Source organism: uncultured Desulfovibrio sp., assembly GCF_910584445.1.
In the GTDB taxonomy this organism is placed as follows: domain Bacteria; phylum Desulfobacterota; class Desulfovibrionia; order Desulfovibrionales; family Desulfovibrionaceae; genus Desulfovibrio.
Genome location: NZ_CAJUBO010000010.1, coordinates 56,540 through 100,458, shown reverse-complemented (window position 1 = coordinate 100,458; position 43,919 = coordinate 56,540). Strand labels below are relative to the sequence as shown.

The 43,919-nt window shown below is 65.3% G+C and carries 44 protein-coding genes and 1 tRNA gene (1 of these 45 cut by a window edge); 18 read left to right on the top strand and 27 right to left on the bottom strand.

Features of this window, described 5'->3' with window-relative positions; all coding sequences use genetic code 11:
• Nucleotides 1-155: 155 nt before the first annotated feature.
• Complete coding sequence (locus QZ294_RS06465) at nucleotides 156-1,832, bottom strand: lytic transglycosylase domain-containing protein (RefSeq protein WP_297048132.1); 1,677 nt, start codon at nucleotides 1,830-1,832, stop codon at nucleotides 156-158.
• Between the two features lie 188 nt (nucleotides 1,833-2,020).
• On the opposite strand from QZ294_RS06465, the gene QZ294_RS06460 reads away from it, so the two are divergent.
• Entirely contained in the window at nucleotides 2,021-2,887 is an 867-nt protein-coding gene (locus QZ294_RS06460; protein ID WP_366140569.1) for an RNA methyltransferase, read from the top strand.
• Between the two features lie 317 nt (nucleotides 2,888-3,204).
• Here QZ294_RS06460 and fliQ read toward each other — a convergent pair whose 3' ends face one another.
• The 19 genes from fliQ to QZ294_RS06365 all read right to left on the bottom strand — a co-directional run bounded on the left by fliQ (nucleotide 3,205) and on the right by QZ294_RS06365 (nucleotide 20,441).
• Nucleotides 3,205-3,474, bottom strand: coding sequence for a flagellar biosynthesis protein FliQ (fliQ, locus tag QZ294_RS06455; RefSeq protein WP_297048129.1), 270 nt, complete (start codon nucleotides 3,472-3,474; stop codon nucleotides 3,205-3,207).
• Nucleotides 3,475-3,486: 12 nt separating this feature from the next.
• The gene (gene fliP, locus QZ294_RS06450) at nucleotides 3,487-4,155 is read right to left on the bottom strand and encodes a flagellar type III secretion system pore protein FliP (protein WP_366140570.1); all 669 of its coding nucleotides are present in this window, start codon (nucleotides 4,153-4,155) and stop codon (nucleotides 3,487-3,489) included.
• 37 nt (nucleotides 4,156-4,192) lie between these two features.
• Nucleotides 4,193-4,846 carry a flagellar biosynthetic protein FliO gene (gene fliO / locus QZ294_RS06445; protein ID WP_297048126.1) on the bottom strand — a complete coding sequence of 218 codons (654 nt, stop codon included), beginning with the start codon at nucleotides 4,844-4,846 and terminating at the stop codon, nucleotides 4,193-4,195.
• Between the two features lies 1 nt (nucleotide 4,847).
• A complete protein-coding gene (gene fliN, locus QZ294_RS06440; protein WP_297048125.1) occupies nucleotides 4,848-5,447 on the bottom strand; it encodes a flagellar motor switch protein FliN in 600 nt (199 codons plus the stop codon).
• 21 nt (nucleotides 5,448-5,468) lie between these two features.
• Nucleotides 5,469-6,095, bottom strand: a complete 627-nt coding sequence (fliL, locus tag QZ294_RS06435; RefSeq protein WP_297048124.1) for a flagellar basal body-associated protein FliL — start codon at nucleotides 6,093-6,095, stop codon at nucleotides 5,469-5,471.
• A 65-nt stretch (nucleotides 6,096-6,160) separates the two neighbouring features.
• Nucleotides 6,161-6,892, bottom strand: coding sequence for a YggS family pyridoxal phosphate-dependent enzyme (locus QZ294_RS06430; protein ID WP_297048121.1), 732 nt, complete (start codon nucleotides 6,890-6,892; stop codon nucleotides 6,161-6,163).
• On the bottom strand, nucleotides 6,889-7,842 hold the full coding sequence (era, locus tag QZ294_RS06425; RefSeq protein WP_297048119.1) for a GTPase Era: 954 nt from the start codon (nucleotides 7,840-7,842) through the stop codon (nucleotides 6,889-6,891). Before era ends, QZ294_RS06430 begins: the two co-directional genes overlap by 4 nt.
• Before the next feature lie 211 nt (nucleotides 7,843-8,053).
• On the bottom strand, nucleotides 8,054-9,229 hold the full coding sequence (locus tag QZ294_RS06420) for a phosphoglycerate kinase (protein WP_297048117.1): 1,176 nt from the start codon (nucleotides 9,227-9,229) through the stop codon (nucleotides 8,054-8,056).
• Nucleotides 9,230-9,436: 207 nt separating this feature from the next.
• The gene (gene tkt, locus QZ294_RS06415) at nucleotides 9,437-11,449 is read right to left on the bottom strand and encodes a transketolase (RefSeq protein WP_297048115.1); all 2,013 of its coding nucleotides are present in this window, start codon (nucleotides 11,447-11,449) and stop codon (nucleotides 9,437-9,439) included.
• A gap of 2 nt (nucleotides 11,450-11,451) precedes the next feature.
• The gene (rpe, locus tag QZ294_RS06410; protein WP_297048113.1) at nucleotides 11,452-12,198 is read right to left on the bottom strand and encodes a ribulose-phosphate 3-epimerase; all 747 of its coding nucleotides are present in this window, start codon (nucleotides 12,196-12,198) and stop codon (nucleotides 11,452-11,454) included.
• A complete protein-coding gene (locus QZ294_RS06405; RefSeq protein WP_297048111.1) occupies nucleotides 12,195-12,551 on the bottom strand; it encodes a MerR family transcriptional regulator in 357 nt (118 codons plus the stop codon). Before QZ294_RS06405 ends, rpe begins: the two co-directional genes overlap by 4 nt.
• A gap of 92 nt (nucleotides 12,552-12,643) precedes the next feature.
• Nucleotides 12,644-15,049 carry a phenylalanine--tRNA ligase subunit beta gene (gene pheT / locus QZ294_RS06400; protein ID WP_297048109.1) on the bottom strand — a complete coding sequence of 802 codons (2,406 nt, stop codon included), beginning with the start codon at nucleotides 15,047-15,049 and terminating at the stop codon, nucleotides 12,644-12,646.
• A 189-nt stretch (nucleotides 15,050-15,238) separates the two neighbouring features.
• Nucleotides 15,239-15,637 carry a translation initiation factor IF-2 gene (locus QZ294_RS06395; RefSeq protein ID WP_297048108.1) on the bottom strand — a complete coding sequence of 133 codons (399 nt, stop codon included), beginning with the start codon at nucleotides 15,635-15,637 and terminating at the stop codon, nucleotides 15,239-15,241.
• Between the two features lie 6 nt (nucleotides 15,638-15,643).
• Nucleotides 15,644-16,687, bottom strand: coding sequence for a phenylalanine--tRNA ligase subunit alpha (gene pheS, locus QZ294_RS06390; RefSeq protein WP_297048105.1), 1,044 nt, complete (start codon nucleotides 16,685-16,687; stop codon nucleotides 15,644-15,646).
• A 217-nt stretch (nucleotides 16,688-16,904) separates the two neighbouring features.
• Nucleotides 16,905-17,258 carry a 50S ribosomal protein L20 gene (rplT, locus tag QZ294_RS06385; RefSeq protein ID WP_297048103.1) on the bottom strand — a complete coding sequence of 118 codons (354 nt, stop codon included), beginning with the start codon at nucleotides 17,256-17,258 and terminating at the stop codon, nucleotides 16,905-16,907.
• A 186-nt stretch (nucleotides 17,259-17,444) separates the two neighbouring features.
• Nucleotides 17,445-17,642, bottom strand: a complete 198-nt coding sequence (rpmI, locus tag QZ294_RS06380; RefSeq protein ID WP_297048102.1) for a 50S ribosomal protein L35 — start codon at nucleotides 17,640-17,642, stop codon at nucleotides 17,445-17,447.
• Nucleotides 17,643-17,724: 82 nt separating this feature from the next.
• Nucleotides 17,725-18,249, bottom strand: coding sequence for a translation initiation factor IF-3 (infC, locus tag QZ294_RS06375; RefSeq protein WP_297048099.1), 525 nt, complete (start codon nucleotides 18,247-18,249; stop codon nucleotides 17,725-17,727).
• A gap of 7 nt (nucleotides 18,250-18,256) precedes the next feature.
• On the bottom strand, nucleotides 18,257-20,227 hold the full coding sequence (gene thrS / locus QZ294_RS06370; RefSeq protein WP_297048097.1) for a threonine--tRNA ligase: 1,971 nt from the start codon (nucleotides 20,225-20,227) through the stop codon (nucleotides 18,257-18,259).
• Nucleotides 20,228-20,364: 137 nt separating this feature from the next.
• Nucleotides 20,365-20,441: transfer RNA gene (locus tag QZ294_RS06365), tRNA-Val, on the bottom strand.
• A gap of 168 nt (nucleotides 20,442-20,609) precedes the next feature.
• Here QZ294_RS06365 and QZ294_RS06360 point away from each other — a divergent pair.
• From QZ294_RS06360 to QZ294_RS06335, 6 genes are all read left to right on the top strand, one after another.
• Entirely contained in the window at nucleotides 20,610-21,455 is an 846-nt protein-coding gene (locus QZ294_RS06360) for an amino acid ABC transporter permease (protein ID WP_297048096.1), read from the top strand.
• A gap of 61 nt (nucleotides 21,456-21,516) precedes the next feature.
• Entirely contained in the window at nucleotides 21,517-22,383 is an 867-nt protein-coding gene (locus QZ294_RS06355; protein ID WP_297048094.1) for a transporter substrate-binding domain-containing protein, read from the top strand.
• 122 nt (nucleotides 22,384-22,505) lie between these two features.
• The gene (locus QZ294_RS06350; RefSeq protein ID WP_297048092.1) at nucleotides 22,506-23,390 is read left to right on the top strand and encodes an amino acid ABC transporter permease; all 885 of its coding nucleotides are present in this window, start codon (nucleotides 22,506-22,508) and stop codon (nucleotides 23,388-23,390) included.
• 47 nt (nucleotides 23,391-23,437) lie between these two features.
• Nucleotides 23,438-24,064, top strand: a complete 627-nt coding sequence (gene upp / locus QZ294_RS06345) for a uracil phosphoribosyltransferase (RefSeq protein ID WP_297048090.1) — start codon at nucleotides 23,438-23,440, stop codon at nucleotides 24,062-24,064.
• A gap of 132 nt (nucleotides 24,065-24,196) precedes the next feature.
• The gene (locus tag QZ294_RS06340; RefSeq protein WP_297048089.1) at nucleotides 24,197-25,306 is read left to right on the top strand and encodes a DNA cytosine methyltransferase; all 1,110 of its coding nucleotides are present in this window, start codon (nucleotides 24,197-24,199) and stop codon (nucleotides 25,304-25,306) included.
• 2 nt (nucleotides 25,307-25,308) lie between these two features.
• Nucleotides 25,309-26,388 carry a restriction endonuclease, SacI family gene (locus QZ294_RS06335; RefSeq protein ID WP_297048087.1) on the top strand — a complete coding sequence of 360 codons (1,080 nt, stop codon included), beginning with the start codon at nucleotides 25,309-25,311 and terminating at the stop codon, nucleotides 26,386-26,388.
• Between the two features lie 271 nt (nucleotides 26,389-26,659).
• On the opposite strand, the gene QZ294_RS06330 is transcribed toward QZ294_RS06335, so the two are convergent.
• The 7 genes from QZ294_RS06330 to hydE all read right to left on the bottom strand — a co-directional run bounded on the left by QZ294_RS06330 (nucleotide 26,660) and on the right by hydE (nucleotide 33,716).
• The gene (locus tag QZ294_RS06330) at nucleotides 26,660-27,382 is read right to left on the bottom strand and encodes a flagellar basal body L-ring protein FlgH (protein WP_297048085.1); all 723 of its coding nucleotides are present in this window, start codon (nucleotides 27,380-27,382) and stop codon (nucleotides 26,660-26,662) included.
• Between the two features lie 70 nt (nucleotides 27,383-27,452).
• Entirely contained in the window at nucleotides 27,453-28,742 is a 1,290-nt protein-coding gene (gene flgA / locus QZ294_RS06325; protein ID WP_297048083.1) for a flagellar basal body P-ring formation chaperone FlgA, read from the bottom strand.
• 28 nt (nucleotides 28,743-28,770) lie between these two features.
• The gene (gene flgG, locus QZ294_RS06320; protein ID WP_297048081.1) at nucleotides 28,771-29,556 is read right to left on the bottom strand and encodes a flagellar basal-body rod protein FlgG; all 786 of its coding nucleotides are present in this window, start codon (nucleotides 29,554-29,556) and stop codon (nucleotides 28,771-28,773) included.
• A gap of 61 nt (nucleotides 29,557-29,617) precedes the next feature.
• Entirely contained in the window at nucleotides 29,618-30,412 is a 795-nt protein-coding gene (locus QZ294_RS06315) for a flagellar hook-basal body protein (RefSeq protein WP_297048079.1), read from the bottom strand.
• A gap of 249 nt (nucleotides 30,413-30,661) precedes the next feature.
• Nucleotides 30,662-31,663 carry a type I glyceraldehyde-3-phosphate dehydrogenase gene (gap, locus tag QZ294_RS06310; RefSeq protein WP_297048077.1) on the bottom strand — a complete coding sequence of 334 codons (1,002 nt, stop codon included), beginning with the start codon at nucleotides 31,661-31,663 and terminating at the stop codon, nucleotides 30,662-30,664.
• A gap of 27 nt (nucleotides 31,664-31,690) precedes the next feature.
• Nucleotides 31,691-32,617: a class II fructose-1,6-bisphosphate aldolase gene (fba, locus tag QZ294_RS06305; protein ID WP_297048076.1), complete on the bottom strand. Its 927-nt coding sequence runs from the start codon at nucleotides 32,615-32,617 to the stop codon at nucleotides 31,691-31,693.
• A 142-nt stretch (nucleotides 32,618-32,759) separates the two neighbouring features.
• The gene (hydE, locus tag QZ294_RS06300) at nucleotides 32,760-33,716 is read right to left on the bottom strand and encodes a [FeFe] hydrogenase H-cluster radical SAM maturase HydE (protein WP_297048074.1); all 957 of its coding nucleotides are present in this window, start codon (nucleotides 33,714-33,716) and stop codon (nucleotides 32,760-32,762) included.
• 243 nt (nucleotides 33,717-33,959) lie between these two features.
• Here hydE and QZ294_RS06295 point away from each other — a divergent pair, with 243 nt between their 5' ends.
• From QZ294_RS06295 to QZ294_RS06245, 11 genes are all read left to right on the top strand, one after another.
• Nucleotides 33,960-34,745, top strand: coding sequence for a DUF4198 domain-containing protein (locus QZ294_RS06295; protein WP_297048072.1), 786 nt, complete (start codon nucleotides 33,960-33,962; stop codon nucleotides 34,743-34,745).
• Nucleotides 34,746-34,758: 13 nt separating this feature from the next.
• Complete coding sequence (gene cbiM, locus QZ294_RS06290; RefSeq protein WP_297048070.1) at nucleotides 34,759-35,394, top strand: cobalt transporter CbiM; 636 nt, start codon at nucleotides 34,759-34,761, stop codon at nucleotides 35,392-35,394.
• Between the two features lie 3 nt (nucleotides 35,395-35,397).
• The gene (locus QZ294_RS06285; protein WP_297048068.1) at nucleotides 35,398-36,072 is read left to right on the top strand and encodes a cobalamin biosynthesis protein CbiL; all 675 of its coding nucleotides are present in this window, start codon (nucleotides 35,398-35,400) and stop codon (nucleotides 36,070-36,072) included.
• 54 nt (nucleotides 36,073-36,126) lie between these two features.
• Entirely contained in the window at nucleotides 36,127-36,882 is a 756-nt protein-coding gene (gene cbiQ / locus QZ294_RS06280) for a cobalt ECF transporter T component CbiQ (protein WP_297048066.1), read from the top strand.
• Nucleotides 36,875-37,690, top strand: coding sequence for an energy-coupling factor ABC transporter ATP-binding protein (locus QZ294_RS06275; RefSeq protein ID WP_297048063.1), 816 nt, complete (start codon nucleotides 36,875-36,877; stop codon nucleotides 37,688-37,690). Before cbiQ ends, QZ294_RS06275 begins: the two co-directional genes overlap by 8 nt.
• Nucleotides 37,641-38,816, top strand: a complete 1,176-nt coding sequence (locus QZ294_RS06270; protein WP_297048061.1) for an RluA family pseudouridine synthase — start codon at nucleotides 37,641-37,643, stop codon at nucleotides 38,814-38,816. The genes QZ294_RS06275 and QZ294_RS06270 overlap by 50 nt, the downstream gene beginning before the upstream one ends.
• A gap of 37 nt (nucleotides 38,817-38,853) precedes the next feature.
• A complete protein-coding gene (der, locus tag QZ294_RS06265) occupies nucleotides 38,854-40,239 on the top strand; it encodes a ribosome biogenesis GTPase Der (RefSeq protein WP_297048060.1) in 1,386 nt (461 codons plus the stop codon).
• A gap of 194 nt (nucleotides 40,240-40,433) precedes the next feature.
• Entirely contained in the window at nucleotides 40,434-41,561 is a 1,128-nt protein-coding gene (locus QZ294_RS06260) for a branched-chain amino acid ABC transporter substrate-binding protein (RefSeq protein WP_297048058.1), read from the top strand.
• 132 nt (nucleotides 41,562-41,693) lie between these two features.
• Nucleotides 41,694-42,602, top strand: a complete 909-nt coding sequence (locus QZ294_RS06255) for a branched-chain amino acid ABC transporter permease LivH (protein WP_297048056.1) — start codon at nucleotides 41,694-41,696, stop codon at nucleotides 42,600-42,602.
• Nucleotides 42,603-42,604: 2 nt separating this feature from the next.
• Complete coding sequence (locus QZ294_RS06250; RefSeq protein ID WP_297048054.1) at nucleotides 42,605-43,849, top strand: branched-chain amino acid ABC transporter permease; 1,245 nt, start codon at nucleotides 42,605-42,607, stop codon at nucleotides 43,847-43,849.
• Nucleotides 43,846-43,919, top strand: partial view of an ABC transporter ATP-binding protein gene (locus QZ294_RS06245; RefSeq protein WP_297048053.1) — the 5' portion only. The gene runs 712 nt beyond the window's last position; only the first 74 of its 786 coding nucleotides appear in the window; it begins with the start codon at nucleotides 43,846-43,848; its stop codon lies beyond the right edge, outside the window. Before QZ294_RS06250 ends, QZ294_RS06245 begins: the two co-directional genes overlap by 4 nt.

Below are 43,919 nucleotides of genomic sequence, written 5' to 3'. Positions count from 1 at the left end.
AGACCCGGCGAATTTCTTTTTTTCACCCGGCTTGTTCTTGGCGCGAAATGCAAACCTATATGCTTGCCCCACCCCTGTCAAGAATTTTCTCAAATATTTTTGCTTCCGGTCCGCGATCCGTTGGAGACCGCCAGCTTGCCGATGCTTCCTGGCCCTCACTCCTCAGCCACCACCAGGCGCGTCCCCGAGCGCAGGCTTTTTTCATCCACCCGATTCCAGCGTTTGAGATCCTCCACGCTGACATTGTGTTTGCGCGCGATTTTCCAGAGGCTGTCATTGGCCTGCACCGTATAGGTGACCTTGCGCGCGCGTTTTTTGCCGATGCTGCCGCTGGCGCCCCGCGCGACAGGGGCGCTTTCCCGCCGTTGTGCGCCGGCCGCGGGGATGCGGAGGACATGCCCCTGCCGCACCCTGCCGGGATCCTCAATATCGTTCTGTTCCTGCAAGGCCGCCACGCTGACATTGTATTTCCTTGCCACGGCGTAGAGCGTTTCATTGGCCTGGAGCGTATGCCTGCCGCCATGGGCGGCGGCCTTTTCGCCGTCACGGCTTCGCGCGGCGCTTTCGGCACGCCCCTTGACCGGCTCTTTCCTCGCGGCAACGGGTTTCGATTTCGTGCGCTTCCCTTTCTTGTCATCCAGAGCGGCCACGGCCGTGCGCGACATGTTGACGCCCCTTGGCGCCAGAATGGTCTGCCCGGCCTTGAGCCGCCCCACATCAGGATTGACGGCCTTGAGACGCGCTACGGGCACATTGGCGCGACGACTGAGCTTTTCCCACGAATCCGCCGAGCTTGCCACCGTGACCGGACCCCAGCCCGCATATCCGGCGGTCTGCGCGGTACAGAGATACTGTTCCGCCAGTTTTTGCGAACGCGCGGGCACATAGACGAAAGTGCAGCGGTCCGTGCAGGTGATGCGCCGCTTGTGGTGCCTGTTGTAGCTGGAAAATTCCGGCCAGCTCAGGTCGCAGGCTTTGGAAAAGGCGGTGAGATCCGTGCCCGGCCGCGCGGTGAAGCGGACCACGCCCGGCGCCTTTTCCGGCTGGATGGGATCGAAGCCGAGCTGGGGAAGGTTGCGCATGATCTTGGTCACGGCCATGAAACGGGGCACATACTGCTTGGTTTCTTCCCGCAACTGGGTCTTTTCGTCGAGGGTGTGGTTCAGGGCCTTGACTTCAAAGAAATTGCGGCCGCCGGTGCCCAGCTTGGCCCGGCTCATCTTGCCCTCGCCGGCATTATAGGCCGCAATGGCCGTGGGCCAGTCGCCAAAGTCGTTATGGAGCTTCTGGAGATAGTCCGCCGCCGCTTCCGTGGCCTTGTAGGGGTCCAGACGCTCGTCCGTCCACCAGTCCTGCTGAAGGCCATAGAGCGTCCCCGTGCCGGGCATGAACTGCCACGCCCCGGCCGCGCCCGCCGGAGACCGGGCGTCCGGCCGGTAGCCGCTTTCGACAATGGCGAGATTGGCAAGCTCCTCGGGCATCCCGCGCGCGCGGAACACCTGGCGCGCGTAGTCCAGATACTGTTCCGACCGCTTGGAAAACGAGCACATGGTCTGACGCCCTTTCCGCAGGAAATATTTGTACTGGAGCGCCACATCTTCCATGGCGTGATCGGGGACATCCCTGTCGATATGCCCGGTGGACCTGAGAGCGGCCACCTCTGTATGGGTCAGCGGGTCTCCGCCTGTTTCCGGCACGATGACGCCCGGCAAGGACACCTCGGGCGCTGCGCTCTTGCGCGCCCCGCAGCCCGCCAGCGCCAGGCAGAGGATACTCAGGGCGAGCAGCAGGACCCCCGGCTGGTAGCACCGGCGCTTTCTGTAGTAATGCATTTCTCCGCTCCCCGGCAGAAGTGACAGCAAACTTTGGACATGATCCATGGGCGCCCCGCGGACGAAACGCGTGCCGCGCATAACGGCCCGCTTGCCATCCCGGGCAAAGGTGCGTAGAGACCCGGAAAACCCCGCGCATGCGCCGCTCCCGTATCCGATGGCGCCGGGGCAAACCCTGTGGAGCTTCCATGCCAAGCAGCACCGCCATTCACGGGCGCCACAGCGCCGGACGCATGGACGAGGCCGCGGACGCGGACCTGCTCCTGCCGGGCATGAAACCCGTGCTGGAGCTTCTGGCCGCAACGCCGCACCGCGTCAGCCAGGTCTTTTGCCGCAAGGGCCTGAACACCCCCGAAGCCGAGGATATCCGCCGCCTTTGCCGGCAGCACGGCATCCGCTGCACCGCTGTGGATGCCGCCGTCCTTGACCGTCTTTGCGGCCGCTCGCGGGGCCATGGCGTGGCCCACCAGGGCGTGGCGGCGCGCCTCGCGGCCACGGAATTCATCGGTCTGGAGGCTTTGCTCCGATCCGTTCCCGCCGCGCCGCTGCCGCTTCTGCTGGCGCTCGACCAGGTGCAGGACCCCGGCAATGTGGGCACGCTCTGCCGCACCCTCTATGCCCTGGGGGGCGCCGGACTCATCCTGCCACGCCACAACAGCGCCTATCTGGGTCCCGCGGCGCGCCGCACGGCAGCGGGCGCGCTGGAACGCCTGCCCGTTGCCCAGGTGACCAACCTGGCCCACGCCCTCGACAGCGCCGAGGAGGCCGGCCTTGCCATCTACGGCACCGGCGCGGGCGCCGCCGCAACGCCCGAGGGCGCCGCGCGGGGCATGGGCCGGTGCGCGGATGCCTTCACCACGCCCTTGCAGCTTCCGGCGGTGCTCGTGCTCGGCAACGAAGACAAGGGGCTGCGGCCCGGCGTTGCCAAACGGTGCGGCGCGTTCCTCCGCATCCCGTTCGCGCGGGATTTCGATTCGCTCAATGTGGCGCAGGCCGGCGCCATTCTTCTGGGGCTGGCCGCCGCGCGCCACATGGCACACATCACTGTTCGGTAAATGGCAGGGAAACTATAGTGAGGGGGAAAAACAAACAGGAAAAAAGACGCCAACAGCCTGAAAGGCAACGCAATAAAAATATGCGCCCCGGGGACGCAGAATACTTTCAGGCGAATACAGTCAAGATAAAGTATAAATAATTTCTAGATTTCTCCTTCCATGCCACGATACTGCCATCGCAGCCGGCGACACGCGCATATGCCCCAACGACAAACGCGCCCCGGAGGGGCGCGTGGAATTTCGACGGGCAGGCCGCCGCAAGGGCGGCCGCCGGCAGTCCGGCACGGAACATGCCGTGCCGCGCGGCATGTCCCCGACTATTGCACGTAGGCGGGGATATTGATGAAGACATCCCGGGTGAAGGTGGTCATGCGCTCCATGAGCCAGGGCAGCGCCAGAAGCAGGGCAATGAACATGCAGACGATCTTGGGGATGAAGGTCAGGGTCTGTTCCTGGATCTGGGTGGCGGCCTGGATGATGCTCACCACCACGCCCACGCCGAGGCCCACGCCGAGCATGGGCAGCGCCATCATCAGGCAGAGTTCAATGGCCTGTCTTCCGAAACCGATGACAAAATCAGGCGACATCTTCTCCTCCCGCTACAACAGAAAGCTGTTCACCAGCGAACCCACCAGCAGGTTCCAGCCGTCCACCATGACAAACAGGAGAAGCTTGAACGGCATGGAGACCATCATGGGCGGCAGCATCATCATGCCCATGGCGAGCAGGACGCTGGAGACGACCATATCCATGACAAGAAAGGGAATATAGATCAGAAAGCCGATGGTGAAGGCGGTTTTAAGTTCGCTGATGACATACGCCGCGGCAAGCATCATGGTCGGCACTTCATCCTTGTTGCGCGGCAGTTCCATCTGCGAGATGGAATAGAAAACGGAGAGATCCTTTTCCCGGGTATGCTTGAACATGAAGTTCCGCAGAGGGACCTGCGCCCTGTCCAGCGCCACCTTGTAGTCGATCTGTTCGTTGAGATAGGGCTGGAGCGCCTCGTCGTTGATGCGCTTGCCCACCGGAAACATGATCACCACCGTCATGAAAATGGCGAGGCTGGCGAGGATCTGCGTGGGCGGCAACTGCTGGACGCCCATGGCCTGGCGCAGGAAGCTGAAGACAATGATGATGCGCGTGAAGCTCGTGACCGTGAGCATGATGGCCGGCGCCACGGAAAGCACGGTGAGCAGAAAAAGGATCTCCAGCAGGACCGAGACCTTGCCGGGTTCGGGCGCGCCGCCGGCAAGCGTGAGAGACATGGTGGGCAGCGTGAGGTCCTGGGCGGCGAGGGCGGCTTCAGGCAGCAGGCCCGGCAGGGTCGCCACTGTCAGCAACGCCACGGCGGGCTTGATCCATGATCCCCTGAAAATCGTTGTCACGCGGCTCATCGTGCACATCTTCCTCTTTGAGCAGGCATATCTGCTGTTCTGTGACCCCCAGCAGCAACCGTGTATTCAAGAAGCGTACCACCATCAGCCCCTTGCGCGGCCCGAGCGGCATCTGCGCTTCCATGACGAGCGCCCCGCGCGGCAGGGCGCCGGGCCGGGGAAGGAAGTTGAAGCGGCCATAGCGCCGCACCAGCCAGAGCACCAGCCACAGCGCCGCCAGCAGCAGACAGAGGATGCCCACGGCCTGCACATAGCCGCTCCAGCTGAAGGCCGTCTGCCCCAGGCCCGATGCCGCGCCCGGCGTTGCGGGAGCCACTTCCGCCGCCCGCGCAAAGGCCATGTCGGAGACCGTGTCCACCGACTCGCCGAGGGCGCGACCAGCCAGGTCCAGCCCCCGGGCGATCTCCCCGGCGGCCGCGCGCACCGTGTCGCCGATGGAGGCCGCGGCCACAGGGTCATGCGCGGCAGCCTCCGCGAGGCCGGGAGCCTGTGCCGCCGTATCCGCAAGCCCCCGCACGGCATGGCCGGAGAGGCCGTCAGGCAGCGCAACGTCCGTACGCATGTCAGCCAAGCTGTTTCACCCGCTCGATGGGGCTGATGATATCCGTCAGGCGCACGCCGAACTTTTCATTGATGACCACGGCCTCGCCGCGCGCCACCAGCTTGCCGTTGACATAGACTTCCAGGGGTTCGCCCGCGAGTTTGTTCAACTCCACCACAGAACCCTGCCCGAGCTGGAGCAGCTCGTTGATGAGCAGGCGCGTGCGCCCGAGTTCCGCCGACACGTCCAGCGGGATGTCGAGGATAAAGTCCAGCTCGCGCTTGAGCTTGTTGTCGCGCGGCTGGCGGGACATTTCCGTCATGTCCTGGAAATGCGCGTCCTGGGCCTGGGAGCCGAAGGAACCTCCATTGGGATTGGTCCCCGCGCCGGAGGCCGCATTGCCGAAGGTGGCGGGTCCGCGTTCCTCCTCTTCCGCAGCCAGGGCGTCGGCCCACTGCGCCGCCAGGGCCTCATCGTCCGGGGTGCCGCCGGCGGCGTCCTCCGCCGGAGCGCCCTCGGCCGCCGCGGTGGCCGCTTCAAACGGGTCCGGCTGATCGCCGCCATCCTCTTCAAGCTGTGCCGCCCACTGCGCGGCCAGGGCTTCCTGATCGTCCTGCGCCATGTCCAACCTCGTGTGAAGCTGCTATTCCACCACAAAATCCGTCAGATACACCCGGACGACGCGCTGCGCGCCAAGGATCTGATTGAGCCGCGCCGCGATCTCCGCCTTGAGCAGCACCTTGCCGTCGGGCGTGGAAATATCCCCATAGGATTTTCCTGCCAGCAACATGATGACCGCATCGCGGATGCGCGCGCTGTGCGCCTTGAGTTCGGCGGAGACGTCCGCATTGACCTCCACCTCCATGCCGAGCTTGAGATAGCGGCGGCCGCCGGGATCGGAAAGATTGACCGTCACCGGAGGCAGCGGCAGGACCATGCCGCTGCTGCGCGGCAGATCGCTTTGCCGCTCTATGCGCGCCCCGGCCGGGGGCGTCTGCGGCGCCTGGCCCGGCGCGCCGGGCGCAGCGGGCGCCGAGGCATTGGCCGGCGCGCCCTTGGCCGCGTCCGGGGCGGCCTCGGCGGCGGGAGCGGGAGCTTCCGTTGCGGGCGTACGCAAAAAAATCCACCAGTACGCGCCGAGACCCGCGCCGCCGAGCGTCATCAGCAGTATCGCCAAAATAATGACAATGCGCTTGATACGAGATTTCTTGCGGGGCTTTTCCGCCTGCCCTTCGGGCAGGGCCGCCGCTTCCTTGTCCTTGGCCGCCATGGGCATCCTCTCCGCGAACTTCGGGCGCGGAACGCACGCCGCCCCCGGGATAGCTTATGCAGGCATCATGCCACAGGCGCGCCCGCTTTCACCGGACGCGGCCCGAAAATATCCGTCCCGATGCGGACGATGGTGGCGCCCTCGGCCACCGCCGCCGCGAAATCACCGCTCATGCCCATGGAAAGCTCGGGCAGCCCGATGCCGAGGCGGGAACGCAGGTCCTCGCCAAGGCGGCGCAGGCGCGCAAAGTACGGCCGCGCCGCATCCCCGGCGTCAAAAACCGGGGGCAGGCACATAAGCCCGCGCATCTCGAGATGCGGGCAGCGCGCAAGCACATGTTCCGCAAGGGCGGCGGCGTCCGCCGCCATGACGCCCGCCTTTTGCGGCTCCTCCCCGATATTGATTTCCATGAGCACCGGCTGCATCGCCCCGGAATCCGCCAGGCGCCGTTCCAGCGCATCGGCCAGCCTGACGGAATCAAGCGTATGGATGAGCACAAAGGCCCCGGCCACCTGCGCGGCCTTGCGGCTCTGCACATGGCCGATCATGTGCCAGCGGATACGGGCCGCGGCGGGAACACCCGCCAGTTCCCCGCGTTTTTCCAGGGCTTCCTGCACGTAGTTTTCGCCGAAATCCACCTGTCCGGCAGCGGCAACGGCCGCCACATCCGAGGCGGGGTGGAATTTGGAGACCGCCACCAGAAGGACATCCCCGGGCCGGCGGCCGCACGCGGCGCAGGCCCGCTCCAGCCGCTCCCGCACCCGGGCGAGGCGCAGCGCAAGCTCTTCAGGGTTCATTCCCCACTCCCGCCGGACGATTGCTCCAGCTCGCGGAGAAAGGCTTCGTCTTCCGTCCAGTTTTCCCGCACCTTGACCCAGAGTTCCAGATGCACCTTGCCGTCCACGAGTTCGCGGATCTCCCGGCGGGCCTCGCTGCCGATCTTCTTGATGCCGCTGCCGCCCTTGCCGATGACCATGGCCTTGTACATGGGACGGGCCACATAGATGACGGCGTGGATGACCGTAAGGCCGCGCTCCGGGTCTTCCTGCCAGCTTTCCACCTCCACGGCCACGCCGTAGGGCACTTCCTGGTGCAGATAAAGGAAAAGTTTTTCACGGATGATCTCCGCGGCCATGAAGCGCAGGGAGGCCGTGGAAACCTGGTCCTCCGGAAACTGCGCCGGCCCCACGGGCAGGCGCGACTCGATGAGCGTCCGAAGTTCGACGAGTCCGTCCCCGCTCTGCGCGGAAACGGGGAATATCTCGGCGCGGGGCCAGAGTTCATGCGCCCGGGTGAGCAGGGGCAGCATGCGGCTCTTGTCCGCGAACAGGTCCACCTTGTTGGGCACGATGATGGTGGGGCGCTCATCCCCGGCAATGGACTCGCCCAGGGGGGCAAGATCGCGCTCGAGGAATTCCGGATGGCGGATATAGAGATGGGCGTCAAGCACCAGAAGGACGACATCCGCCTGGTTGAGGCTCTGCCAGACGGCCTGGATCATGGTCTTGCTCAGGCGGCCGCGCAGCTGGGCCATGCCCGGCGTATCCATGAAGATGATCTGGGCTTCGGCATCGGTGAAGATGCCCACGATCTGGTTGCGCGTCGTCTGCGGCTTGGGGGTGACGATGGTGACTTTCTGGCCGAGCAGGGCATTCAGCAGCGTGGACTTTCCGGCATTGGGCGGCCCGGCGAGGGCGACCCAGCCGCAACGGTATTCCGCTGCTCCGGAACGGGGGGATTCACTCATCTCTCTCTCCTGGAACCGGCACCGCGCCGGCACCCGCATGAGAGCATGTTTAGAGTTTTTTTACAATGGGAAGCGGAGACGCCGCCCCGGAACACCGGAACGCCGTGCCGGCGGACGCGGAAAAACACCCGGCGGCCAGCGGCAGTCATCCCGCGGTCTGCCCGACAGCAGGGACAGACCGCGGGACGAGATATTCCAGTGTCTATGTGGGCTAGTTGACGGCGCGGGCTTCCAGAGCGGCCACCGACGGCAGCACCTTGCCCTCGAGCAGTTCCAGCGAGGCGCCCCCGCCCGTGGAAATATAGCCCATCCTGTCCGCGAGGCCATAGCCTTCCACCGCGGCCACGGAATCGCCGCCGCCCACGACCACGAACGCCTTGCTCCTGGCGAGCGACTCGGCGAGGGCCTTGGTGCCCGCGCCGAACGGTTCGATCTCGAACGCGCCCACAGGGCCGTTCCAGACCACCGTGGCCGCATCGGCAAGGATCTCTTCATACAGCGCCACGGTTTTGGGGCCGATGTCGAGGATCATCTCGTCGGCGGGCACATCATCCACGGCATGGACGGTCGCCTTCTGCCCCGGTTCCAGCGCCCTGGCCGTCACCACGTCCACGGGCAGCGGCAGGCGTTTGCCCTGGGCGCGCGCGTTCTCCATGATCTTTTTGGCTTCCGGCACCAGGTCCGGCTCATACAGCGACGCGCCCACGCTGTGGCCCGCCGCCGCCAGAAAGGTATTGGCAATGCCGCCGCCCACGATGAGGCTGTCCACCTTGGCGAGCAGGTTGTCGAGCAGGCCGAGCTTGGTGGAGACCTTGGAACCGCCGATAACCGCCACGAGCGGCCGCGCGGGATCGTCGAGCACCCTGGCGAATGCCGAAAGTTCGGCCTCCATGAGCGGCCCGGCGCAGGCCACGGCGGCCTCGCGCACGGCGCCTTCCGTGGAGGCGTGCGCCCTGTGGGCCGCGCCAAAGGCATCCATGACATACACGTCGCCCAGAGCGGCGAGTTTTTTTGCCAGGGCCGGATCGTTCTTCTTCTCGCCCTTGAAGAAGCGGATGTTCTCCACCAGAACGACCTCGCCGGGCGCGGCCTTGGCCGCATCGGGCGAAACGGCCACGCGCACCGGCACGCCCAGCAGCTTGCCGAGATGGGCGGCCACGGGCTTGAGCGAATACTTTTCCTCAAATTCGCCTTCGGTGGGACGGCCGAGATGCGAAAGCACGATGACGCCCGCCCCCTTGTCCAGCGCAAGGCGGATGGTGGGGAGCGCCGCGCGGATGCGCTTGTCGTTGCTGATGACGCCATCCTTCATGGGCACGTTGAGATCCTCACGGCTGACCACGGTCTTGCCCTTGCAGTCCACATCACGCAATGACCTGATGGACATGATGCCTCCTTGGCCTTTCCAGAGCATGCGGCTTTGCCATGCTCCGCGTTTTCAACTCCGCTGCCCGCGCCGCGCGGCGGCACGCCGCAAACCGCTCAGGCAAGCACAGGGTCCGGTATTTCGCGGAAAACCGCGCTTTCCGCGCAAAGCGGCCCGGACGGCGCCTTCGCCTGCCGGCGCCGGCCGCGCATCCTTACTTCTCATTCCTCAGAGGGCGGATGCCGGCCGTTCCAGCAGGGCAAGCGCCCGCGCGGCCACGTTTTCGGCGGTAAAGCCGAAGCGCTCGAACAGCACGGCGCCGGGTGCGGACACGCCAAACCCCTCCATGCCGATGATCTCGCCATCAAGGCCCACATACTTGCGCCACCAGGAAGGAGCCGCCGCCTCCACAGCCAGACGGCGCCGCACCGCCGACGGCAGGACGCTCTCGCGCCACGCCTCGTCCTGGGCGTCAAAAATTTCCGCGCACGGCAGGGAAACCACGCGCACACGCCTGCCCCGCGCGCCCAGCGCCACCGCCGCCTCCACGGCCAGGGCCGTTTCCGAGCCGGTAGCCATGAGGATAAGCTCCGGATCGCCCGCGCACTCGCGCAGCACATAGCCGCCGCGGGCGATAGCCGCCACCTGGGCGTCATCGCGCGAAAGCTGCGGCAGCTTCTGGCGTGAAAGGGCGAGGCAGGTAGGCGTGGCGGCATTTTCCAGCGCCGAGCGCCAGGCGACGGCCGTTTCCACGTCATCGCAGGGGCGCCAGACATGGAGGTTGGGGATCATCCTCAGGGTGGGGATCTGTTCCACAGGCTGATGCGTGGCGCCATCCTCGCCGACGCCGATGGAGTCATGCGTCAGCACCCACACGACGCGCAGGCCCATGATGGCGGAAAGGCGCAGGGCATTGCGCGCCTGATCGGAAAAAGCCATGAACGTGCCCGCGTAGGGGATGAAGCCGCCGTGGATGGCGAGTCCGTTCATGATGGCGCCCATGCCGAATTCGCGGACGCCGTAATACAGGTAATTGCCGCGGTACGATGCCGTGTCCAGCGGCGCGGACGCCGCCGTCTGCGTGCCCACGGAGCCGGAAAGATCCGCCGAACCGCCCACCAGCTCGGGAACGGCGGGCACCAGCACCTCCAGCGCCTTGCGCGAGGCCACGCGCGTGGCCTCGGCCTTGTCCCCGGCCGCGGCCGCCGCCATGAGGCGGCGCACGATCTGCGGCCAGTCCGCCGGAAGCTCGCCGGCCATGCGCCGCCGAAACTCCGCGGCCAGTTCGGGATGCGCCGCGCCATAGGCGGCAAAGGTGGCGTTCCAGGCGTCTTCCAGAGCCTGCCCCTGCGCGCGCGCATCCCACGCGGCGCGGATATCGTCCGGGATCTCAAAGGGCGCCGCCGTCCAGCCCAGGGCGCGCCGCGTGGCTTCGGCCGCCTCCTCGCCGAGAGGCGCGCCATGGCTCGCCGAAGAGTCCTTCTTGGGCGAACCGAAGCCGATATGGGTGCGGCAGATGATGAGGGCCGGCCGTTCCGCATCCGCGCGGGCCTCGGCCAGGGCCGCGTCAAGGGCCGCGCCGTCATGGCCGTCCACCGGGCCGATGACCTGCCAGCCATAGGCCGCGAAGCGCTGGCCCACATCTTCGCAGAACCAGGCGTCCACCTTGCCATCGATGGAAACGCCGTTGGCGTCGAACAGCACCGTGAGCTTGCCGAGCGCCCACGCCGCCGCCAGCGCGCAGGCCTCATGCGAAACGCCCTCCATGAGGCAGCCTTCGCCGCAGAAGGCATAGGTGCGGTGATCGACGATCGTATGTTCCGCGGTATTGAAGCGCGCGGCGAGCATCGCCTCGGCCAGGGCCATGCCCACGGCCGAGGCGATGCCCTGGCCGAGCGGCCCGGTGGTCATCTCCACGCCCGGCGTCAGCCCGCGCTCGGGATGCCCCGGCGTGCATGAACCCCATTGCCGGAAATTTCTGATCTCCTCCATGGGGAGGTCATAGCCCGTAAGATGGAGCACGGCATAAAGGAGCATGGAGGCGTGCCCGTTGGAGAGCACGAAACGGTCGCGGTCGGGCCAGGCGGGATCGGCGGGATTGTGCCTGAAACCGTGCCGCCAGAGGGCTTCGGCCATGTCGGCCATGCCCAGCGGCGCGCCGGGGTGCCCGGAACGGGCCTTTTCGATGGCGTCGATGGCGAGGGCGCGGATGGCATTGGCGCAGTCTCGGCGGCTCGGCATGGTCACTTTCCTTTTTGCTGGCTGGCGGGCGATGCGTGCCGCCAGGCTTGCGCGGCGTCCAGGCCGGGGCGCCGCTGCGTCTGCGGGGAGCGGCCGCTCCGGGTGGCCGCGGCAAAGGCGGCCAGGCCGGCCGCATAGGTCGTGGTGCGGAAAAAAGCCGAGCCAGAAACCAGGATGTCGGCGCCCGCTTCGGTCAGCAGGCCCGCATTTTCCAGGCAGACGCCGCCGTCCACCTCCACGGGAACGTCCGCCCGGCCCCAGGCGTCGAGCGCTTCCCGCGCGGCGCGGACCTTGGCGACCGTCTGCGGAATGAAGGACTGCCCGGAAAATCCCGGGTCCACCCCCATGATGAGGAGCAGGTCCAGGTCCGGCGCGAGCCAGCGCGCGGCGGCAAGGTCCGTGCCCGGGTCCAGCGCGAGTCCGGCCCGCAGGCCAAGATCATGGATGCGGCCCAGGCAGCGGTGGGTATGGCAAACGGCCTCGGCATGGATGACGAGCAGATCCGCGCCCGCCTCCGCAAAGGATTCGAGATAGCGGTCCGCGCCCTCCACCATGAGGTGAACGTCAAAAAACAGGCCGCAACGGGGACGCAGGGCCTTGATGACCGGCGGCCCGAAGGAGATGTTGGGCACAAAGGCGCCGTCCATCACGTCCAGATGCAGCCAGGAGACGCCCGCGGCCTCCAGGGCGGCGACCTCGTCGCCAAGGCGGGAAAAATCGGCGGAAAGCAGGGAGGGGGAAAGGATCATGGCCTGTCCTCCTCTGGCGGAACAAGAAGCGCGCGCACGGCGGCAAGCTCCTGCCGGAGCATGCGCATGAAGGCCGGGTCCGGCACGGCGCTCACGCGTTCGGGCACCGAATCGTCCAGCACGGCGCTGCCCTCGAGAACGCGGCGCGCGCCCTCGATGGTCATGCCCTGTTCATGCAGGAGCTGGCGGATACGCCGCAACAGGGCGAGATGGCTTTCCGTATAGAGACGCTGTCCCTTGTCCGTACGCAGGGGGGCCAACTGGGGAAACTCGCTTTCCCAGAAGCGCAGGACATGGGTCTTGAGGTTGAGCAGTTCGGCGGCTTCGCCGATGCGGTAGGTCTTTTCCTTCACTCCCCGTTCTCCCCGGCGCGGCCGGATACGGCCCGGACCTCCCCGGCGCGTGCGCCGGACAGGCAAAACCACCCCATGGCCCGCAGAATGCGCTAGATCCGGACGCCCAGCCGTTGCTTCAGGGATTCTGCCACCTTCTCCCGCACCTTGTCCACTTCCGCATCATTGAGGGTGCGGTCGGCATGCCGGAATGTGAGACGGAAGGTGAGATGGCGCTCGCCCGCGGCCTTGTCCGCCTCCGGCTCAAAACAGTCCACCAGGGCCACATCCTCCAGGAGCGGAAGCCCAAGGCCGCGCACCTGCGAAAGCACCTCGCCCACGGTCAGTCCGGCGTTGGCAATGACGGTGATGTCCCGGCGCACGGGCGGATAGACCGGCAGCGGCCGGAAGGCCACGGTCACCGCGTCATGGAGCCGCCGCAGGATCTCCAGGTCCAGTTCCGCGAGCCAGACCGCCTTGCGCGCGTGGAACTCCCCGGCCATGGCGGGCTGCACCCGGCCCATGGAACCCACGCGCTCGCCGTTGACAAGGACATCCACGGCCGGAAGCAGGAAGGCATGCTCCCGCGCCGGGCGGCATTCCGGTTCGGGCAGATGGAGAAAGGCCAGCAGATGTCCCACGATGCCCTTGATGTCGGCATAGTCCATGTCCGCCTCGGCATGCGGCCAGCCGGACTCATGCCGGCGCCCGTACAGCAGGATGCCCAGCATGCCCGTCTCGCGGGCCGTGGTCTCCGAGGCGGCATCGGACTCGAACACGTTGGCAAGCTCGAACAGGCGAAGCCCCTGGACGCCCTGGGCCAGATTGTTGCGCAGGTCCCGCAAGAGGCCGGGGGCAAGGGCGGTACGCAGCACATCCTGATCCGCCGAAAGCGGATTCATGATCGAAATGCGCCCCTCCCGCCCGAGCCGGAGAAAATCCAGGTCCTCATGGCCCACAAAGCTGTAATTGACCGCCTCATTCAACCCAAGCCCCGCGCCCCACTGACGGATGCGGCCCCAGAAGGCAAAGCGCGATTCGGGCGCGCCCGCCGTATCCAGGCGGCGGCGCAACGGCGGCAGGACAGGCTCGATGGCGTCCAGCCCGTACACGCGGCCCACCTCTTCCACCAGATCGGCCTCGCGCGTGAGATCGGGGCGCCACGAGGGCTGGATGGCCGTCCAGGCATCCGGGGCGTCCCGCTCAACGGCGCAGCCCACGCCTTCCAGCGCGCGCGCGGAAAATTCGCGGTCAACGGTCACTCCCAGCAGGGCATCGGCCCGGGAAGGACGGAAGGGGATGCGGCAGGGAATGAAGGGGCGCGGTTCTGCCAGAGAAAGCCCCTTGCGCACAAGGCCTCCGCCCAGGGAGACCATGAGGGCGCAGGCCCTGTCGAGCGCCCAGAGGGTCCGCCGCTGGTCCACGCCGCGCTCGAACCGGTACGAGGCTTCGGAGGTCAGCCCGAGACGCCGCGACGTGACGCGGACGGACTGCGGCCGAAAGACCGCGCTCTCCAGAAAGATATTCCGGCTTTCGGGCGTGACCTCGGTGTTCCGGCCGCCCATGACGCCCGCGAGGCCCACCGGACGCTCCGCGTCGCAGATGCAGAGGTCGCGGGAGGTGAGGACGCGCTCCTTGCCGTCAAGGGTGACGAAATGTTCCCCCTCGCCGGCGGTACGCACCACGATGCGCCCACCCCTGAGCTTGTCCAGATCGAAAGAGTGGAGCGGCTGCCCGCATTCAAAGAGGATGTAGTTGGTGACATCCACGATATTGGAGATGGCGCGCACGCCCACGGCATGGAGCCGGTACCGCAGCCGCAGGGGCGAGGGCGCCACGCGCACGCCGGAAATGACGCGCCCGGCATAGAGCCAGCAGAGTTCGGGATCGGCAATATCCACCGGCACTTCGCAGGCCGGCGCCGCGGCGTCCAGAACAAGGGGAAGTTCCGGCACGCTGAACGGCAGATGGAAGGCCATGGCCGTTTCGCGGGCAAGCCCGAGAACCGAGAGGCAATCCGCCCGGTTGGGCGTGATGGAGATGTCCAGCACCTCCCGGTCGAGCTGCAGGGCGTCCACCAGGCGCGCGCCGGGGAGGAGGTCTTCGGGCAGCACCAGGATGCCGTCATGCGCGTCACTCAGGCCAAGCTCGCGCTCGGAGCAGATCATGCCCATGGACGGCTGGCCGCGCAGCTTGGCCTTCTTGATGCTCATGCCGTCCGGCAGGCGCGTGCCCACAAGGGCCACCGGCACCTTCTGCCCGGCGGCCACATTGGGCGCGCCGCACACGATGTCCAAAAGCTCGCCCTGCCCCGCGTCCACCTTGCAGCAGTGCAGATGGTCGGAATCAGGATGCGGGACGCATTCCACCACATGGCCGACCCTGATGTCGGCGATGGCGTCAAACGGCCGGACAATGTCCTCCAGCTCAAGACCGAGCATGGTCAGCCTGTCGCCGAGCGCCTCGGCGGTGCCTTCATACGGAGTGAATTCACGAAGCCAGGAAAGAGAAAGCAGCATGACGACATCCTTGCCGGGGACAGGGGAAGAACGCGCGCCCGCCGGAAACCGGCTGCCGCCGGGCGCATGGAACCAGCAGCACTGGAGCATTTCGCTGAGGAAAATATCTTAGATATGGAAGAGATATTTTCCTCAGGTTTCGCTCCCGCATCCGCCGGAGCGTTTACGCGGTTTCATGGCGAAAACGCTCTAGTTGAACGTCCAGACCGGCGGCCGGTTTTCCGCCGCCGGATCGGGCAGGGGGGGCACCTCGGCCTTGCCGCCATAGCCCCCGTATGCGCCCGCCCGGGGACGCTTGCGCGGCGCCTTCTCGGGCGGCTGCCGCTCGTCGAGCGTATTGCCGTAAGCGTCCGTGTAGCCCATGCCGCCCTCGGCCGTGCGCGAGGGGGCATTGCCGGGCATGGACTCCAGCGGGCGCGGCCCGCCCGGCGGCTCCATGCCCGAATGGCGGGGACTCAGGGCCGAGCGCGCCAGCGCCGGCGCAAGCCACAGGGCCGACACGGCGCAGCAGACCAGAAGGGCCGCCGCCACGCGGCGCGACCGGCGCCGGAAGCGTTCCGGACAGCGGGAACGACGGTCGCCTGCCATGGGAAGCTAGGCACCCCGCCCGAACTGGGCGAGAAAACGCACATCGTTCTCGAAAAACATACGCAGGTCGCCGATGCCGTACTTGAGCATGGCGATACGCTCCACCCCCAGGCCAAAGGCAAAGCCGCTCACCTCGGGAGGGTAGTCCACGGACTCGAAGACCGCCGGGTCCACCATGCCGCAACCGAGGATCTCCACCCAGCCCGTGCCCTTGCAGACGCGGCACGGCTCGTTCCCCGCATGGCCCTTGCCGCCGCACATGCAGCAGGAGATGTCCACCTCCGCCGATGGCTCGGTGAAGGGGAAAAAGCTCGGCCGGAAACGCACGCGCGTGTCCGCGCCGAAGACCGCGCGCACAAAGGCCGTGAGCGTGCCGCGCAGATGCGCCATGCTGATGCCTTCATCCACCATGAGGCCCTCGATCTGGTGGAACATGGGCGTGTGCGTGAGGTCAGAATCGCGGCGATAGACCTTGCCCGGCGCCACCACGGCCAGCGGCGGCCGCGTGGCGAGCATGGTACGCACCTGCACCGGCGAGGTATGCGTGCGCATGAGCACGCTCTCCGTAATATACAGGGTGTCCTGCATATCGCGGGCCGGATGTTCGGGCGGCATGTTCAGGGCCTCGAAATTGAAGTGGTCGATCTCCACCTCCGGCCCGGAGGCGATGTCGAACCCAAGCCCCCGGAAAATGCCGCAGACCTCGTCCATGACCAGGGTGGTCGGATGCAGGGAGCCGCGCCAGAACGCGCGCCCGGGCATGGAAGGATCGAAACGGGCGAGCAGGCCGGCCTCGCGCCCCGCCTCGATGGCCGCCTTGCGGGCGGCAAACAGCTCGTTGCAGCGGGCCTTGGCCCTGTTTGCGGCCTGTCCGGCCGCCGGACGCTCGGCGGGAGCAAGACCGGGAAGCTCCCCCATGATGCGCGCAAGCCGTCCCTTGCGGCCGAGGAATTCCACGCGCAGCTCTTCCAGGGCATCCAATGACGAAGCCTGGGCCAGTCCTTTTTCCAGTTCCGGCGCCAGGCTTTCCAATGCTGCGATGAGATCCATGCGTCCCCCATGCTCCGCAAGGTGGCCGGGCGGCTTTCCGCCGCCCGGCGAAAAGTGCGGCAGGCCGCCAGAGCATTTCGCTTTTGAACTGGTGCGCTTTCAAAAGCGGCGCTGCCATCATTTCGCCCGAAGACCGCGATCTTCAGGCTCATTTGGCGCGGGCGGCCGCGCAAAAGCGGCCGCCGGAGCGCATGTCTGTATGCAAGGGCGATGCGCGCTATTTGAGAGCGGCTTTCGCCAGCTCCACCACAGCCGCGAAATCGTCCTTGCGCTCCACGGCAAGGTTGGCGAGCACCTTGCGGTTCAGGGCAATGCCCGCGAGCTTGAGGCCGTGCATGAAACGGCTGTAGGAAAGACCGCCCTGACGCGCGCCCGCGTTGATGCGCAATATCCAGAGCGCGCGGAAATCGCGCTTGCGCTGCTTGCGCCCGGCAAAGGCATTCTGCAGGGAGCGCTCCACGGCTTCGCGCGCGGTGCGGTACAGACGGCTGCGACCGCCGCGAAAGCCCTTGGCCGCATCAAGAAATTTTTTGTGCCGGCGATGGCTGGCAAGTCCTCTCTTCACACGCATGGGTGTTCCCTCCTTCTCCCGACAAGGCGGAGGCGTGCCCGCCGGGGGTACTGTGACTCAAAAACCACCGGGCGCCGCGAAAGGCGCCCAAAACCGGACCGCGCGGCAGCCCTCCCGCTCCAGCGGGAGGAGCGCAGTGCGTACGCACCCGCGCGACCGGCGCAGGACATGGCCGGGAAAAAACGCCTAGCCGTTGGGCAGCATGCGGCGCACGGCCTTTTCGTTGGCCTGGTCCACCAGCGTGGCCTGACCAAGGCGCATCTTGCGGCCCGGAGCCTTCTTGGTGAGGATGTGGCGCATATTCTGGCGGCGGCGCCTGTACTTGCCGCTGCCGGTCAGCTCGAAACGCTTGGCGGCGGCGCGCCGGGTCTTGATCTTGGGCATGACGCACTCCTTGTGATTCCGGCGGCCATTGCCGGACGCCGGGGCTGCATAGTGCCGCAAAAACCTTGCGGCCGCAAGGGGATTATTTCTTGGGCACGAGGAGCATCTGGAGGGTGCGCCCCTCGGCGCGCGGCTCCTGCTCCATCTTGGCTACTTCCGCCAGATCCTGCACCATACGTTCAAGGATGGCGAGGCCGCGATCCTTGTGGACGATCTCGCGCCCACGGAAAAAGACCGTCACCTTGCAACGGTCGCCATCCTCCAGAAAACGGCGGATATGGCGGAGCTTGGTCTCGTAGTCGTGGTCGTCGGTCTTGGGCCGGACCTTGATCTCCTTGATCTGGACAACGCTCTGGCGTTTCTTGGCCTCGGCCTTCTTTTTCTGCTGCTCGTACTTGAACTTGCCGTAGTCCATGATGCGGCAGACAGGCGGCTCCGAGGTGGAGGCGACCTCCACCAGGTCAAGCCCGGCCTCCTTGGCGAGCGCAATGGCTTCGTTGCGCTGCAAAATTCCCAGCTGGTCGCCCTCGGCGCCGATGACGCGCACCTCGCGCGCGCGGATCGTCTCATTGCGCCGCACGCCGTCCTGCGGCATGTCGCGGCGCATTCTCATGTTAGGAGAAGCTATAGCGCATCCCTCCTCGCTTGAAGGGCTCCTCCGCGTCCGCGCGAATGAGGGCGGCCACCTCCGCCACGGACTTGAGCCCCAGGTTCTCCCCGCTGCGCAGGCGCACGTTGACGCCGCCGGCCTGCACTTCCTTGTCCCCCACAATCAACATATACGGGATCTTGGCGAGCTGCGCCTCGCGCACCTTGAAGCCGAGCTTCTCGTTGCGCGTGTCTTCGCCCGCGCGCACGCCCAGCTCCAGCAGTTCACGCCGCATCCGCGCGGCGGCTTCCGCCGCGTCGTCCGTCACCGTGAGCAGGCGCGCCTGCTCAGGCGCGAGCCAGGTGGGGAGCGCGCCGGCAAACTGTTCCACCAGGACGCCGATGAAGCGCTCCAGGGAACCCATGATGGCCCTGTGCACCATGACGGGCCGATGCCGCTCGCCGTCCTGCCCGACATAGACAAGATCGAAACGCTCCGGCAGGGTGAAATCCACCTGGATGGTGGAACACTGCCACTCGCGCCCCAGGCAATCCAGCAGGCGCACATCGATCTTGGGACCGTAGAAGGCGCCGTCCCCGGCGTTGATCTCGTAGGGGATGCCCGCGGCCTCCACGGCGCGGATGAGCGCGGTGGTCGCCTGTTCCCATGCCTCGTCCGTGCCGATGCTGCTTTCGGGCCGCGTGGAGACCGCCACCTTGTACTCGAAGCCGAACAGACCCATGAGATCGCGGATGAGATGGATGACCTCGAGGATCTCGCCCTGAAGCTGTTCCGGCGTGCAGAGGATGTGCGCGTCATCCTGCGTGAACTGGCGCACGCGCAAAAGCCCGTGCAGGACGCCGCTCTTCTCGTGCCGATGGACCACGCCAAGCTCAAAGTAGCGTTGCGGCAAGTCGCGGTAGCTTCGCAGGTCATGGCGGTAGATGAGCATGTGCCCGATGCAGTTCATGGGCTTGATGCCGTAGGCATCCTCATCTATCTGCGTGAAATACATGTTCTCGCGGTAGTGGTCGTAATGGCCGGAACGCTGCCACGTCTCCACGCGCAAAAGCTGCGGACCCTGAACGATGTCATAGCCGCGCTTGAGGTGCTCCTTGCGCCAGAAGTCTTCCAGGATGGTACGCACGAGCATGCCCCTGGGCAGCCAGAAGACCATGCCGGGCGCCACATCCTCATGAAAGGTGAAGAGCGACAGCTCGCGCCCGAGCTTGCGGTGGTCACGGCGTTTGGCCTCTTCCAGCTGGCGCAGGTAGGCATCCAGACTTTTCTGGTCCGCGAAGGCGGTGCCGTAGATGCGCGAAAGCATGGGATTCTTCTCGTCGCCATGCCAGTAGGCGCCCGCCACGGACATGAGCTTCGACGCGCGGGCAAAGCCCGTATGCGGGACATGCGGGCCACGGCAAAGGTCCGTGAAGTCGCCGCAGGTATAGAGCGAGACCGTATCGCCTTCGATGCCGTCAATAAGCTCCACCTTGTAGGTCTCGCCCTGGCCGGCGAAAAACGCCCTGGCCTCGTCCCGGGGCAGGTCCCGGCGCGTGAACGGAAGCCCGGCCTCGGCAATGCGGCGCATCTCGGCCTCGATGGACGCGAAGTCCTCGCTGGAGAACGGGCGCTCCACATCAAAATCGTAATAGAAGCCGGAGTCGATGGCCGGCCCGATGGTGACGCGGGCCGCGGGGAAGAGCTTTTTCACGGCGGCCGCCATCACATGGGCGGCCGAATGGCGGAGGAGGCGCAAGCCTTCCGGGGAGTCCGCGTACACGGGTTCCAACGCGGCGCACCCGGCGGGGATCGGCGCGGAAAGATCCAGCAGCCGTCCGGCGCGCTCCGTTCCCTGCCCCGCATCGGCCGCGTCCGGAATGCGCGCGGCCACCACGACCTTGAATTTCTTCCCGCTCAGGGCCTCGCGCAACGCGTCGGCCACAGTGGCATCGGAGGCGACGCTGACGGGTCGGCCCTCCACCTGGACATCCATATCAGCTCCTTGGGCATGCGCTCCGGCGGCAGGGCGGCGCGCCGGCCATCCAAAACAAATGGGGAGGCAAGCTCCCCATTTCACTGCCGCCGCGCGGCGGCCATATACCTGGGGGAATGCTCCCCTTCCATGCTGCGTGGTAGGAACGAGCAGACTTGAACTGCTGACCCCTTCCGTGTCAAGGAAGTGCTCTAGCCACCTGAGCTACGCTCCTACATAGAGGCAAGAGGTGGTATAGACGCCGCCGCGGATTCCGTCAAGTATTTTTTACCGTTCGCGCCATATTTCTCCGCCGGACGCGCGGACGCGCCCCGGATGCAGCCCTGGACGCCGCCCCGGCCCCTCTCCTTGACAAGCGGCCGCGCCCCGGGGACAATGCGCCATGCCGCAGCACCACTCCGCGGCCGCCGCGGACGATTCCGGGCCACTTTCGCGCAGGTCCCGGCACGCGTGGCGGGGGGCCGCCCTCCTGCTCGCCCTGGTGGCGCTTGGCGCCGTCTACTGGCATCTTGCCGGTCAGGGCATGACGTACGAATGGCAGTGGAACCGCGTATGGCGCCATTTCGGCCGCTGGACGGCCCACGGTTTCGTGGCCGGCCCGCTGCTCGAGGGGCTGTGCATGACCCTCGGCATCGCCGCCGCGGGCTTTTGCCTGTCCACGGCGCTGGGCCTTGCCGCCGCTGTGGGGCGTCTTTCGCCCTGGCCCTTCTGCCGGCTCGCCGCCGGGGCCTATGTGCAACTGTTGCGCAACACGCCGCTCCTGCTCCAGCTGTTTTTCGTCTATTTCCTGCTCTCGCCGCTCCTGGCGCTCGGGCCGTTCGGCTCGGCGGTGCTCGCGCTGGGCGCCTTTGAAGGCGCGTACATGGCGGAACTCTTCCGGGCCGGCCTGCTCAGCGTGCCCCGCGCCCAGTGGGAGGCGGCGCTGAGCCTCGGGTTCGGCCTCGGGCAGGCGCTGCGCCTCGTCATCCTGCCCCAGGCGGCGCGCAACATGCTGCCCCCGCTCACGAGCCAGATCGTCACGCTGATCAAGGATACCTCGCTGGTGAGCGCCATCGCCGTGGCCGACCTGACCCTGCGCGCCCAGGCCCTCATCGCCGAGACGTTCCTGGCCTTCGAGGTCTGGCTGCTGGTGGCCGCCATCTATCTGGCGCTGACGCTCTGCGCTTCCGTGCCCGGCTGGCTGCTGGAGCGCCGCGCGGACGCGTACTCCGGCGCCGCGGGACGATGAGCGGGAAAAACCGGCGCCATCGCTCCCCGGAACGGCCGTCACCCAAAAAACGGAGACATCCATGCCTGTGCCATCCCTCCCCCCGCGCGGCGCCGGACGCCGCAATCCCGTTGTCGCCCCCCTCCTGGCCCTGGCCCTTTTCCTGACGTTCTGGCTCCTGCCGGGCATCCCCGCCGGCGCGGCGTCCGAAGATCGCGCGCCATCGCTCATCGATGCGGTCATCGACCGGGGCGTCCTGCGGGTGGGCTTTTCCTCCTTCGTGCCGTGGGCCATGCAGGACAAGAACGGCGACTTCATCGGCTTCGAGGTGGATGTGGCGCGCAGGCTGGCCCGGGATCTCGGTGTGGAGCTGCAACTGGTGCCCACGCGCTGGTCCGGCATCATCCCGGCCCTGCTGGCCGACAAGTTCGACATCATCATCGGCAGCATGAGCGTCACCCCGGAGCGCAACCTCAAGGGCAATTTCACCATCCCCTATGACCACGCCACCATCGAAGCCGTCGCCAACAAGGCCAAAACCGGGGGCATGCGCTTCCCGGATGATTATGACAGGCCGGAGATCATCATCGCCGCGCGCAGCGGGAGCACCCCGGCCCTGGTCGCCAAACGGCTCTTCCCGCACGCCACCCTGCGCCTTTTTGACGACGAGGCGCCGGCCGTGCAGGACGTCATCGCGGGCCGTTCGCACCTGATGCTCTCCTCCGCGCCGCTGCCCGCGTTCTCCGTGCTGCGTAATCCCGACGTCCTCTGCCAGCCCACCACCGAGCCGCTTTCCCGTCAGCCCGTGGGCTTTGTGATTCGCAAGGGCGACGTGGATTCGCTCAATGTGCTTGACAACTGGATCCGCATGGCCGAGGCGGAGGGCTGGCTGGCGGAACGGCGGAACTACTGGTTCCGCGGCACGGACTGGGAGAAGCTCGTGCGATGAGCGGCGAGTCCTGCCCTCCCTCTGCCGCCGCGGGCGCCGTGCCCCGGTGTCCGGCGCGCCGCTCCGGCCGGGACGCGGCCTGGTCGCCGTTCCGGGCCTGGGGGCGGCGCGGGCGGCGGGGCATGGCATGGCAGGATGCGGCCCTGTTCTGCCTTCTTGCGGGCGCCGGGGCGTGGTGCGTCTGGCGGGCCGGCGCGCTGCCGCAGTATCACTGGCAATGGTCCGTGCTGGGGGAATTTCTGGTCCGGCGTGGCGCGGACGGGACATGGGAGGCCGGACTCCTCCTGCGCGGCCTTGGCGTGACGGTGCGTATCGGCTTCTGGAGCATGCTCCTGGCGCTGCTCACGGGCGCGCTGGCGGGCCTGCCCAGCGCCCATGCGCGCGGGCTTGCGGCGCTGCCCTCACGCGTCTGGGTGACCATCATCCGCAACACGCCGCCTCTGGTGCTGCTGTTCTTCCTCTATTTTTTCGCGGGCAATCTGCTGCCCGTGGCCGCTCTGGAGGACGCCGTCCGCCACCTGCCGGAAGCGCTGCGCGCGGGCGTGGCCCTGGGGTTCGCGCCGCCCGGGCAGATGGACAGGATGCTCGCGGCCGTCATGGCGCTTGGCCTCTACGAAGGCGCCTATGTGGCGGAGATCGTGCGCGGCAGCGTGGAAAGCGTGCCCCCGGGCCAGTGGGACGCGGCGCGCGCCCTGGGCTTTTCCCGCCGCCAGAGCCTGCGCCTGGTCATCCTGCCGCAGGCGGCGCGCATCGCCATGCCGCCGCTGGCTGGGCAAACCATTTCCGCCTTCAAGGATTCGGCGCTGGCCTCGCTCATCTCGCTGCCGGAACTCACCTTTCAGAGCCTCGAAGTCATGGCCGTGAGCCAGATGACGTTTGAGATCTGGATCAGCGCGGGCGCCCTCTATCTTCTGATCGGGCTGGCGTGCGCCGCGCTCGGGCGCTGGCTGGAGCGGCGCTGCGCCCGCCATGAGCGTCCCTCCGCCTTGCGCGGCGTCCGCGTCTGACATATTTTGAACGGACCGGCCAACAGCACAGGAAAAAAGGAGTCGTCATGGCGACGCATGTGGTCGAGCATCCCCTGGTGCGGCACAAGCTGGGCATCCTGCGCATGGCATCCACCTCCACCAGCGAATTCCGGCGCATCGCCAACGAACTCGCCGGCTTGCTCGTGTACGAGGCCACCAAGTCCTTCCCCACGGAGCGGCGCGCGGCGCGCGGCTGGGCGGGTCCCATCGAGATAGACGCCCTGAGCGGGAAAAAGCTGACGGTGGTGCCCATCCTCCGCGCCGGACTCGGCCTCATGGACGGAGTGCTTGCCATGCTCCCCGGCGCGAAGATCAGCGTCGTGGGACTCTACCGCGACGAAAAGACCCTGGAGCCGGTGGAGTACTACGTCAAGCTGGCGGGCAAGCTGAGCCAGCGCTTCGCCGTCATCCTCGATCCCATGCTCGCCACGGGCGGCTCCATGGTGGCGGCCATCGACCTCCTGAAGCGCAACGGCTGCAAGCGCATGTGCAGCATCAATCTCGTCTGCGCTCCCGAAGGCCTTGCGCGCGTGGAGAGCGCCCACCCCGATGTGGACATCTATACCGCCGCCGTGGACGACGGACTCAACGAGAACGGCTATATCCTCCCCGGCCTGGGCGACGCGGGCGACCGCATCTTCGGCACCAGATAGCGCAGGAGGAAGACATTGGCTTCGTTCTCCTGTAGCAACCAGGGCTTATTTCTGTAACATTTTGCTATGTCAAGAAAATTTCGTCGTTAGTGGCGAGAACTTAAGTTCGTGGACCAGAGACCAGAGAAAAAGATGAAAACAAATTTTAAAGTATTATCAGTATTTTCTGGTGCCGGTGGACTAGATTTTGGCTTTTATAAATCTGGCTTTGAAATAGTTTTCGCTAATGATATCTATGCTGATGCTGTTGAAACATATAAATTAAATATTGGAACTCATATTGTTTGTGACGATATAAAGAATATTTATAATAAAATTTTAAAATTTTCTGGTAATGTTGATGTCATTATTGGAGGTCCGCCTTGTCAGGGATTTTCTGTAGCTGGAAAAATGGATCCAGAAGATAAAAGAAGTCAAATGATTTGGGAATATGTTAATATTATTGAATTAATACGACCAAAAATTTTTATAATGGAAAATGTTAAAGCGTTAGGGACACTGTCAAAATGGGGAGCAGTTAGAAATAAATTACTAGTTAAATTGAGAAGACTTGGTTATTCAACAAGCTTTATTGTTTTAAACTCTTCTGATTATGGAGTCCCACAATCCAGAGAGAGGGTAATATTTGTAGGTTTTTATAACAATTTATCAAATATTCCAGATTTAGAGAAAATACTTGCTCCATTTAAAGAAAAAGCGAAAACCGTCAGGGAGGTATTATCAGTTCTTGATGTTGCAGGTACTGGAAATAATACAGAAATATGTAAAGCAAAAATTACATTAACGGATAAACCAGTTCTTCGTAAATCACCATATGCGGGCATGTTGTTTAATGGCCTTGGAAGGCCTGTGCGAATAAATGGCTATTGTGCGACATTACCTGCCTCAATGGGAGGTAATAAAACTCCTATCATTGACACAGATGAATTATATAATAACGCATCTTCTTGGGTAGAAGAATATCATATAAATATAACTAATGGTAAAACTATTCCAGAATATAAATTAGCTCCTAAAAGATTAAGGAGATTAACTGTCAGAGAAGCAGCAATAATACAAACATTTCCATTAGGGTTTAATTTTTTTGGTAGTCAATCTTCAAAATATACTCAAATTGGAAATGCTGTTCCTTGTGAATTAGGTTATAAGATAGCGCAAATGGTTTCTTATTATCTTGAAAACAGTCGCTACAAAGGTAACTATCCTACACTTCCTTTTCAAACAGAATTAACGGAGATATAGATATGGCACTTTCTGTGTCAGGAAAAGACGCCCAAGCCATGCTATTATGGGCATTTGAAAATAATGAAAGGTGCCCATTAGATGGTGTTAATAAAAATATTTGCAAAAATATAGAAACAATTCTCCATGGATCACATAAAACGTATAAGTATATTCTCATTACTCAGCTATTAGCAAAATCTGTTAATGAACAGATCAATGCTTTGGCAATCCAATCAGGCGCCCCCTTGGAAGGTGCATTTGATGCAAGAAGTTTATGTCATAAAGTTATTGTTCCCTTTGAAAGAAAATTTTTGAACAATGCTCTTGGCGGTTCAAATGAACCTTTTCTTAATAAACCTGCAAGATGTACTCATTTAGATGTAAAAAATCCTGTAAGGGGTGGGCGGGATAGAACATATTTAGAAAAACTTCTTGAAATACTGACCAACATAGATAGTAATTTAGCCAAAAAATATCTTTGCTTCTCGATTTCTCTTCTAATAAATATATCGCATACTGACAATGACATACACAAAAATATCATACAAACATTTTCAAATACACTTGAACTATATCATCTTATGCGTAAATTGCTTGAAAAATCGTGTGAAGGAGAAGTCTGTGTTCTTGTAGTTGGAACAATAGAAAAAATATTTTACCTACCATTTGGCGATAACTATCAAATTATTGTGCATAATACAAATGAGAGCGGTGCATCTTCGAAAGAAATTGGTGATATTGATATATTTTATGATGAAAAGTATTACTATTCAATAGAGGTCAAGGATAAAAATTTCACTGCTGAAGATTTGGATTTTGCATTAAATAAAATGTTTGTGGCAAATGCTGCATCCGGTGGGTTTATTTATGGGCCAAGAGCAAAATTTGATATGAACTCTATCTCCCCATGTTTAGAAGCATATGATAGAGAAAAATTCATTGTCATTTTTGAAAATATTTTTTCGTATTTAAAACATATGCTGATGACAATAACAAATATTGATACATTGATATTCCAATCTAAGCTATCAGAAACAGCAGCAGAAATGAATATTAAAGAAATTACACGAAGATGGGTACAGGAAGTTTTTTCCAAATAGCCATCCCCCCCGTCAAATCCGGGGGCTTGTGCCGTGAGCCGCTCACAGCGGCGAAAATATTTGAGCCGCCTACAGGCGGCTATTTCAACAGACGGATTCGTTCCAGCTCTCTGTCTTCAGCTTCCTGATTGCGGATTACTCACGAGTCCCATTCTCATCAGGCCTCCTGTCCCCAGTCCCGGTATCGCCGGGGGATTTCCCGGTACATTCAGGCAGGCAAAAAGCCCCCGGCATGCCGGGGGCTTTTTCGTATCCTCGTTTCCGGCCGCGGCTAGAAGGGCCAGATATTGTCCATGAGCCGCGAGAACCAGCCGGGCTTCTGCTTGTCGGAGAGTACGCCCTTGCCGTAGTACTCGATGCTTGCGTCCGCGATCTTGGTGGAAAGGATGCTGTTGTCCGCATCCACGTCACGCGAGCGGATCATGCCGCGCACCACCATGAACTCGGTCTCTTCGTTGACGCGGATCTCGCGCGCGCCCTCGATCTGGAGCAGGCCGCCGGGGAGCACGCGCAGTACGCGCGCCGCCATGGACGTCGTCACATAATTCTCGCGCTTGGTCTCGCCCGAGCCGGAGAAATCGCTTGTGGAGCCGGTGTTGAGTACCGGCATTCCCACCGTGGCCTGCGGCCCGATGCCCACCAGGGGGATAAAGCCGGTCTTGGTCTTGCCGAACATGGCGGCGACCTGATAATCATTGTTGCTGTTCTTGTCCGCGCTGGTCTCGGCCTTGTTCTTGGCCTTGGTGTTTTCCACCAGCTTGACCACCACGATGTCGCCCACGCGGCGCGCGCGGCTGTCCGCAAAGAGCGTCTCCTCCTCGCTGGCCGCGAACAGCGACCCCGGATTGTCGCGGCCGTTGACCTCCTGCCGGTATTCCTGCGGCGGCGTCACCGGCTGCTGGAGCGCGGGGCGCTTGTAGGAGCCTCCGCCACCGCAGGCCGTGCAGAGCAGAAAGACCGCCCCCAGCGCCAATGTCAGTGCCTGTCGTTTCATTGGATCCCCCTCCTCACGGCGCGCTCGGGCGCCTGGCGGCGGCAGCCGCAATTCCCGCGTCATGCGCGGCTCAACGGATCTCCACCGTGCTGCCGTCCCTGACGGTGGCGTAGACCTGTTTCTTCGTTTGCAAATTCCGCACCGGAATTGTCGCTCCGGGTTCGCCGTCGGCCAGGGCCTCGGCCTGAATGCTCATTTTCAGATTTCCCTTTTCGTAGCGCAGGGTCAGGATATTGCCGCGCCGCACCATGAGGCGGCTGGCAAGGTCGCTTTGCAGGATAGGCTCGCCCGTGCCGAGCGAACGGATGACCTGCCACGGCCCGCCCTGGCCGTCCCAGGGCACATCCTTGAGCTGGGAGGCGTTGACGCGCAGAAAGGTCACGCCCTCCGGCGAGAGCGTCTCGCCCTTGGAGAGCGGCCGCCCGGCCGCGGGCACCGTGACCCAGAGCGTGAGGTTGGCCGTGCCCGCCACGCGGCGCAGGGTGGTTCCGTCCGCCTCCTGCACGGCAAAGCGCAGGGGCACCCGCCCGGGGGAGAGCCTGCCCGGCTCCAGCTGGATGCGCTGGCCGCTGTGCGCGAGAAAAATGTATTCCGGCAGGCGAAAATCCGTCAGCTCCGCCTCGCCCGGCATGGCCGCCAGTTGCGGCGTCAGGCTTTTGACAACATAGGCGCGCAGGTCGTCCTCGCGGAAGACAAGGCCGCCGCGCTGGATGACCAGCGACGTGGGCAGGATGCAGCGGCCCGCGTATTCCTGCCCAAGCGCCTGGCGCAGGGCCTGCGAAAGCCTGGACCGGTTGATCTGGAGCGGCTTGCCTTCTTCCGGGGGAGCGGCCCAGAGTTCGCGCTCGCACAGCTTGTTCCAGAGCGCGGCGTCCATCTGCCCGAGCGGGGTGACGATCTCGCCGAGGCGCACCATGTCCCCCCTGGTGACGGCGGCCGAAGCCACCTTGAGCCGCCAGTCGCTCTCGCCCAGCATGGGGAGCCGGTCGCCCGGCGCGGGGGCGGCCGGGAGCGGCGTCGCCCCGGTGGCGACGAGATTGCGCGCCTTGGCCTGGCGCCCGGCCTGCGCCTCTTCGGGCAGGGGCAGCCTGCCCGCGCGCACCTGCGGCGGCCGCAACTGGTTCTTGACCTGCGGCGGCGAACGGCGGTGGTTGCGGTCGCTGTCCTGCCAGACGGCCTGGGGCACGCCGCCCTGGGCGGCCGCCAGCGCCTCGGCGGGCGCCAGCGCCCACATCTGGAACAGGAGGGCCAGCACCGCCCACGCCGCGAGCAGCCGCGCCAACACATCGTCGGCCGTGCAACCGGGCCGCACGCCCGGCGCGGAAAGCGGCAGCGCGATACTTTCCTGGCCCGTGCGCATGATATCTCCCCCTATCCCCGTGTTTCGTCTAGCTGCGCTTGAGCTGGACGGCGATGCCGAGCATGGAGTCCGAAGTCTGGATGGACTTGGAATTGACCTCATAGGCGCGCTGGCCCACGATCATGTTCACCATTTCGTCCACCACCTCCACATTGGACATTTCCAGAAAGCCCTGGGCAAGCGTGCCCACATTGTCCGTGCCGGGCACGCCTTCCTGCTCGTCGCCCGAGGCTTCGGTGGGGGTGTAGAGGTTGCGGCCGCGGGCATCCAGACCGGCGGGGTTGATGAAGGTATAGAGCGGGATGTCCGCCCCGGCGATCTCCTGTCCCTCGCTGTCCAGCGCCGCGATGTGGCCGTTGGCGGAAATGGAGATGTTCTTCGTTTCCGGCGGCACGGCGAACTCCGGCTGGAGGATGTAGCCGTTGGCCGTGACCACGGTACCGTCCTGGTTGAGTTTGAACGAACCCGCGCGCGTGTACATGAGGTCGCCGTTGACATCCACCTGGAAAAAGCCGTCGCCCTCGATTGCCACATCCAGGGCGTTGCCCGTGTTCTGGAAATCGCCCTGGGTGAAGAACTTGTGCACGGCCGTGGGGCGCACGCCCATGCCCACCTGGATGCCCACCGGGAGCATGTTGTCGCCCTCGGTGATGGAGCCGGCGATCTTCATGGTCTGGTACATGAGGTCCTCGAACTCGGCGCGGCTCTTCTTGAACCCCGTGGTGTTGACGTTGGCGAGGTTGTTGGAAATGACGTCGATGTTGAGCTGCTGGGCCACCATGCCCGTGGCTCCGGTGTACAGGGAACGCATCATGGGAACTTCTCCTTCTCCCGGCTTGCGGCGACTTCCTCGCGGCTACTTTTGCAGGCAGTCGCTAGCCGACACGCCTGCCGACCTTGTCATTGGCGGCGCGGTCCAGGGTATCCGCGGTCTGCATCACTTTCTGGTAGGCCTCGAACTGGCGGTTCACCTCGATCATGTTCACCATTTCCGAAACCACTTCCACATTGGCCTTTTCCGTAAAGCCCTGCTCCAGCCGCGCGCCCCCGGCGTAGGCGTCGCCCTCGGCCACGTCCACGTTCTCGCGCGGGCGGTAGAGGTTGTAGCCCTGTTTTTCCAGATTCTGCGGATTGTCCACATTGAAGAGCGCAATCTGGTTGACCACGGCGCCGTCCGCCGAGACCTGGCCGTCACCGGCAATGACGATGTTCCGCGTGCCCGGCGGAATGACGATATTGCCGCCGACCCCCTGGAGCGGATAGCCGTTGGGCGTCATGACCGTGCCGTCGCTGGAGAGCACGAAGTGCCCGCTGCGCGTGAGATAGTCGCCATTGGGCGTTGTCACGCGGAAAAAGGCGTTCTCCCCGTTGATGCACACATCCAGCGGATTGCCCGTGAACTCCATGGAGCCTTGCGAAAAGTCGATCTTCGAAACCGCGATGCGCGGGCGCGCCATGTTCTTCGGCTCCGGAAACAGCGGCTTGGAGCGCAGGTGCATGAGCGGCTCGCGGATCTCGTCATGGGCGTAGTAGGCCATGGTGTCCTTGAAGGCCAGGGTGTGGCGCTTGTAGCCCGTGGTGTTCACGTTCGCCAAATTATTGGCGATGAAATTCATGCGGTGCTCGGTGGTCAGCGCGCCGAAAAGCCCGCTAAACAGTGCGTCCTGCATACCTTCTCCTTTTGTCTCCGGCCCTGCCGGGACCACTGCCGCCCCCGGCGGCCCGTGACGGGAAACTCCCTTGCCGCCTGATGATGCAAGGAGCGGGCCAACTTTCTCATTTCCGGCCACGCCCCGGCATCACGGCGCGCTGCCGGCGGCGGGGAAAAGGATGCAAAAACAGGGCCGCCGCATCCCGGGGGATGCGGCGGCCCGTGCCATTTTTCCGCCATGGCGCGGCGGTCGCGCTCCGCGCGTCAGCTAGAGGCTTCTGCCCACCATACGCACAAGGCGCAGCAGCTGGTTGGTGAAGCCGGACTCGTTGTCATACCAGATGAGGAGCTTGACCATGGTATCCTGAAGCACCTGGGTGGAGAGCGCGTCCACCACGCCGCCGTAAGTGCTGCCCCGGTAGTCGATGGAGACGAGAGGCTCTTCGGAAAAGCCCATGTTCTCCCGGAGCGCGCCCTGGCTCGCGGCCTTGAGCGCGGCGTTGACCGCCGCCGCGTCGCAGGGTTTCTCCACCTCGCAGGTGAGGTCCACGAGGGAGCAGTCGAAGGTGGGCACGCGCACGGACATGCCGTTGATGCGCCCCGCCAGCTCGGGCATGACCACGCCCACGGCCTTGGCCGCGCCCGTGCTCGACGGCACCATGGAGACGCCCGCCGTGCGGCCGCGCCGCCAGTCCTTGTGCGTGCCGTCCAGGATGCGCTGGCTCATGGTATAGGAATGGATGGTGGTCATGAGTCCGTGCCGGAAGCCGAAGTTCTCGTGGATGACCTTGACCGCGGGCGCCAGACAGTTGGTGGTGCAGGAGGCGGCCGAGAGGATGTGATCCTTCGCGGGGTCATAGACATCCTGATTGACGCCCATGACGATCATGGCGTCCACGCCCTTGCCCGGCGCGGAGATGATCACCTTTTTGGCGCCGCATTCCAGATGCCGGGCCAGGCCCTCCCGGTCCTTGATGGTGCCGGTGCTCTCCACCACCATGTCCACACCGAGGCGCCCCCATTCCCACTGGCCGGCCTGGCAGCGCGTCACCGTGATATGCCGGCCGTTGACGATGATGCCGTTCTCGTCATGCCCCACCTCTCCGGGAAAGACACCGTAGGTGGAGTCGTACTTGAGCAGGTAGGCCAGGGCATCGTTGGCGGCGCGGGCGTTGATGGCCGAGAAACGGATCTCCTCGTCATTGGCGAGCAGGCGGAGAAGGTAGCGGCCGATGCGGCCGAAGCCGTTCATTCCCAGTGTGACGGGCATGGTTGCTCCTTATAGTGGTGGACGTTCTCAAGCCTTGCCGGAAGAACCCATGACATTGCGGATCTTGTGCGCCACCATGGCCTTGACCGCCTCACGCGCGGGCGCGAGGTACGAGCGCGGGTCGAACTGTTCGGGATGCTCGACGAAGAACTGGCGGATGGTGGCCGTGAGCGCCAGGCGGATGTCCGTATCCACGTTGATCTTGCACACGCCCATGCCGGCGGCCTTGCGGAGCATCTCTTCGGGGACGCCCCTGGCGCCGCCCACCTTGCCGCCGTACTTGTTGCACAGTTCCACGAATTCCTGCGGCACGCTGGACGCGCCGTGCAGCACCAGCGGATAGCCGGGCAGCCGGTCGCTGATGGCCTCCAGCCGGGCAAAGTCCAGTTTGGCGTCGCCCTTGAACTTGTAGGCGCCGTGGCTCGTGCCGATGGCAACGGCCAGGGAATCGCAGCCGGTGCGTTCGACGAAGTCCACCGCCTCGTCGGGGTCGGTATAGACATGCTCCGCCGAGGTGACATGCTCCTCAACGCCGGCGAGCTTGCCAAGCTCCGCCTCCACCCACACGCCGCGCGGGTGCGCGTAGTCCACCACCTTTTTGGTGAGGGCGATGTTTTCCTCATAGGGCAGGTGCGAGCCGTCGATCATGACCGAGGTGAAGCCGCCGTCGATGCAGTCGCGGCACATCTCGAAGGACGGCCCGTGGTCAAGATGCACCACCACCGGCACCGAGGGGTCTTCCTGGAGCGCGGCTTCCACGAGCTTCATGATATAGACCTGGCCCGCGTACTTGCGCGCCCCGGCGGACACCTGGAGGATGACCGGCGATTTTTCCTCGGCGGCCGCCCGCATGATGCCCTGGACGATCTCCATGTTGTTGACGTTGAACGCGCCCACGGCATAGTGCCCCGCATAGGCGGCCGCGAACATCTCCTTGGGTCCGAGAAGCGGCATGCTGTCCTCCTTGGCTTCGGGCAGGACCGGGCGCGCGGCCCGGCCGGAATAGGGGTGCCCTGATCATGTCACAGATACGGCAAAAGCGCAAAGGCAAACTTGTTGCCGCGCCTCTGCCGCGGGGCTTTCGCGTTCCCCGGCGTCACCCTTCCCCGTCGGGACCGCGCGTGCGCCCGGACTCCGCGATGGCCCGGTCAACAGCCTCCATGTCAACCGGCGCCTTGCCGTCATAGATGCGGTAGTCTCCCCGGCGCCGCTCCGGGGTGAAACAGGGCATGAGCACATTGGCCCCGGCGCGCAGGCCGGCGGCCTGGCCGCCTCCCGCGCCCAGGCTGGCGAGCGCCGTGGTGGCGGGCAGGTCCGCCCCCGGCAGGGCCAGGCGCAGGACGGACAGGACGCGCAGGTTCAGCGCCGCGCCGCCGCCGGGAGCGCGCGCCAGCGGCGTGTCCGCCTGGGGGATGAAGGGACCGGCGCCGCACATGGTCACGCCCAGTTCCCGCGCCAGCAGGATGTCATCCGCCAGAGAGTCCGGCGTCTGCCCCGGCAGGCCGGTCATGAAGCCCGTTCCGGCCGCATAGCCCAGCCCGGCGAGCACGCGCAGGCAGGCCACGCGTTCCGCCAGCGAATGCCCGGGGTGCAGGCGCGCATAGAGCGCCGGATCGGCGGTCTCGTGCTTGAGCAGATAGCGCGTGGCCCCGGCATCGCGCCAAAGGGCGTAGTCGCGCGCCGGGCGCTCCCCCACGCTCAGGGCCACGGGCACCCGCAGACTGCGGACGATCTCCCGCACCACCTCGGCGAGCCACACGGCATCCGTGGCGCCCTCGCCGGACTGGAGCACGATGCTGTCCGCGCCCGAGGCCACGGCGCGGGCCGCCGCCTCCAGCACCTCCGCCTGGGTGAGGGTATAGCGCGCAAGCTTCCGGTTGGGGGCGCGCAGCCCGCAATACCGGCAGTTGCGCCGGCAGACATTGGAAAACTCCACCAGTCCGCGCACGAAGACGCGCGTCCCCTTGACGCGCAGGAGCGTCTCCCCGGCGCGCCGCCGCACATCCCCGGCATCGGCGTCATAGAGAAGATGAAGGATGTCCGCGCGCTCCATGCCGTCCCCCGCCGTCAGTACGCTCCCTGTGTCCGGTCCCGCGGCGGGCATCGCCCGTTGCCCGGGATGCCGCATGCCCGCGGCGCCCGGAACACCAGCGGAGAGTGGCCCACTTTTCCCCCCAAGTCCAGCGGCGGCGCGCGGGAGACACTGTTGACACATTTTCAAATTTCGTGCTACACACATTCCCGGCACGGCCCCTTCCCCGGGCACAGCTGTCCATACCCAAAAACCGGAGGACCCATGCACACCATCCGCCACACTGTTCTCGTCCTGCTTGCGGGCCTTGGCCTGCTCCTTGCCGGCAGCCCCGCCCAGGCGCATTTCGGCATGCTCATCCCTTCCACGTCCACGGTGACGGAAAAGGCCGCCGCCGACCTTACGCTCGACATCGCCTTTGCCCATCCGCAGGAACGCAGGGGCATGACCATGGAAAAACCCCGCGCCTTCTCCGTATTCCGCGACGGCAAGGCCGAGGATCTTCTGGGCGCGCTCACGGCCGCGAAATTTCTGGACAGCAAGGCATGGCAGGCCAGGTACCGCATCCAGCGTCCGGGCGTCTACCAGTTCGCCGTGGAGCCTGAACCGTACTTTGAACCTGCGGAAAACTGCTATATCATCCATTACGCCAAGACGGTCGTGGCCGCCTTCGGCGAGGAGGAGGGCTGGGCCGAACCTCTGGGCCTCAAGACCGAGATCGTGCCGCTGACCCGGCCTTTCGCCAATTATGCGGGCAATGTCTTCATGGGCCGCGTCCTGCTGGACGGCAAGCCCGTTCCCGGCGCGGAAGTGGAAGTGGAATGCTGGAACCGGGACGGCAGGCATGTGGCGCCCAACGAGTATTTTGTGACCCAGGTGGTGCGCGCGGACGAGAACGGCGTTTTTGTCTATGGCGTGCCCTGGGCCGGCTGGTGGGGCTTTGCGGCCCTGAACAGCGGCGACCGGCGTCCCGGTCCCGAAGGCAAACCCGTGGATGTGGAACTGGGCGCGGTGCTCTGGATGGAATTTGCCGCCCCCAGGACCCGCTGAACCCGGAGGCTCCATGCATATCGCCGAAGGCGTCCTTTCCCCGGCGGTGCTCGGCGCGGGCGCGCTGCTCGGCGCGGCGGGCGTCGCCTGGGGCCTGCGCCGCATGGATGGCGGGCGCATCATGGAAGTTGGCATCCTTTCCGCCGCCTTCTTCGTGGGTTCGCTCATCCATGTGCCCATAGGCGTCACCAGCGCCCATCTGCTGCTCACCGGCCTGCTGGGCGTGCTCCTGGGCTGGGCGGCCGTTCCCGCCATCCTGGCCGCCCTGCTCCTTCAGGGCCTGCTGTTCCAGTACGGCGGCCTGACCACGCTCGGCGTCAACACGTTCACCATGGGCAGCTCCGCCGTGCTCGCCTGGTACGCGTGGCGGGGCATCCGCCGCATCTGGCCCGGACGGACGGGGCAGAAGGTCGCCGCATTCTGCGGCGGAGCGCTTGGCGTGGCTATTGCGGCGCTCCTGACGGCCCTTGCCCTGGCCTTTACCGACGAAGGGTTCCTCACCGCCGCCAAGATCCTGCTGGCGGCGCACCTGCCCGTCATGGCGGCCGAGGGCTTCATCACCATGGTCACGGTGGGCTTCATCGCCCGCGTGCGGCCGGAAATGCTCGCCACGGGAACATCTGCCCCCCGTCCCGGCAAGGAGGAGTGACACATGCCCCGCATCCCGGACTCCCGTTTCCCCGTTCTCCGCACGGCGCTCCTGCCGGTCCTCCTGCTCATGGCCGCACTGCTCGCGCCCGCTGACGCGCGGGCGCACAGGGTCAACATCTTCGCATGGCCCGACGGCGACAGGATCGTGGTGGAATGCGGCTTCAGCCGCTCCTCCCCCGTGCGCAACGGGCTGGTGACGGTCTATGACGCCGCTGACGGCAGGGAACTCCTCCAGGGCCGCACCGACGACCAGGGGCGCTTTGCCTTTGCCGTGCCTGACGCGGTGCGCCAGGGGCACGGACTGCGTATCGCGATCGACGCGGGCGAAGGCCATGCCAATGACTGGATCATGGAGGCTTCCGAAATTTCCGGCACCGCGGCACCGGCCACAGGCTCCGGGCAGGCGGACGCCCGCCCCGCCGCCGCCAGAACCGGCGCAGTTCCGGCACCTCCCGGGACGCATCCCGGGGCGCGGGAACAGCCCGTCACGGCCCCGGAAGTGCGCGCCATCGTGGCCGAGGCGCTGAACACCGGCCTTGCGCCATTGCGGCGGGAGCTGGCCGCGCTTTCCGCCCCCGGACCCGACGTGCGCGACATCGTCGGCGGCCTCGGCTGGATCATGGGCCTTGCGGGCATCGCCTGCTACGCCCTGGCGCGGCGCCGGGAAGGCCGCTGACTGGCGGCGCGCCCATGCGGACGTTCCCGTCTCCCCTCAGGCCACGGTCGCGCCATGTCTGACAGGTCCAGGCCCTCCCCGTTCCAGGGCATCGACCCGCGCGCCCGCCTGGCGTCGGCGGCCCTGCTTTCCGTCTGCGTTGCCATCGCGCAGACGCTTCCCGCCTGCCTTTTCGGCCTGGGGCTGGGCTGCGCCCTGCTCGTGCCGGCGCGGCCGCCGCTCGGCCGGTCCCTGCGCCGCGCGGGCGCGGTCAATCTCTTTGTGCTCTTCCTCTGGTGTGTCGTGCCCTGGACAACGCCGGGCGAAGCCGTCTGGAACGCGGGTCCGCTCACGGCGACGGACGCCGGCCTGCGGCTGGCCCTGCTGGCCGCTCTCAAGGCCAATGCCATTTTCCTCCTGTTCCTCTCCCTCACGGCGGAGATGGATGTTTCCGCCATGGGGCACGCCCTGCGGCGGCTCGGCTGCCCGCAACGCCTTGTCTGGCTCCTGCTGTTCATGGGGCGGTACATCCATGTCCTGGGCGCCGAATGGCAGGCCCTCATCACCGCGGCGCGCCTGCGCTGTTTCCAGCCGCGCAGCGACGCGCATACCTGGCGCACGCTGGCGACCCTGCTCGGCCTTCTGCTCGTGCGCGGGCATGACCGCGCGCGCCGCGTGCATGAGGCGCTGCTCCTGCGCGGGTTCACGGGCGCCTTTCGCCCGCTGGACGATTTCCGCTGGCGGCCGCGGGATACGGCCGTCACCCTGGCGCTTTTCTGCTGCGCCGCGCTCCTCATCTGGCTGGAGTTCCACGGAGGTCCCCATGCCTGAAGCCGCACGCCCCGCTGCCGGCCGTCCCGGAGAGACGCTCCGGGAACCGCCCCTCCTCGACATCCGCGACCTTTCCTTCTCCTATCCTTCCGACAGCGGACAGCGCGCCGCGCTCCGCCATGTCAGCCTTGCGCTTTTTCCGGGCCAGCGGCTCGGCCTCTACGGTCCCAACGGCAGCGGCAAGACGACGCTCTTCCGCTGCATCACCGGCCTTGAGACCGCCGGGACGGGCGAGATCCGCCTGCACGGAACGCCGGTGCGTACGGAAAAGGACTTCCGCGTCCTGCGCCGCGCCGTGGGCTATGTCCTCCAGAATGCCGACGACCAGCTCTTTTTCCCCACTGTGCTTGAAGATGTGGCATTCGGACCGCTCAATCTCGGCCTTGACGCGGAGCAGGCCCGCGCCCGCGCCACGGAAACATTGACCGGTCTGGGCCTTGCGGACTACGGCCGGCGCCTGGCCCACCGGCTTTCCGGCGGCGAAAAGACCCTCGTGGCCCTGGCGACCGTCCTCGCCATGCGGCCGGAGGCGCTGCTCCTCGACGAACCCACCACCGGGCTGGATGCGGACGCGCGCCAACGGATCATCGACGTCCTCAGGGGGCTTCCCACGGCGCGCATCGTCATTTCCCACGACTGGGACTTTCTCGAGCGCGTGACGGACGAGATCTGGGGCATGGACAAAGGCCGCCTCCACACCGGCGTCCCCCTGCGCGCGCACACGCATCGCCATGCCCACCCGCTCGGCGAAGTGCCGCATGCCCATCCCCCGGTGGGGGACACCGCCTCTTCACGGCGACTCTCTTGACGACAGCCGCGCCTTTCGCCACTATGGCGGCATGCCCGAACATGACACGACTGCGGACTCCGGCCCGGCGGGCGATGCGCCCTTTCCCCGGGTGGGCCGGGCGGAAAGCGGCCAAAAACTCCTTCAGTTCCTCCAGCGCAGGCTCAACCTGCCCCCCGCCCTGCTCCACCGCTGGATCCGCACAGGGCAGGCGCGCCTCAACGGGTGCCGCGCCAAACCGTTCGCGCGCGTGGCCCTTGGCGATACCGTGCGCGTCCCCCCCTTTGCCCTGACCCTGGCGGCCCAGGCCGGGGCGCGCGGGCAGGACGGCGCCGCCGCGTCCCCTCCGGGCACGGCCGCCCCGGCGGCCACGGAAGCCGCCGATGCGCCCCCCCTGCCGCCGCTGGTGGGCGTGTTCGGCGATATATGGGCCTTCAACAAGCCCGCGGGGCTGCCCACCCATCCGGGCACGGGCCATGAGGACAGCCTGAGCGCGCGCCTTGCCGCCCACGCGCCCGGCGCCGCCTTTCCTCCCACGCCCGCGCACCGGCTGGACAGGGAGACTTCCGGCATCCTCCTCGTGGCCGCCACCCATGACGCCCTGCGCGAACTTCAGCGACAGTTCCGCGAACGTCTGCCCGCCAAGGAATATGTCGCCTGGGTCGGGGGCCGCTGGCCCTGGCCCGGTCCCCGCCTGTTGCGCGACCATGTCCGCAAGGCGGGCGCGCCCGGCGCCGAGCGCATGCGGCCCTGCGCGCCGGGACCGGACGCGCGCGAGGCGGTGTGCATCGTGCGCCCCCTTGTGACGGGCGCGCGGGCGAGCCTCGTGCAGGTCCGCCTGATCACCGGGCGCACGCACCAGATCCGCGTCCAGCTTGCCGCCCTTGGGCATCCGGTCCTGGGCGACGCCAAGTATGGCCGGGGACGGCGCGACGGGTGCCCGGGGATGCGCCTGCACGCCCTGCGCGTCATCCTGCCTGACGGCCACACCGCGGCCTGCCTGCCGGACTGGCCCGGAGCGCATGCGCTGGCCGTCATGCCCGATCCCCTGCCCGACGATCCGCAGGCGCTCGTTCCGCCCCCCGGCACGGCGCTTTCCCCGTCCTCCGACTCCGCCGCCGGTGCCCCGCCCGGCGCGCCGCACTGAAACCGGCGCTCCCGCCGCCGCACGCCAGAGGCTCACCGTGCCTGATTCCCCTTCCTCCGAAAAGCTTCCCGTGGTGGTCCTGCTCGGCCGCCCCAATGTGGGCAAGTCCACCCTGTTCAACCGGCTCATCAGGAGCAACCGCGCCATCACCCACGACAGGCCCGGCGTCACGCGCGACCGCATGGAAGGCGTGGTGCGCCGCAAGGGGCAGCCCCCCTTCGCCGTGGTGGATACGGGCGGCATCACCCTTGACGCCCATGCGGGCGTTGCCGAAGGACCCGAGGGCATCCGGGGCTTCGAGTCCCACATCCTCGCCCAGGCGGACGCGGCCCTTGCCACGGCCGCCGCCGTGGCCCTGGTGGTGGACGGCCGCGACGGCCTGCTGCCCCTCGACGAACACCTCGCGGCCCATGTGCGGCGCAGGGGCCTGCCCACGCTGTGCGTGGTCAACAAGGTGGACGGCTCCGAACGCGAGGACGAACAGGTGGCGGAATTTCATGCCCTCGGCTTTCCGCTGCTGGCGGTTTCCGCCGAGCACGGGCACAACATGCGCGCCCTGTGCGAAGACCTCGCGGCCCTCGTCACCCCCGAGGGCGCGGAGGCCGCCGCGCCGCCGGAGGCCCCGGCCCTGCGCCTCGCCATGCTGGGCAGGCCCAATGCCGGCAAGTCCTCCCTGGTCAACGCCCTGGCCGGCGAGGACAGGATGATCGTCTCGGACGTGGCGGGTACCACGCGCGACAGCGTGGACGTGCGCTTCGTCCGCGACGGGCGCGACTACGTTTTCGTGGACACGGCGGGCGTGCGCCGGCGCACGCGCATCGAGGACAGCGTGGAAAAGTTTTCCGTGAACGCGGCCATCAAGTCCACCACCAAGGCCGATGTGACGGTCCTGGTGCTGGATGCGGCCGAAGGCGTGAGTCAGCAGGACAAGCGGCTCATCGACATGCTGGACACGCGCCGCACCCCCTTCCTCATCTGCCTCAACAAGTGCGACCTCGTGCCGCGCGGCAAACTGGACGCGGCAAAAAAGCGCGTGGACGAGATCCTCGCCTTCTGCCGGCATGTGCCGGTGCTTCCGGTCTCCGCGCTCACAGGGCGCGGGCTTTCGGCCATCCTGCCCACGGCGGAGGAAATCCACCGCGAATGCGCCCTGCGCGTCCCCACGGGCCAGCTCAACCGGGCCATGGAGGCGGCGCTCACCCGGCACCAGCCACCGGTGGTCCGGCGTTCGCGGGCAAAGTTTTTCTATATGACCCAGGCGGAATCCGAGCCGCCCACCTTCGTCTTTTTCGTCAATGATGCCGAACGCGTCCCCGAAAGCTATGTGCGCTATCTGGAACGCGCCCTGCGCGAGATGTTCGGCATCCGGCACGCGCCCATGCGCATCCACCTGCGCTCGAGCCACAAGAAAAAAGAACGCTGACCGCCGCCGCGCGCGGCCGCCGGGGAATGGCGCATTGACAGGCTTGCGGCAATAGGGCACAACATGACACTTGCCCACGCGAGCCTTGCCTTCCGTGCCGCCGGCAGACCGTCCCCTCGGGGAAGGCGCCCCCGGTCCCGCGGCAGACGCCCGCGTCCCGTGTATCTGCAGCACTCGTTTTCAAGGAGATCCTCATGAAAAAAGGCATGGCTCTGTTCGCAATGGCCTGCATCCTCGCCTGCGGCGTGTCCGCCCACGCGGCCGACAGCATCAAGATCGGCGTTCAGGGCGCCCATTCCGGCGACCTCGCCTCCTACGGCGTCCCGAGCCTGAATGCCGTGAAGATCGTGGCCGATCAGGTCAATGCCAAGGGCGGCGTGCTCGGCCGGCAGGTGGAAGTGATCGCCCAGGACGACCAGTGCAAGCCCGAAATGGCGACCAGCGCCGCCACCAAGCTCATTTCCGACAAGGTGGGCGTGGTCGTTGGTCCCATCTGCTCCGGTCCCACCACGGCCTCCCTGCCGCTCTTCCAGGAGGCGGGACTCATCGCCATTTCGCCCACGGCCACCACGCCGGGCCTGACCGAGAGCGGCAAGAACCCGCTCTTCTTCCGCACCGTTGCCAACGACAACGCCCAGGCCAAGCTCACGAGCGACTTCATGCTCAACAAGCTCAAGGCCAAGAAGATCGCCTACCTGCACGACAACGGCGACTACGGCAAGGGCTTTGCGGACAACAACCGCGTACTCATGGAAAAGGGCGGCGCCGAGACCGTGCTTTTCGAGGCCGTGACCCCCGACGCCGTGGACTTTTCCGCCGTGGTGCGCAAGCTGCGCCGCGCCAAGCCGGACATCGTGGTCTTCGGCGGCTACCAGCCCGTGGCCTCCAAGCTCGTGCAGCAGATGCGCCGCGACCGCCTGAACACGCCCTTCATCGGTCCCGACGGCGTCAAGGACGAGACCTTCCTCAAGATGACCGGCAAGGACAGCGAGGGCGTCTATGCCTCCTACCCCAAGGACACGAGCACGCTCGCGGAATACAAGCACGCCCGCGACGCGCATGTGAAGGCCTACGGCAGCGAGCCGGGCTTCGGCTACTACAATGCCTACGCCGCCGCCGAATGCCTGCTGGACGCCATCGCCAAGACCGGCGGCACGGATACCGCCAAGCTCAAGGAAGCCATGCGCGCCAATGCCGTGGACACGCCGCTCGGCAAGATCCGGTTCAATGAAAAGGGCGACGCCGCGGGCATGGCGCTTTCCATCTATCAGGTCAAGGACGGCAAGTTCGTCGAGCTGGACCACAGCGTGGTCCTCGAATAAGTGCCTACGGCGCCCGGTCCCGGGCCGGGCGCCGTTTTGGGACTTTCCCCGGGAAGGGCGCGCGCCGGGCCGTGCGGAACGGCCCGACGCGCGCCAGGGCAGGGATCACGCCAACGTAACGCGCGGACGCAGATGGACATCCAGTTTTTCATCGAACTCTTTTTCGGTGGCCTGACCAGAGGCAGCATCTACGCGCTCATCGCCCTGGGCTACACGCTCGTTTACGGCATCATCGAGCTTATCAACTTCGCCCATGGCGAAATCTACATGCTCGGCGCGTTCACGGCCCTGCTTGTGGCAGGGGCGCTCGGGGTCTATGGCTTTCCGGCCGGCGGCATCCTGGTGGTGGCGGCCCTTGTGGCCGTGGTCTGGTGCGCCGCCTACGGCTTCACCCTGGAAAAGGTCGCCTACAAGCCCCTGCGCGGCGCCCCGCGCCTTTCGCCGCTCATCTCGGCCATCGGCATGTCCATCTTTCTCCAGAACTATGTGCTGCTCGCCCAGACCTCGGACTTTGTGCCCTTTCCGCGTCTGTTGCCGGAGATGGACTTCCTTGAATACATCGACTACGTCATGGGTCCGAGCGACTTCCTCATCCTGCTGGTGAGCACCCTCGCCATGGTGGCGCTCTCGCTCTTCATCCGCTTCACGCGCATGGGCAAGGCCATGCGGGCCACGGCGCAGAACCGGAAAATGGCCCTTCTGCTCGGCATCAACGCGGACTGGATCATCTCGCTGACCTTCATCATCGGCTCGGCCCTGGCGGCGCTGGGCGGCGTGCTCATTGCCTCGCACATGGGCCAGGTGAATTTCGGCATCGGCTTCATCGCCGGGCTGAAGGCATTCACCGCGGCCGTGCTCGGCGGCATCGGCTCCATCCCCGGGGCCATGGTGGGGGGCCTTGTGCTGGGCCTCGCCGAGAGCTTCACCACCGGGTATTTCTCCGGCAATTACGAGGATATCCTTGCCTTCGGCATCCTCATCCTCATCCTCATCTTCCGCCCGGACGGCATTCTGGGCAAAGCCAAGGTGCAGAAGGTCTAGCCATGCACAAGCTCGGCAAAGCCCTGCTCACGGCCCTCTGGTTCATGGTGCTGACCCTGCCGGTCATGGGCATCAAGCTCAACCTGCTGGAAAATACCGTCCACTGGCGCTTTGACCGCATCCTCGCGCTGGGCGTGGCGATCTTCTTCCTTTCCCTGCTCTGGAACTGGTGTTTCGCCCGCAAGGCGCGCGGCCTGCCCCTGGTCGCCGTGCCCCCGACCCTCGCGGCCGGCGTCCGGGAGCTTGCCGGCAACGCGGCCCTGCGGCGCGGCGGCGCGGCCCTGCTCGTGTGCGGCCTGCTCGTCATGCCGCTGGCCGGCTCCTTCTACCAGACCAACATCATGATTTCGGCCATGCTGTACATCATGCTCGCCCTGGGCCTGAACATCGTCGTCGGGCTTGCCGGGCAGCTGGTGCTGGGCTATGTGGCCTTTTACGCCGTGGGCGCCTATGCCTATGGGCTGCTCAACCAGTTTTTCGGCTGGGGCTTCTGGATGTGCCTGCCCGTGGGGGGCCTGCTGGCGGCGCTTTTCGGCCTGGGCCTCGGCTTTCCCGTGCTGCGCCTGCGCGGGGACTATCTTGCCATCGTCACCCTGGGTTTTGGCGAGATCGTGCGCCTCGGGCTGCTCAACTGGACGAGCCTCACCGGCGGCCCGCGCGGCATCAGCGAGATCCCCCGCCCCGGCCTCTTCGGGCTGGAGATGGGGATCAACGAGTCCACCATCTATATCTACTATCTCGTCCTCGCCGCCGTAGCCATTACCGTGGCGGTCATCTCGCGCCTGAAGAACTCGCGCGTCGGGCTTGCCCTCCAGGCCCTGCGCGAGGATGAGATCGCCTGCGAAGCCATGGGCATCGACATCACGCGCGTCAAGCTCTCGGCGTTTGCGCTCGGTTCGTGCTGGGCCGGGTTCGCGGGGGTCATCTTCGCCGCCAAGACCACCTTCATCAATCCCTCCAGCTTCACCTTCATGGAGTCGGCCATGATCCTCTCCATGGTGGTGCTGGGGGGCATGGGTTCCATCGCGGGCGTCATCATCGCGGCGGTCATCCTCATCCTCGCGCCGGAATACCTGCGCGCCTTTTCCGAATACCGGATGCTCATCTTCGGCGCCATCATGGTCATCATGATGATCTTCCGGCCGCAGGGACTCATCAGCGGCGAACGGCGGCGCTACCGCATCAGCGCGCTTGAAAACGGTGCTGCGAACGCGCCCGCGGGGTCCGCGGACGGAGGCAAGGCATGAAGCCGGTGCTGGAAGTCGAGGATCTTTCCCAGAATTTCGGGGGGCTGCGCGCGCTCAATGACCTGAGCCT

What these genes read in the sequence shown, in the direction of transcription:
- rpmI (WP_297048102.1), bottom strand. Translation starts at nt 17,642, where the DNA reads ATGCCCAAGATCAAGACCCGGCGCGCCGCCGCCAAGCGTTTCGAGCTG.
- fliQ (WP_297048129.1), bottom strand. Translation starts at nt 3,474, where the DNA reads ATGTCGCCTGATTTTGTCATCGGTTTCGGAAGACAGGCCATTGAACTC.
- fliL (WP_297048124.1), bottom strand. Translation starts at nt 6,095, where the DNA reads ATGGCGGCCAAGGACAAGGAAGCGGCGGCCCTGCCCGAAGGGCAGGCG.
- fliO (WP_297048126.1), bottom strand. Translation starts at nt 4,846, where the DNA reads ATGCGTACGGACGTTGCGCTGCCTGACGGCCTCTCCGGCCATGCCGTG.
- fliP (WP_366140570.1), bottom strand. Translation starts at nt 4,155, where the DNA reads ATGTCTCTCACGCTTGCCGGCGGCGCGCCCGAACCCGGCAAGGTCTCG.
- flgA (WP_297048083.1), bottom strand. Translation starts at nt 28,742, where the DNA reads ATGCGCACGGGCCAGGAAAGTATCGCGCTGCCGCTTTCCGCGCCGGGC.
- rpe (WP_297048113.1), bottom strand. Translation starts at nt 12,198, where the DNA reads ATGATCCTTTCCCCCTCCCTGCTTTCCGCCGATTTTTCCCGCCTTGGC.
- QZ294_RS06395 (WP_297048108.1), bottom strand. Translation starts at nt 15,637, where the DNA reads ATGGCAGGCGACCGTCGTTCCCGCTGTCCGGAACGCTTCCGGCGCCGG.
- QZ294_RS06460 (WP_366140569.1), top strand. Translation starts at nt 2,021, where the DNA reads ATGCCAAGCAGCACCGCCATTCACGGGCGCCACAGCGCCGGACGCATG.
- QZ294_RS06420 (WP_297048117.1), bottom strand. Translation starts at nt 9,229, where the DNA reads ATGTCCATCAGGTCATTGCGTGATGTGGACTGCAAGGGCAAGACCGTG.
- QZ294_RS06465 (WP_297048132.1), bottom strand. Translation starts at nt 1,832, where the DNA reads ATGCATTACTACAGAAAGCGCCGGTGCTACCAGCCGGGGGTCCTGCTG.
- QZ294_RS06285 (WP_297048068.1), top strand. Translation starts at nt 35,398, where the DNA reads ATGCCCCGCATCCCGGACTCCCGTTTCCCCGTTCTCCGCACGGCGCTC.
- QZ294_RS06260 (WP_297048058.1), top strand. Translation starts at nt 40,434, where the DNA reads ATGAAAAAAGGCATGGCTCTGTTCGCAATGGCCTGCATCCTCGCCTGC.
- fliN (WP_297048125.1), bottom strand. Translation starts at nt 5,447, where the DNA reads ATGGCGCAGGACGATCAGGAAGCCCTGGCCGCGCAGTGGGCGGCACAG.
- QZ294_RS06255 (WP_297048056.1), top strand. Translation starts at nt 41,694, where the DNA reads ATGGACATCCAGTTTTTCATCGAACTCTTTTTCGGTGGCCTGACCAGA.
- QZ294_RS06250 (WP_297048054.1), top strand. Translation starts at nt 42,605, where the DNA reads ATGCACAAGCTCGGCAAAGCCCTGCTCACGGCCCTCTGGTTCATGGTG.
- era (WP_297048119.1), bottom strand. Translation starts at nt 7,842, where the DNA reads ATGAGTGAATCCCCCCGTTCCGGAGCAGCGGAATACCGTTGCGGCTGG.
- thrS (WP_297048097.1), bottom strand. Translation starts at nt 20,227, where the DNA reads ATGGATGTCCAGGTGGAGGGCCGACCCGTCAGCGTCGCCTCCGATGCC.
- QZ294_RS06430 (WP_297048121.1), bottom strand. Translation starts at nt 6,892, where the DNA reads ATGAACCCTGAAGAGCTTGCGCTGCGCCTCGCCCGGGTGCGGGAGCGG.
- QZ294_RS06340 (WP_297048089.1), top strand. Translation starts at nt 24,197, where the DNA reads ATGAAAACAAATTTTAAAGTATTATCAGTATTTTCTGGTGCCGGTGGA.
- infC (WP_297048099.1), bottom strand. Translation starts at nt 18,249, where the DNA reads ATGCGCCGCGACATGCCGCAGGACGGCGTGCGGCGCAATGAGACGATC.
- gap (WP_297048077.1), bottom strand. Translation starts at nt 31,663, where the DNA reads ATGCCCGTCACACTGGGAATGAACGGCTTCGGCCGCATCGGCCGCTAC.
- tkt (WP_297048115.1), bottom strand. Translation starts at nt 11,449, where the DNA reads ATGCCGAGCCGCCGAGACTGCGCCAATGCCATCCGCGCCCTCGCCATC.
- QZ294_RS06350 (WP_297048092.1), top strand. Translation starts at nt 22,506, where the DNA reads ATGGCATGGCAGGATGCGGCCCTGTTCTGCCTTCTTGCGGGCGCCGGG.
- fba (WP_297048076.1), bottom strand. Translation starts at nt 32,617, where the DNA reads ATGCCGCTTCTCGGACCCAAGGAGATGTTCGCGGCCGCCTATGCGGGG.
- cbiQ (WP_297048066.1), top strand. Translation starts at nt 36,127, where the DNA reads ATGTCTGACAGGTCCAGGCCCTCCCCGTTCCAGGGCATCGACCCGCGC.
- cbiM (WP_297048070.1), top strand. Translation starts at nt 34,759, where the DNA reads ATGCATATCGCCGAAGGCGTCCTTTCCCCGGCGGTGCTCGGCGCGGGC.
- hydE (WP_297048074.1), bottom strand. Translation starts at nt 33,716, where the DNA reads ATGGAGCGCGCGGACATCCTTCATCTTCTCTATGACGCCGATGCCGGG.
- QZ294_RS06315 (WP_297048079.1), bottom strand. Translation starts at nt 30,412, where the DNA reads ATGCAGGACGCACTGTTTAGCGGGCTTTTCGGCGCGCTGACCACCGAG.
- QZ294_RS06355 (WP_297048094.1), top strand. Translation starts at nt 21,517, where the DNA reads ATGCCTGTGCCATCCCTCCCCCCGCGCGGCGCCGGACGCCGCAATCCC.
- QZ294_RS06330 (WP_297048085.1), bottom strand. Translation starts at nt 27,382, where the DNA reads ATGAAACGACAGGCACTGACATTGGCGCTGGGGGCGGTCTTTCTGCTC.
- QZ294_RS06360 (WP_297048096.1), top strand. Translation starts at nt 20,610, where the DNA reads ATGCCGCAGCACCACTCCGCGGCCGCCGCGGACGATTCCGGGCCACTT.
- QZ294_RS06270 (WP_297048061.1), top strand. Translation starts at nt 37,641, where the DNA reads ATGCCCATCCCCCGGTGGGGGACACCGCCTCTTCACGGCGACTCTCTT.
- pheS (WP_297048105.1), bottom strand. Translation starts at nt 16,687, where the DNA reads ATGGATCTCATCGCAGCATTGGAAAGCCTGGCGCCGGAACTGGAAAAA.
- pheT (WP_297048109.1), bottom strand. Translation starts at nt 15,049, where the DNA reads ATGCTGCTTTCTCTTTCCTGGCTTCGTGAATTCACTCCGTATGAAGGC.
- QZ294_RS06335 (WP_297048087.1), top strand. Translation starts at nt 25,309, where the DNA reads ATGGCACTTTCTGTGTCAGGAAAAGACGCCCAAGCCATGCTATTATGG.
- QZ294_RS06295 (WP_297048072.1), top strand. Translation starts at nt 33,960, where the DNA reads ATGCACACCATCCGCCACACTGTTCTCGTCCTGCTTGCGGGCCTTGGC.
- upp (WP_297048090.1), top strand. Translation starts at nt 23,438, where the DNA reads ATGGCGACGCATGTGGTCGAGCATCCCCTGGTGCGGCACAAGCTGGGC.
- flgG (WP_297048081.1), bottom strand. Translation starts at nt 29,556, where the DNA reads ATGATGCGTTCCCTGTACACCGGAGCCACGGGCATGGTGGCCCAGCAG.
- QZ294_RS06275 (WP_297048063.1), top strand. Translation starts at nt 36,875, where the DNA reads ATGCCTGAAGCCGCACGCCCCGCTGCCGGCCGTCCCGGAGAGACGCTC.
- rplT (WP_297048103.1), bottom strand. Translation starts at nt 17,258, where the DNA reads ATGCGTGTGAAGAGAGGACTTGCCAGCCATCGCCGGCACAAAAAATTT.